The following is a 57,671-nucleotide window of genomic DNA, read 5'->3' on the forward strand; positions in this document are numbered from 1 at the left end:
AAACTGTCCCCCTTTTATCCGCAGAAATTGGGGATATTTTCTGCCCTGGGAAGGCTGCTAACATTGAGGAAAGTTTCAATTTGATTAAAAAGTAATTAATTTTATTGGTAGAATATATCAAAACAGTTCAAAAAAAAGCCGACTTGTTTCCAAGCCGGGATTCTGCTGATCTTTCAACTTTTTCTTTTATCTTAAATTATTGATATTGCAATATTATTACAATTTCGTTGCGTATAAGCGCCATTATGTTAAATGGAGGGAATCTTTGCTTATAATAGAAAAATTTAAATGAGAAATGTAATTAATGACTTTTTCTGTCAATGCACTTGTTGAAAAGATGACACTACAAGAAGGTGGTTATTACCTATTAAAAATAGATAATCAACAAGATCTAATTGATTTTTTTTGTCCATTTAAAAGGAATTTTGAGAAAGTAATAGAAACAAAATCTGAAATGAATAATAGATATATTAAAAATCTTATATTTCGGGGCATGAGTAACAGTGAATATGAACTAATTTCATCTTTATATAGGGATAAGAAAGAGTCATTTGATCATGCTGACACTCAATTACAAGAATATTTTATTTTGAGAGACTTCATAAATGCTTGTGATTCTACTGGCACTATAATTCCAAATGACTCCGTAGCATGGAGAAAGCTCTTTGAAGATGAAAAACACATTAAAAGAATGGTGAAGGAACAAGCAAATTGGGCATCAATAAGTGAATTGTATGAACTTATTGGATTCGCTCAGCATTATGGTGTTCCCACTAGATTTCTAGATTGGTCTTATCATCCTTTAGTTGCATTATATTTTGCTAGTATTGAAGTTATAGATAAGATTTTTAATATGATTCATAAAAATGAAGATATTGATTTCAATAATTTGTTTATGTCGATATGGATCTATGCTGACTCTAATGTTGTTCCAGAAGTACAAGTAATAGATTTACCGAAGGCTACTAATTCACATATATCTTTTCAGAAAGGGTGTTTTACTTGTGTGACACAGCCTATTAATAAACTTAATCTATCACAAGATGAATCTAAAACCTTATCATTCCTCACTATAAATGATGTCCTAAAAGATAAGTCTTTAGAGAATAATTTATTAAAAGTTGATATTCCTTATGCCTTAGCTATAGATATTTATTCCTATTGTGACGAATATAATTTTAATGGTGCAACATTGTTTAGAGGACCTCATGGAAGTGCAAAATATACAATCGAAAAACTAAGATTTAAGAAGGTTAAATACTTCTTAAAGAATAAATAGCTATTTAATTTTTCTAAAATTAACATAATACAACTTATACGAAGTCTAAAATGGGAGCCTTAAGCCACCATTTTTACTAATTTTTTTGATAATTTCGCATAAATACCATTATGTTAAATAGCCGCTTATTTTGTTGAAAAGTCCACTATTTATGAGTTTCTCATAAGAGATTTTATGGTAAATCATGGTTAGATGCCTCACTCCAACAAAACCATACTCTACGTCAGAAAATAAATATTAACCCTGTTTTTGAGTCGATGTTCAAAAACCTACTTAAAAAAGCTAAAACTTAGAGTTAAATTTTAATGAATCAAATAGATGCAATTTTAAAACATTTTAAAGAATGGCACCCTTACGCGGGAATAGAATATTTATGGTATAGCTGTGATGGTGAGATGGATGATGAAAATTATCCAGACGTAAAATTTGAATATAACCCAGATACTGCTTTTTTTATGGCCTTAGAAAGGCTCTTAAAAAGTGGAGATGCATGTTTGTTTTACGGTGATTGTATTGAGCATCCGAAACGCGGGGAACGTTTAACAGAATCACCAGATGAGCAGCTAGCCTTACTTAAAGAAATATGGATTGGTAAGGAAAAAATGGACAAATTGGATGAAGAGCATGGTTATTTAGGTTGGTATTTTTTATCAATTTGCCCTTATTCATTAACTCAGAAAATGTATGATGAAGATGGGATTTTTTTAAGGTGGTATGTTAATTAATTTTTGTATAATGCTCAAAAGACAATAGTTTCGGAATCTAATATTTTTTCCATTGAATTGAATAAGTACTTTAAAGTTTTTCTAAAATTAACATAATACAGCTTATATGAAATGCAATTTTTATTCCTTTAAAAATCAATTTCTTATATACTATTAAAAAGCCCATTCACCCTCGAATGGGCTTTTTTTATGATTATTCACGTTCCACATCTAATATTTGAGCAATGTTCCACAACTTAATTTAGCTTTCTTTAACCGTCTTTCTTTAGTCTTCCCGCTCAAAAAAAAGCCAAAGAAACTCATTTCCTCTGTTTGATAAGTAATATTTTGGGGTTCAGGGGGTCGCCCCTGACAAGCCCTGTTGCGTACCAAAAAGCGATCCGTAGGATAGATTTTTGTAGCTACAGGTAGGCTTGCTCACAGGAACTTAACCTCATTCCATCTGCGTTGATACATGAGGACTCAAGCTAAAATATTTATACTTTAATTAAATTAGAAATTATCGAAAAATGAAAAATTCTGTTCTTATATTCACTACCGAACCAAATTTTAAGTATTTTTTTTATATGTAAAATAAGAAAAAAATGATACACATTTTGATACAAGAAATTGGTTTTTCTACTCATTAACTCAATTAAAAATGGGGGTATTACCATGTCAATTAGCTATACCTCAAAAATAAAAAATATTGTTCTAAGTCCTCTATCCTTTGCTTCTTGAGAATAGTTGAATGATAGATATATCTTTAAACTTAAGTCTTTTTACCTAAAAATTATATCTCAATATTTTTTCTAAATAGTGCTCAAGTTTGACGAATTATCCACCTATTTTTCTGATCCATCATTGTTTTCTATAAAATTCACCTTATTCATTTTTTCGGTTTTCAATTTTTTATTAAAAGTTCCAATTCTCATACTTTTAGAATTGTCTATTTTTTTATTTTGCTAAGCTTTTATACAAGCAATGTCGCTTAATAATAAAAATCAGGAGTAGACAGACAATGTCTATTGCAAAACTTTATCGAGTGAAAGATCTCGTAAACTATCCAGCACGTGCTGGTAATGTATATGTCGACCGTTCTGGTCGTATACGCAAACTTTCCTCTCGTGAAGCATCCATTGGTTTATTGAACATTTCAGAGTCCATGCTTTGGAAATTAGTAAAACGAGGGGATTTTCCTGCCCCGACCTATATTACTGCGAGTATGCCAACATGGTCTGAACACCAAATCAATCAGTGGATAGAAAGCAAAAATAGAGCTGCATAGCGACTATTTTATTTTTCCTAAAGCCTGTGTCATAACAGGCTTAAATCTTTTTGACTTTCTACACTTGCATCATATTTATCTTCAAGGAAAGATTCCAAATAATCAGCCCACTTCTGCATCATCTCTCGTCGCTGTTCTAAAAACTTTGTTCTGTTGTAAGCGGTACCGTTAGGATCTTTAACTCTATGCGCTAATTGATGTTCAATATGCTCTACTCGCTGATTAAGAACTTCATCTAACAGTGTTCTTGCTGTAGCTCGTGAACCATGTACAGTATGTTTGCCTGCAAACCCTAAGCGCTCTAAAGCCTTATTCATCGTATTGTCTGAAATACAACCTTTACCCTCTCGACCGACAAAAATATATTCGTTCCCAAGATAAATATCCATAATTGAATCTAGTAGTTCGATTGCTTGCCTTGATAGTGGAACAATGTGTTCTTGTTTAGTTTTACTGGCAACAAACTTTAAACAATGCTCTTCTTTATAATAATGCGCTTTTTTAAGCTGTCTAATCTCCCCTGGACGCTGGAAAATCAGTAAGGAGAGTTTTATCGCAATTTGGGTCGAGATTAAACTTCGTTGGTGTACCTCACCATATCGCCATACTGCTTTGACCAGCGATGCTAGTTCTCGTGGTTCAGTAATGGCAGCATGATTTGTTTTAGGTGGTGTTGGCAGTTCAATATCTTCTATCGGATTATAAATAATGAGTTTTCTTTTTCTGGCAAATTTGAAAATTTGATTTAAATCCGACTTTAATCTTTTAGCTACAGAATATGCTCCTCTTGCGAGAATAGGCTGAAATATACGATCTTCCATAACTTCTAAAGTAAGCTGATCAAAGGTCAATGTTGATATTTGTGGTAAGACATCATGATTTAAACGACGGATCGTTTCACTATCTTCTTTCTTTTCTATCGCTCTTTTTTCAAGCCATTTTTCTGCAATCACCTGAAAAGTATGATCTAGCTCATGTTTACGCTGGTGTTTATGTTGCAAACGTTGTGCTGCTGGATCAATACCCTTTTGAATAAGCACTTTGTATTCATCTCGAACTTTACGAGCTTCTTCCAAGGACATCCCAGGATATGTACCGAGTGACATTTCATTACGCTTGCTCGTATATGGGCGAGTATAATTAAATATCCAATACCGACTCCCATTCGGATCAATACGAAAATATAGGTTTCCACCATCACCTATCTTTATACTCTTTTGCGGATCAGCTTTAAGTTTTTTAATTTGTAGCGCTGTGAGCTTATTTTGAGTACGTGCCATAATAAAAAACCACGCAAAAAAAAATGTAGTAAGTTTTAACTTACTACATTTCTTACTACTTTATAACTGTAGATTTACGTCAAGTGTCAACGTGCGTCGTACCGTTATATTCCAACTTTAACCAATATAATCAATTGCTTATATTGCGTTAAGTAATGTTGGACAGTGTTGTTTGGCGGAAGCGGTGAGATTCGAACTCACGGAGGGGTATAAGCCCTCGTCGGTTTTCAAGACCGGTGCATTAAACCGCTCTGCCACGCTTCCAATGGCGGCTATGATATAAATAAAAACTCAACTTGGCAAACACTTTTATACTTTTTTCTTATCAAGTGATTAAAATAAAATCAAAATGTATTAATTTGCTAAATTTTCGGGCTTTTCATAACGAATTTGATTGATATACCACTGTTTTTTCCCAGAGGGTATCAAAACCTCCACTTCATCATTGACTTGTTTCCCAAGCAAAGCACGTGCCATAGGCGAATCAATTGAAATATGCTGTGGATGGTGATCATAAATTTCATCCACGCCAACAATACGTATGGTTTTTTGTTCGCCCTCATCATTTTCAATGTCCACCCAAGCACCAAAATACACTTTGCCCTCTTGCTCAGGTGAAAAATCAATAATTTTGAGCTCTTCTAAACGCTTGCCCAAGTAGCGAACACGACGATCAATCTTACGCAAAATCTGCTTGTTATATTGATAATCAGCATTTTCACTACGATCGCCGAGACTCGCTGCCCAGTTCACTTTTTGGGTAATTTCTGGTCGTTCTTCATGCCATAAATATTGTAATTCTGCGACAAGTTTGTCATGTCCAGAACGTGTAATTAAGTTAGATTTCATAGTATTTTTTGATGTTTGACTTACAATTTATTTACAAGAATGGTCTATTTTATCCGCTATTTACACATAACTAAAGTTTATAAAATTAATTCTTCAATTAAATTAATTCTTTATGTTACATATCTCCAAAAATCTTAGTACAAAATTTGACAAGTTTATTTTTCGCCCTTATTATTCGCGCATGTTTTTAAGTCGCTTATTTTTTAATCTATGTAGAAATTCTACATATTCTCCTTTTAATCCAATGTCATTTTTGAATGACGTCATGACTGCCCTACCCTTATTGAATTTATCAAACTTGAAGAAGCTTGAGGCATATTCGCCTTTGCTTTATAGGGCATAAATTACTTGTAGCGGAGACAACATGCACAGTAGTTCAACTTCTGGGGTGAGGCTTTGCCTTAACTCTTTAAAATCTTCTATCTCATTAAAAATTCTTGCATTCAGTACCCTGTTAATTCCGTTTCATAGTATTAATGCAAGTAAAGCGTCCCAGTACGATTCTGTAGTTAACGGCAAGCAACTCACCGTCGTTTCAGTGGAAAATTCGACCACCGTATTTAAAGATGGTGCGCATCTACATGGTTTTGGTTATGACCTGGCACGCAACTATGCCAACAGCTTAAATGTTAAGCTGATCTTTAAAACCGTACCGGATAATGCGACTGCACTCAAATGGGTAGCGCAAGGTAAAGCCAACTTTGCCATGACTACCGCAAATCTCGGTTCAATTGAACAGAAGCGTTTAACTTCTTTTTCTGCAACTTGTGGTGATATTGGCAGCTTGCAAAAAAATGGTCTAAATACAAAGCTGAATTGGGTGTTTAAACAGGCTGATGATCCCCTCACCCAAACTGCGAGTGGTTTTGTCTGCAAAGGCAAACAATCGGGTGCAATTCGACAACTTGCTTCATTTTATAACCAGAATGCAGTTAAAGAAGAATCATGGGATAGAATACAGCATGATCTGAATAAGCGTATGCCAATTTATAAAGCAAGCTTTAAAACTACCGCAGCTAAATATGATTTAGACTGGCATCTGTTAGCAGCTATTGGTTATCAGGAGTCTTACCTGAAACCTAATTCCGTCTCGCCTACCGGTGTTCGCGGTTTGATGATGCTAACCAACAGTACTGCAAAAGCCATGGGCGTGAGTAACCGAACTGATCCCGCTCAAAGTATTGAAGGTGGTGCAAAGTATTACGACCAGATGTTAAGTCGTTACTCGGACGTTCCTTTTCCTGATCGTAACTGGTATGCGCTGGTGGCGTATAACATGGGACCGGGTGCCGTGAATCAGATTCAAAAGCGTATTCGTGCACAAGGTAAAAATCCAAATAACTGGGTTAATCTGTATAGTTACTTAGATCGTAATAAAGCCAGCAATGGCCGTTACCGTCAAGCGGTACAATATGTGACACGTATCCGCTCTTATTTAGAACATATTAAAACCACACCGTTAGTGAATATTTAATATCTTCTCGATATAAAAAAAAGCTTACCCTAAGGTAAGCTTTTTTTTATAAAAATTCTTAAGTGGTTTGCTCAAGCACTTTTTTAAACAAATCTTTTTGTTCTTGGCTTGGCTTGGCAGTTTGTAAGGCCATCAATTGTGACATATCGCCTTGAACCTTAATTTTGCCAGTCATGAACGCCTGCATTGCAGCGGCCATATCAAATTCTAAGAATACTTTACGAAGGGTTTCACCATCCATATTCAAAGTGGTTTTCGCATTTGGAGATAAACCTTTTTTGATTGCACCACCATCCAAAGACAATTCTGTATTGCCTTGTACATCTGTAACTACCAAGTTAATTGCTAAATTTGCCAATGCAGGTGGCAAGTTTAAATCACCCGCTTGAGCAGTTAAGGTTTCTACATTTGAAAACCAATCATCAGTTAAAAAGGTAGGCATGTTCTTTCCTCAATTTATTCGTTCATTTGTGTCGCCTATCCAGACAACATCTTTGTGAAGCTATTTATGCTTGAGGATTGTTATAGCATGTAAAATTGTTTTCTGCTTAAAGTTTTTTGCACGATACGTTCAATTTTTATATTTCTAATACATTATTTAACTGAATCAAATATATAAATAGACACCAATGCTAAAACTGGTGTCTACCACGACGATTATTCAGCAGCAAAGCCTAAATTCACCATATTGATGCGTTTGCTTTCTGGTTCATCTTCTGTTGAACAGCTACCGGTGAAATCAATTTCACGTTGTTCATCTAAAGCTTCAAAGTCAAACAGCTCACGATCGGCCAGTTGCGACGGCGATACGTTTTGCATGGCACCAAAAATACTGTGTAAACGCTTCGGATATTGGGCATCCCATTCACGCAGCATATTATTGATCATGGCGCGTTGTAAATTTTCCTGTGAACCACATAAGTTACACGGAATAATCGGGAACTGACGCATGTTTGCATACTTGATGATGTCTTTTTCTTCCACATAAGCCAGTGGACGAATCAGGATATTTTTTTTGTCAGATGACAAAAGTTTAGGGGGCATGGCTTTTAAGCTGCCGCCATGGAACAAGTTTAAAAAGAAAGTTGCCATAATGTCATCACGGTGATGACCCAAAGCCACTTTGGTCGCGCCAATTTCTTGGGCAAAACCATATAACGAACCACGACGTAAACGCGAGCATACTGCACAATACGTTTTACCTTCAGGGGTCAATTTTTTGGTGATGCTATAGGTGTCTTTTTCCAAAATATAATAAGGAATGTTATTTTCTTCCAAATAACGTGGCAAGACATCTTCAGGGAAGCCCGGCTGCTTTTGGTCAAGATTCACCGCAACGACATCGAAATTTATGGGTGAAATGCGTTTAAACTGCAACATGATGTCAAGCAAGGTATAACTGTCTTTACCACCAGAAATACATACCATCACCTTGTCACCTTCTTCGAGCATTTTAAAATCACGAATGGCATGACCGACTTGGCGGCGAAGCTTTTTCAACAAACGGTAATATGCCGAACTTGTTGGCAGTTCTGGTTTGAAATTAAATCCTTGTTCAGACTCAACTGGCGAGTACATAGACGCGATTTACCCATAAATGAAAATTCCGCGCAATTTTATCCGATCTGACCTCACATCGCACCAAAAGAATGTAATTTCTGAAAATTGCTTATTGATTTCATTTTCACGTAATCAACCACGTGTTATTTTGGACGATGCAGTTCAAATTTTACTCACAATGCTTACCAATTGTACTTTTCCACAGTTGTCCACAAAAGCTGTGGATAACTTTGTGGATTTCAAAAGGCTTGACAAGGTGTCTGACCTATTGTTTAAGGCTTCTATTTAAATTGATCATTTTTTGATCAATTTAATTTTTTATAAAAATCAATGCCTTAAATGTGTCAAGTTATCCTGATTAAAAAAAATTAAAATATTTTTTGATTACTATCTCTGCAATTAGCACTTGCTTTTTACAAACTTGCCGAGAAATAAATTCCAGAATGCTTTTAATTGTGTGTTTTTTTGTTAAACTCCTGTTGAACTGTCTGGAGCAGATTTTTTTCTATATAAAAAAATGAAAAATAACATTCTAAGCATGGGTTTTTATTTATTGGGGTGTGTAACAGTGAATTCTGTTACAGCGACCAGTTATGCCGGTCAAACCATTTATCAGTTAAAAGAATCGAATGGTACGACCCTGCTCACCAATAAACAGGGCCGATACAGTCATTTAAAAGTGGAAAAAAAGACTTATTATCCTGACAGTAATATGCATAGTTATAGCAACTGGGGAAGCTCTGAAGCTTCGGTACTTCCAAGCTATAGCCGTAATAAAAATGCCTTTGACCCTATTATTAAACAGGCAGCCACACAGCACGGTATTTCTGAGGGCTTGATTAAAGCGGTCATGCATACTGAATCCGGCTTTAATGTCAATGCGCGCTCCCCTGTCGGTGCACAAGGATTGATGCAACTGATGCCTGCAACGGCGCGACGTTTTAATGTTTCCAATGCATATGATCCCCAGCAAAACATTATGGCGGGGGCAAAATATTTGTCTTGGCTGATGAAACGTTTTAACGGTAATACTTCCTTGGTTTTAGCCAGCTATAATGCCGGTGAAGGCAATGTGGCAAAATATGGGGGTATTCCTCCGTTTAAAGAAACCCAAGATTATGTAAGACGGGTGAGCAGTCGTTTCAGCAACTTGTACTCTAATGGAATTTCTACAATTTCAAGCAATAACTCTCCTCCTGAAAATGGAAGAATTATCGCGCAATCTAATTCTGATGAGTCAAACGCATCAAACTCTACGCCGCATTACAGTGCACAACGACAAATCATCATGGCAGCTGATGGCAGTTTCACCGATGCTCCTACGGGTTCTTATTCCACAGCACACGCTACAGCTTCAGCCAGAATTTCAATTACTGACTAAGCAGGACCTTTTGAATCTGTATTATTTAGATAGAATTACTTAACTTTTCTGCTTGAATTTTTAAGGCTTACACCTCATATTTACTAACATGATTTTTGATTCATAAATCAGATTATTTTTTTATTATAAGAGGATTCTCTCAATGATGCGGATTGGTTTGTTCTTGCTTACCAACCTCGCGGTACTGGTTGTAGCTGGCATTATTTTGTCACTCTTCGGTGTCGGTAGTTACCATGGCGCGGGTGGCTTAAATCTAGGCAACCTATTGGTCATCTGTTTTGTCTTTGGTATGGTTGGTTCTATCATTTCCCTATTCATGTCAAAATGGATGGCGAAAAAAACCACTGGGACAGAGCTTATTGATCCCAATGCGCCTCGTAATCAAGCAGAAGCATGGTTATTACAAGAAATTGCGCAATTGTCGCAACGCGCTGGTATCAATATGCCAGAAGTGGGTATTTTCCCTTCTTATCAGTCCAATGCTTTTGCCACAGGTTGGAACAAAAACGACGCTTTAGTAGCCGTTTCAACGGGTTTACTCGAACGAATGAACAAAGACGAACTTCGTGCGGTACTTGCGCATGAAATTGGTCACGTTGCCAATGGTGACATGGTGACCCTTGCCCTGATTCAGGGTGTCGTCAATGCCTTCGTGATGTTCTTTGCACGTGTCGTTGGTGACTTTATTGACCGTAATGTGTTTGGTCGTGAAGACGGCGAAGCACCGGGTCTGGCCTACTTCGGTATTACCATCGTACTGGATATCGTGTTTGGCATTTTGGCATCTTCTATCGTGATGTGGTTCTCGCGTCAGCGTGAATATCGTGCCGATGAAGCGGGTGCGCGTTTAGCCGGGAAACAAGCCATGATTTCTGCATTATTACGTTTACAGGCAGAATCAGAATTGCCTGATCAAATGCCTAAAGAAATGAAAGCATTTGCAATTGCAGAAGGTAAGGAAGAAGGTTTCAGCTTGGCGGCTTTATTCCAAACCCACCCAACGATTGAACAACGTGTAGCTGCCCTACATCAGCTTAACTGCCCATAATATTGTTTGACAAAAATATTGGTTGATTAAATTAAATATCGAAAAGTCTCCACATGGAGGCTTTTTTAATGCTGCTGAATACAACGCAACAGACTGCCGTTGATATCAAAAATGCAGCACATCTCTATTTTAGCTAAGTGTTCTATAATAGTAGTGATTCGTGCTTGAAATACAGACCAATTTAAACCCTACCAAGCCCGATAAAGCACAGTTAAATCATGAACAGGAATACACGCCCTATGCCAAGAAGTTTCTGGCTCTCGCTTGGGAGGCTGAAAAACTCTAAACTTAAACTGTGCATATTCAGAATCATTCATTGACTGGATTAAGAGGTACATTGATAACCGAGCAGGCGATAAAAATCACATGTCAGTTCAAAATTGATGGCGGATAAATGCAGTAATATAATCCATCAATTTTATCCACTAAAAATCAAAAAGCATTCAACCCTTGAAACCATTGCCATAACCCGCTCAAACCAAACCACATCGCAAGCAGCATCAACACCAATACGATTGCACCCAAAAGATCAGGAATATGCAGCCATAGCCACACCACCACAGGATTTCGCCAAAAGGCTGAGTTCTGCTGTTTATTTTCCAGACTTTCATGCAAAAATGGATGCACCACATGTGAATCACTGCGAATCTGGTATTCCTCTCGGATATGCTCATGCACAATCGCTAAAGCCTTACGGCTGGGACGAATAAAAACGTCAAAAACTGTTCCCACTATAGGGATAAAACCCACCACTGCATCCAGCATAGCCAGTTTCAGCACCGGATTCAGCTTGCTTTGTGGCACCCCTATTTGCTTGGCCTTATAAATGGCATAGCAGGTCAAGACAAAGCCTGCGACATCTCCAGCAATGGGAATGGTACTTAAAGCAGCATCTGCCCCGACACCTTGTTTGGTAAACGGAATCCGTACCACTGAGTCCATCATATTGGCAAACTTGGCCAAGTCCCGCTCTAGACGCACCACTTCTTGCTGGCTGAGTTTTTTTTGTTGTTGCTCTGGCATATAAGCCTCAATTCCAAGGAAAGCATTATCTAAACACTTGAGATTACATCATATCCTGTCTTATTGATCTGTATCGATATGATGAATAAAGCAGATTAATGCCCTACAAGGAAAAATCAGGATTCCTAGTCAGAACGCTATTCTTGATTCAAATCCGCTTTAATTATCCGCTCACTGCTGCCTGGTTAATGCCGTACGCTATCATCCAATAAGCATCATCAGGATAATGCCTATGAGATGATCGAGATTGCTTAAGATTCCTTTTGAGCTTTGCCTTTAAATAAAGTTCGGATCAGCACATACATGAATGGAATAAAAATTAGCACCAAGATGGTTGCAAAAATCACTCCGCCCAAAACACTGACTCCGATTTCCTGGCGACTGGCGGCCCCTGCACCAGAGGCAAAGACCAAGGGAATCACGCCTGCGCCAAAGGCAAGTGAAGTCATCAGAATGGGACGTAAGCGCAAACTTGCACCTTCCAAAGCAGCTTCAATGACGCTACGCCCCTGATCCTGCGCCAGCGAGGCAAACTCTACAATCAAGATGGCATTTTTACATGACAGTCCAATGGTAGTGAGTAAAGCAATCTGAAAATAAATATCATTGGGAAAACCGACAAAATAACTAAACAGGATATTACCGCCAATCCCTAAAGGAATAGCACTCATCACGGCAGTAGGAATCGACCAGCTTTCATAAAGTGCAGCCAGACACAGGAAAATAAAGCCAATCGAAATCAGGTAAAGTAACATCGCCTGATTACTGGATTTGTTCTCTTCATAAGATAAACCACTCCATGCCACATCAATACCGGGTTGCTGTGCAACCAGTTTGGCCACATCTTGCATGGCAAGACCCGAACTGACATTTTTTGTGGTATCAGCTTCCATTTGCAGTGCGGTATATCCCATATAACGGTTCACCACTTCAGGCCCGCCACTCCAAGTCACATGGGCAAAATTGCTAAATGACACCATCTGATTTAAATCATTACGCACATACCAGTATTGCAAATCTTCTGGCTTAGAACGGAATTCAGCATCTCCCTGCATCATCACGCGTTTAATCCGGCCACGGTCAATGAAGTCATTAATATAGCTGCCGCCCCAAGCACTGGACAAGGTACTGTTAATTGCAGCTTGTGATAGTCCATTGGCCATCGCCAGTTTCTGATTCACACTCACTTTCAGTTCGGCTTTATCCGGATTAGACCGCTTATCCAGATTTTCAAAGGTAGAATACTGCTTGGCCTGTTCCTGCAATTGCTTAAATTGAGTGTCCAGAAATTGACGGCCCTGACCATTCACATCGCGAATCCAAAAATCCAGTCCATCGGTCTGACCTAAACCACTGACTGAAGATGGCATGCTGACATTAATTTGTGCATTGGGATTTTTTTTGAAATGTTTTAAAGCTCGCTCACGAATGGCTTGCGCTGAATTCTGATCTCCAGAACGCTCATCCCAGTGGTTTAAGGCAATAAAACCCTGCCCCAGATTTTGTCCCGTGCCAGAAAAATTACGTCCATAGCGAATCATCACCAGATTCACATTGTCTTTTTCCTGTTCCAGAAAATATTGTCGAATTTGTTCGCCTATTTCACGGCTTTTCGACATCGGTGCGCCATCAACCAATTTAAACTGTACACTTAAAATACCCTGATCTTCACTGGGAATAAAACTAGTCGGTAAAGCACGATAAAACAACGCAAAAACACCGACAAGAGCTGCGAACATAACCAGGCAAATCGCTTTATGCTGAATGGTCATATTCGATAATTTAAGATAACGATGTTTTAAATTATCCAGTTTTTGATTAAACCACAGCGCCCATTTGGCCGGTTGTGGATTAGGCTTTAAAATCAGCGCACATAAAGCCGGTGTTAAAATAAGGGCGACAGCTAAAGACAAAGCCATGGCTGCAACCAAGGTAATTGAGAATTGGCGGTAAATCACGCCGGTTGAGCCACCAAAAAATGCCATGGGAATAAATACCGCAGTCAGCACCAGGGTAATCCCAATCAGTGCACTACTAATTTCTTGCATGGATTCTATTGATGCTTGTTTCGCCGTTAAGTTTTTCTCATGCATCAGGCGTTCGACATTTTCCACCACCACAATCGCATCATCGACCAACAGTCCAATCGCCAATACCAAGGCAAATAAAGTTAAGGTGTTAATGCTCATACCTAGCACATAGAGTACCGCCATGGTGCCTAAAATGACCACTGGCACGGTAATGGCAGGAATCAGTGTGGCACGCCAGTTTTGCAGGAAGATAAACATCACTACAATTACCAGCAATATGGCTTCAAACAGTGTTTTGACGACTTCCTTAATTGATTCTTGGACAAAGGGCGTGTTGTCACGTGGATAAACCAGTTTATAGCCTTCAGGCAATTGTGTCGAAAGACGATCGACCTCCGCTTTAATTAAGGCTGAAGTGGCCAAGGCATTGGCACCTGATGCTAAAGAAATCCCCATCCCGGCAGATTCAAAACCATTAATGGTATTGAAGGATTGATAATTTTCTGCACCCAACTCAATACGCGCCACATCTTTTAAATAGACAAAACTGCCATCTCGAGCAGATTTAACAATAATATTTTCAAATTCAGGCACAGTTTTTAAACGTGAGCCGGAAGTCACTTTGGCATTTAAATATTGATCTTTGACCGTCGGCAAGTCACCCACTGCCCCAGCAGCCACCTGAGTATTTTGTGCTTCAATTGCTGCCCGAATATCACTGGGCATCAAATTGTATTGTTTTAATTTTGAAGGGTTCAGCCAAATACGCATTGCATATTGCGAACCAAAAACATCAACTTCACCCACCCCTTCAATTCGCGCCAGCTCTTCTTCCAAATGCGTCAACATATAATCTGACAAGGCAATATTGTCACTTTTACCCGAGGCATCGTACAAGCCGATCACCATGTGGGTATCGCCAAGCGACTTAAATACATTCACCCCCTGACGCTGAACATCTTCAGGTAATCGGCTTACCACACTATTAATTGAATTTTGTACTTGAACTTGTGCGGTATCCGGGTCTGTACCATTTTCAAAACTAATACTGATTCGGCAACGGCCTGATGAATCACTACTTGAACTAAAATAAAGCAGATGATCAATACCTTTAATTTGCTGCTCTAAAACCTGGGTAACACTTTCTTCCACGGTTTCTGCCGAAGCGCCATTATAGGTTGCACTCACGGTAATACGCGGCGGTGCTATATCCGGATAGCGCTCTACAGGTAAATTCAACACTGCGAAAAGCCCAAAAGCCATCACAATGATGGCCAGTACACCGGCAAAAATAGGTCGTTGAATAAAGAATTTCGACAGCATATGAATTGATCGCAGGTTAAAGAAGTGATGTTGCTATACCTTAAAAACGAATTCTAAGGTCGCTCATTCATGTTGATATTCAGTGACTAAAAGTCAAAATACAATAACATTTAACAGAAAAAACAATTTTTGTCATAAATAAGGAGAAACGATGAAGATGTGTCATCTGATCTCAAGTTATCCTACAGTTCATTCCCTGTCTTTTTTCATCATACTGTTAATACTTGCTTGAACAGTATCGCTTTTTAGATCCGCCCTCAGCACCTGAAATAGATTAACTTTATTCAATTCTCCAGGAGCGGCCCCTTGACTCAATCTAAATTTAATTAGATCCCGTCAGTTTATGGAAACCTTGTCTAAAAATATATTTTTTAGGCGTCAAATTGAGGAATCACAACATAATATCTACAAAAAAAATTTCCTAACATTTTGATGTTACATATTTTCTTTATGAAAAAATTTAATAAGAATACATTTGAAATTAATCTTGGTTTAATAAATCTGTTCTATGTTGTCTGAAATTAATGAAAATTTTAGTTATGAACTCATATTCCCCCTTCAAAGGCAAAACCGGTTTTAAGCGTGTGATCCATGCCACCCATTATTCTATTGCTGGTTTTAAAACTGCATTTATTAATGAAGCTGCTTTTCGTCAAATCGTAGTTATAAATTTAATTCTAATTCCTGCTAGTTTTTTTCTTAATGTATCGCGCGTAGAGCAAGCCATGATGGTTGCGGTGTGTTTACTGGCACTGATTGTTGAATTATTTAATTCAGCGATTGAAGCAGTGGTAGACCGTATTTCTCTGGAAAGACATGAGTTGTCTAAAAATGCCAAAGACATGGGCAGTGCTGCGCAATTTGTCGCCCTGGCGATTATTTTCTTTACCTGGCTGCTTATTTTAGTGCCCTAAGTTTTTCACTGCCTATCGAGAGATTAACTACATAAAATAATAGAGGGAACATATTTTTATGTTGTCTTTTTTTATTCTATTTTGATCAGTTATAAAAAAACCCTGCTTTTCGCAGGGTTTTTTTGAATCACTCGGAAGGATTAGCCACCGAATTGGTTCATTGTGTTTTTAGAGTCATCGCCCGCTTTAAGCGCGTTATCACCAGCGAAGATTTCTTTGTGATCATCACCGATGTCAGAACCAGCCATTGCTTGGTGTTTAACACATGCGATTGTACCGCGGATTTCTTTACGTTGTACGCCAGCAACATAAGCAAGCATACCTTGATCGCCGAAGTAACCTTTAGCAAGCTCATGTGTAGAAAGCGCTGCAGTGTGGTAAGTCGGAAGTGTGATCAAGTGATGGAACACACCCGCTTCACGAGAAGCATCTGCTTGGAATGTACGAACTTTTTCGTCAGCATCAGCAGCCAATTCAGTTTCGTCATACTCAGCGCTCATTAATTTAGCACGGTCGTATGCAGATACATCTTTACCTTCAGCAACATAACGGTCATAAGTTTGTTGACGGAAGTTTAAAGTCCAGTTGAATGATGGGCTGTTGTTATACACAAGTTTCGCATTTGGAACTGATTCACGTACACGGTTCACCATGTGAGCGATTTCGTCAACGTTTGGCGTTGCAGTTTCAATCCAAAGTAAATCAGCACCATTTTCCAAGCTAGATACACAGTCAAGTACAACACGGTCAATTTGCGTGTCAGCACGGAACTGATATAAACCAGAAGGTAAACGCTTAGGACGGTGTAATTTACCATCACGCTTGATTAAGATTTCGTCTTCTTGCGCATCAGCAATATCAATTTCAACAGTGTCTAAGAAACCGATGTACTGAGAAGCGATATCACCTGGCTCTTTAACCACTGGGATTTTTTGAGTCAAGTCAGCGCCTTCAGAGTCAGTACGCGCAACAATAATTCCTTCTTCTACGCCCATTTCTAAGAATGCATAACGAAGTGCATGGATCTTAGAGATGAAGTCTTCGTGAGGAACGGTTACTTTACCTGCTTGGTGACCACATTGTTTCGCATCAGAAACCTGGTTTTCGATTTGTAGTGCACACGCACCCGCTTCGATCATTTTCTTAGCAAGCAAGTAAGTCGCTTCTTCGTTACCGAAACCAGCGTCGATGTCTGCAATAATTGGTACAACATGAGTTTGGAAACCATCGATTTGTGCAGTGATTTCGGCAGCTTTAGCTGTATCGCCTGCTTCGTTGGCTTTTTTAAGCGCACGGAACAAATCGTTTAATTCTTTCGCATCAGCTTGACGAAGGAAAGTGTAGATTTCTTCGATCAATGCAGATACTGAAGTTTTTTCGTGCATAGATTGGTCAGGCAATGGACCGAATTCTGAACGAAGTGCAGCAACCATCCAACCAGATAAGTAGATGTAGCGTTTGTCAGTTGTACCGAAGTATTTTTTGTTCGCAATCATTTTTTGTTGTGCGATGAAACCGTGCCAGCAACCCAAAGATTGAGTATATTTGCTAGAGTCAGCATCATATTCAGCCATATCACGACGCATAATAGCAGCAGTATATTTAGCAATGTCTAAACCAGTTTTGAATTGGTTTTGCATTTGCATACGCGCAGCATCTTCTGGGCTGATATCGCGCCAAGTAGTGCCGAATTTTGCTTTTAATTCGCGGATTGCGTCAATCGCTGTTTGGTATGTAGTCATGATATTTTCCTGTATATAATTTTAGGATTTCATCAATCAAAGGACTAAATCTGCAAGATATTGATTTGTTCAGATTTAGAGCGCTTCGTTGCAATGAACACAGCTTAGATGCAGTCAAATGATTAATCCAATAGTCTGCAAGAATCTTCGGTATTTATTTAAAAAATACATAGATTAAAGTCTAATTATAATTATCAACGGATCTTATAAGTTACTCATTTTAAATATTATTTTAAAATCAGAAAAAGTCTTTTTTTGTATAACAAATAATCATTATGCTGATTTATTCTTCATTAGACCTAAGTATAGGGTTTATTAAAAATAGCTTTATGCTCCATTTTTATCTGTTTTTTTATTCTTTAATCCTCAGTATTTTAAAAATACAATTGTATTTTATTTCATCAAATAATGAGTTCTTATCTTTTATCCCTTCAAAACCTGAGCTATAGAAAAGTCATTTCATTTTTCAGTATAAATATATGAAATACAGTTTTCAGCTCCAAGCCTTTCCATTTAATTAAAACCCATACAGTTAGAACTGCTCTATTTGACTGAATTGTATAAGCCGAAAATTAAACCTTAAACTCGCTTTATTGAAGGTCTGCAAATTATCAAATTTATATTTTATTCTGCTTAAAAACCAATTAATAATGATCAAGAATTCGTCTCCTATAAAATGACTAAATTTATAATAAATTCACTTTTATAGCGGTTTCTTCTTCATCATATTTCCTACACAAGCCCTACCGCTTATGGCATAATCAATATAATTTCATGGTTTTATTATCGGTATTTCTTATATGAATCTGGAGCGGGTCGATCTCAATCTTTTAATTTACCTTGATGTTCTTTTACGTGAAAAAAATGTTACCCGCGCAGCGGAACAATTGGGCGTTACCCAACCCGCTATGAGTAATATTTTACGCCGTCTACGTAATTTATTTAATGATCCGCTTTTAATCCGTTCTTCTGAAGGCATGACACCAACAGAACGTGCTTTAGAATTACAACCTCGTATTCGTGATGCACTTGCTGATTTGTCGATGATTTTGGAACCTCGTACAGAATTCCGCCCTTATACCTCGAATCGCGTTTTCCGTATCATGACCTCTGACTATGCCGAAGCGACTTTGGTTCCTCGTCTGGTTAAAGCATTGCGTTCAGAAGCTCCGAATGTGGTTCTCGACTTTTTAACCCCAAGTGATGTGTCTTACCGTGATATGGAACAAGGTAAAGTCGATTTAGCCATTAACCGATTCAATGAAATTCCACAAAGTTTCCATCAGGTTCTGGTTTGGCGTGACAGTTTTTCATGTTTGCTCAACAACAAGCACCCTGCCAGCGCAAACTTAAATCTTAAAAGCTATTTAGATGCACAACATATTTGGGTGTCTAAAACCGGTATGGGCGTTGGCTTCGGTGTCAATCCTGATAAACAGGCCGGTTTGGGCTGGATTGATCAAGCCTTAGAACGTATTGGTCAAAAACGTAAAATTTCAGTTTTTACCCGTCATTATCAAATGCCGGCGCTTTTGGCATCCAATGTTGATTTGATTGCAACACTGCCCAGCCGTATTGCAAAACTGCAATCCAATAATCCAAACCTGCTGATTAAAGACCCACCGTTTTATATTCCTGAATTTGAATTGAAAATGGCGTGGTGTCCATTGTTGCATCATCATCCTGCACACCGCTGGTTGCGTCAGCTGATTCTGTATGTCGCCCGTCAAATGATTGAAGAAGAAAATCGTGAATTTCTAATGAATAACTCACAATTTTCTCATTATTAATCGTAAAAATTCTTAAATTCTTCTTTTTTAAGATTATACTGTGCTTATCAAGGTAGTAATTTAGTTACTACCTCTAATCCTTTTGTGTTAAAAATATTCCATAATAATGATGATCTACAGGTGGATTTGTGAGCCTTTTCCAGAATATCCTCATCATCGTAATACTGATTGCGGGAGCCGGTTTTCTCTCTTTAACTGAGATTGCCCTTGCCGGTGCACGTAAAGTCAAACTTAAAATCCTTGCAGAATCGGGCGATGAACGCGCTCAAAAAGTTTTAGACCTACAAGAACAATCGGCTGATTTTTTTGCCGCTTCGCAAATTGGCTTAAACGCGGTTGCCATTCTCGGTGGTATTTTGGGTGAAGCAGCATTTCGCCCTTATATCGTGAATTTTGTGAATCGCATTTATCAAGGTCCATGGACTGAAAACATTGGCTTTATCCTCTCCTTTACTTTAGTCACCTCACTTTTTATTCTTTTTGCAGATTTAATGCCGAAACGCATGGCCATGATTGCACCAGAAAGAATTGCAGTCTCGGTCATTAATCCGATTCAAATTTTTATTAAAATTTGCAAACCGCTGGCTTGGATCATCAACGCCATCGCGAATTTATTGTTTCGCTTGTTTAAAGTTAATACCATTCGTGATGACAACATTACCTTTGCTGATATTTCTGCCGTGATGGATGCCGGTGCGCAAGCTGGTGTATTACAAAAGCAAGAACATCATTTTATTGAAAATGTATTTGAACTTGAAGAACGTAATGTTCCTTCAAGTATGACCACTCGTGAGAATGTGGTGTTCTTTACTTTAAAAGAATCTGAAGCCAGTATTCGTCAAAAACTGGCACAATATCCTTATTCCAAATTTGTGGTGTGCAGTGAAAATATTGATGAAGTGATTGGCTATATTGATGCCAAAGATATTTTAGTCCGTATTTTAAACAATCAGTCTTTATTGCAACTCAATGAAAATACCATTCGTAGTGTACTGACCATTCCAGATACTTTAACTTTATCTGAATTACTTGATCGCTTCCGCTCTACTAAGGAAAAGTTCGCGGTTGTGATTAACGAATATGCCTTAGTGGTCGGTGTGATTACTCTGTCCGACATTATGATTACTGTGATGGGCGACTGGGTAACAACGGTTGAAGCGGATCAGCAAATTATCAAGCGTGACAACAATTCATGGCTCATTGATGGCAGCACGCCCATTGAAGACATCAAGCATGCGCTTGAAATTGCTGAAATGCCGGATGATGAAAACTATGAAACTATTGCTGGTTTCATGATGTATAAATTGCGCAAGATTCCTCGTCCTGCAGATGCGGTGATATTTGGGGGTTACAAATTTGAAGTAGTCGATGTCGATCATTTTAAAATTGACCAATTACTGGTAACACGCTTGCTTGAAAGACCGGCAGAAATTGAAATTCAGCAAGAAGCAGAGTAATCTGCTTTTTCTTTTTTTATTAAATTTTAAATTAATTAAACCACAACAAGAATGAATATTTTATTATTAGCATTACTTGCCTGATTCAGTTTTTATTCTTCTGGTCTTTATATAAGTGAATGTTTTTTGCCAAACAAGCACAGCCATTCATCATTCTAATGGCAATCGTACTGCTGATTTAGGTTTGCTGGATTACCTCACAACACTATAAAAGCAAGCGAAAAGTAATGACTCAACTCTGCGTATGGGTGAATTTCTTTAGAGTGCTCCTATTCTCTGCTGGAGACTGCTTATTTGGCTAATGAGTGTATTAGCCTAGCTTTATCTATAAAAAACTCAATGCAGCATAAAAAAGCACCTATCAAAGGGTGCTTTTTTATTTTCATGAATAACTATTTAATCAGAGTTATTTAAAGTTTTTAATCAAGTGCTCAATGACAAGCGCATAGTGGATACTAATGTCTTCTTCCAGAATATTGTAGGCATTATCAAACTGAACCATTGGCCAGCCTTCTTTCCAGAATGGGAAAATATTGTGTAGATCGTGGGTTACAATTGCATCTTCACGAACAATTGCTTGCGCAACTTGTGATAAAACCTGCGCTGTTTCAGCACCGTCAATTGCCATGTAATCAATACCTCGCACTTTCAAAATACGGATACGATCTTTTTTATATTTAATTTTTTTGGCTTGTCCAGCACTTAATCCTAATGCCAAAGTTACTGCTTCAACAAAGTTTTTTTCAAAAGTGTCATGCAAAGCCACAATTGCCTGTTTATACGCTTCTTGACGACCCGCTTTACCGCCATTAAGGATAATCTCTTTCGCCTCAGTATTTAGCACATCGTCTTTCATGGACTGTAAAATGTCTAAAATTTCGATATGGCTTAAAGATTCAGGAGATTGATCAGTCATGAACTGTCCTTGGACAAAAATAATAAAAGTCTATTTTCGCATAAATCATCTTTCAATACAGGAATAAAATCTGCTTCTGACGATTATTCAGCTGTCATGCAGGTCTATTGGGCTTTTCTTGTGTTAAATACGCTGAAAACCTTTATATTAGCCTTTGTTCTTTTTTGTCTTTGGCTCGTATGATCAGCAAGCAACAAACGGTTCTTTTTTTAAAACAATTGCAGCAGGAATACCCTTCGGCCTTTAAAAGAAATTATTTGTTTTATAGCATGATTAAGACCAAAGGTATTTTTGATGAGTTAAAAGAGCTCATTCCTTGGCTATTGGCCGCAATGATTTTTATCAGCCTTTCAATTAGTCTGGGTCATTTGATTGCACTTCAACTGCCGCAAGTCAGCACCTTTCGAGCGCAAGGCAGCGCTATATTGGCCATTATGCTGCTGTTTATGCTCTATACGCCAATGGTGATTAAACAAATTAAACACAGTTCAATCTCGATGTATCAACAACTGCGCCATACTCCGGTCAAACTGGCAACCCTGATTGTGCTACAAACGATCAATATCGCCTATATTGAAAGTATCTTCTTGCAAGGTATTTTATTTTTCTTTGCCTTAAGTTTTGGCTTTGTGCATTTCTATAAAGAGAATATGTTCCGTTCCGACACCCAAGTTGAACAATATTTTTACTTGCAAGAAATACGATGCATTTGCTTTTGGTCATATAAACAGATTTTAAAAACTAAGCTTAAACGCCTAATCAGTACAAAAAATTCCGTGCCCTATAAAACAGCGCAGCAACAGGAAAAACAGTTTGTCGACTTATATATGCAACTGATTCAATATGAAAATACGCTGTGTAAAAGCTATAAACATGCAGATATAGAAAGCTATTTAGATACTTTAATGTAAAGGTTATGGTTTTAATGCGTCCTATTCAGCTGCATGTAAAATAATAAATTTAAAATTGCCCCATAAGCACAGCACTGGCTACCCCCTACTTCATCTAATCTACTCAGTGCTGCTGATCATATTGGAAGCTTGTTTAACTGGCTGCGCAGGCTAAAGTCTGCAACTATTCAAGCGATTTACCTATAGGTGACCAGCTCATTTCTTATGATGACTATATAGAGAACGGCATGTTCGACTCATAACAATAAAATGCTTCATACCTTAAAAAGACAACAAGATATAACAGGAGTGATATCTCACACTTCATACGGAAAACCCCGACAGAATGTTGGGGTTTTTTATTAATTTTTAACTGTAAATCGAGCCATGATAAACATCAAACATGCAATGTGCTGAAGTACGCTTTTTCATGGGGTGCAGATAGAGTAATCGCTTAAAAATCTAAAATTATCACTGCTAAAATTCGAACCATGCTGCTGATTACAGTCTGCAACAGCATCGCAGCTTAAATAAAATTAGCTTTTTAAATTTATCGGGGCAACCTTGATATCCTGTACTTTTCAATAAATCAGATCCGCAATACAGGCTGGCAATCAGACAAAATAACTCTTCAATATTGTATATTTTTGCTAGAGTTATGAGTGCTTTAGGTAACTCTATAGATGGCTTTGGTAAAACCTGTTTTGCAAATTTATTCTTGTCCATAATTCAGACTATACTGGAACAAGTTCAAAGCTTTATAAAAAAAGCAGCTAATAATATGAAAAATGATGACGACTAATAAATGGAATTAACAATGAAGTCGGTTTTTTATTAAATAAATAAAAACCAAATAATTTCAAAATGTTAAGTCCTACTATGGAGGTATATATGACACCGGTTAATTATCCAACGCGTTCCAATTTTTTAATGGCGATCTATTACTGGCTTGATAGCATACCATTTGGATTTTTCGTTGCAGGACTGATTTTTGATATTTTATACATGAATACGGCCGAAGTCCTGTGGAATAAAGCCTCCGCTTGGGTTATTGCAATTGGTTTAGTTATTGCAATTATTCCCCGTCTCATCAATTTATATTTGGTCTGGTTCCCTAAGTCCTACACGCGAAATAACGTCAGCCTGATCGGATTTTGGTGTTATGGATTTGCAATTTTGACGGCTATTTTAAACTCTTTCGTACACAGTCGTGATGCTTATGCTTCAGTGCCTGAGAATGTCATACTGTCTTTAATTACTGTGGCTCTTGTGAGTGTTGCCTATATTTCTAAATCTTTTGATGATAATCATAAACTTTAAGGAATAAACATGAAAAATAATGCAAACCTTTTTATGGCTATCTCCCTCGCCTCCATAACGCTGGTGGCATGTAGCGATAAAGCCTCTATCGATAATAATATGCAAATAGGCAATAATCCAGAATTACCAAAGGCCCAAAATTTTTTAGTTCCTCCGATGAAAGTGCCTAATTTCGCAGGATGGGCGAATAATGCCAAACCGGAAGTAGCGCCAGGTTTGAAAATTGAAAGAATTGCTGACAATCTATTACATCCCCGCCAACTATATACGGTCAGCAATGGTGATATTTTAGTTGTAGAATCCAATGGACCCGGCGAAGAAGCAACCACTACGCCTAAACAGTTAATTGCTTCTAAAATTAAAGGCAAATCAGGGAAAGGTGGCAAAGGCGGAAATCGTATTACCCTACTTCATCAAAATGCTACGGGGCAATGGGAAAAACATATTTTACTCGAGGGGTTACATTCACCTTTTGGGGTACAAGTAGTGGGTAACGCCTTATATGTTGCCAATACCAATAACATCATGAAATATCCATTCATTGCCGGTCAGACCAAAATTACTGACCCGGGCGTAGAGCTTGCAGATTTGCCGGATACCATCAATCACCATTGGACTAAATCTATGGTGGTAAGCCCCGACCAAAGTAAACTGTACGTGGGTGTCGGCTCTAACAGTAATATTGGGGAAAATGGCTTAGAAGTTGAATATCGTCGCGCAGCCATTTTAGAAGTTGATATCAATTCAGGTGCCAGTCGTATTTACGCAAGTGGCGTGCGCAACCCAACTGGGCTACAGTTTGAACCTGTTTCTAATAAACTTTGGGCCATTGCCAATGAACGAGATGAAATTGGTGCAAGTCTGGTGCCTGACTATTTAACCTCTATTCAAGAGGGTGGCTTTTATGGCTGGCCCTATAGCTATTACGGTCAAAATATTGATACCCGAGTCAAACAACAACGTCCAGATTTGGTAAAAAAAGCCCTTAAACCAGACTATGCTTTAGGCTCGCATGTCGCTGCACTTGGATTATGGTTTTATAATGGCACAGGACTACCAGCTCAATATAATGGTGGTGCATTTATCAGTAATCATGGCAGTTGGGACCGGTCTCCGTTAAGCGGATATGACGTTGTGTTTATACCCTTTAAAGATGGTATGCCAAGCGGCAAAGCGATGCCAATTGTGACAGGTTTCCATTCCAAAGATGAAAGCAAGTTGTTTGGCGCACCTGTTGGCCTAACACAAGATCGTACTGGGGCTTTGCTTGTGGCAGACGATGTAGGCAATATCATTTGGCGCGTTTCGGCTCAACAATAAAATTGAGCATGGATAAATGACGACTGTTTAAGATAAAGGGATATCTTTTTTGTTCTATTTTTTAACTAAAATGAAAACCAAGAGAAACCCCCTTTTTTCAACCCCTTCGATTCATGCATAAAAAGTATGCACAAAAAAGAAATAGCAAAGCGATTATCCGTGTTAGGAGACTTTAGAAGGCTAAAATTTCGATCTTTTTACTCCATAAGCACATGAATTGCTTGAAAAGAAAGCAAACACACTGAAAGATACTTGCCAAGTTTTATTTCGTCCTCTATTATTGCGCACATGCCCGAGTGGTGAAATCGGTAGACACAGGGGATTTAAAATCCCCCGCCCACAAAGCGTGCCAGTTCGAGTCTGGCCTCGGGCACCATTTTAAGTCTTATTAAAATGGTGCGATAAAAGAACCAGCGATAAGCTGGTTTTTTTATGCCTAAATTATTAGAATTGAATCAAACCAATAAAAAGAAATAATAAAAATGAAAACAAATCACTTATACCGCATGCTGTATTACAGCCTGCTGATATTGTTCATCTCATCGTTTTCTTTTGCTGAAAAATCAGAAATGAAAGCGCAGTCTCCGACCATTTATTCTTTATTTTCTGGAACGATTACCCTCGATAAAGATCAGCTCATTTTACATCATTGCACTTTAAGCAAAGAGCCGTACCTGCTTGAGTTTAATCATGCACAAGATGAAAAACGGATTCGTACATTGCTTCAACAAGAGCCAAATTTTTGGCTTAACTTAAGAGCCAGTGCTTATTTAGAAAATGAAAAACGCTACCTAAGTGTAAAAGGGATAGCAGAGATCCATCCCAAAGAAAGTTGTCATCTTTCCAAAATGTTATCAGATTTAAATAAATCTTCAAATATAAAACTAACTAATAGAGAGTGACTTACCACTCTCTATTGGATACTAATTCTTCCATTTCAATATCCATATAACCATTATCTTGCACCACCATCATCATGGCTTCAGCAATATAATCCGCAGCAGTATCATCCAATGAAGAATCAAGATCTTCAAACTGCGGTTTCATCTTATTAATGAAAACCACAGTTTCGGCAGCAAAACGATAAATTTCAACTTCAGACAATTCAGATTTTGCTACTTTCTTCGCAAACCGTTTAATTATCTGCTTAACTTCAGCGACCAGAATATCGGGATAATATTCATCATCGAACATAGGGAGAAGTAAATCTTCAAACATACAAAACTCAAAAAAGACACGCATTAAAGCGAGCCTGTATAACACAAAGTAACAAAATCACCAAACACAACAAAAAAAGAATGGGTTTTACTCCCACTCCGATTCATTCAGTCTTAAGCCTTATGATTAAGAATGACTCATTGCTTGCCACACTTTATTTGTACCACACATTGCTTTTACGCCCAATCATTGAACCTTGTTGCTGAATACAGCATCAGACGTGCTGTCTCAAATCCTGATCGAAAAACCAACCTCAATAGATTTTAAAATCTAATTTAATGAAGTAGATGCAAGAATTGCGATCTTAAAGATGTTTATAAAATAAGCTAAACATCACAGCCACTTACCCAACCCTGTTTCTCACATTAAATTCTGTTGTGATAAACAATTCCTCTGATGGGAGCAAATAAATTACTCATTTAATTAATTTTTTAATTCCCTAGAGAGATATAGTTGGGTTTTCGATAGATTCGATAGCATGACTATAATTTAAATAAAAGTGGCTTTATAAAATAAAAACATAATTTTTATAGGAAAATGTCAGGAAAGTCGTTTTAGTTACATTTCTTGGAATAACAAAGGAAAATAATGACCTTTTATAAAGCAAAAAGCTCGATAAGATATCGAGCTTTTTCTTATTTATATAGCTAAATTATTCATTGCCTTCCAAACTTGAATAGCATCTGACATCGCTTTAACATCATGTGCACGTACTATACAAGCACCCTGTTGGATACTGAATAAATGAGCAGCAACCGAACCAACAGCACGATTTTGTGCATCAGCTCCATTTAAAGTTTCTCCAATAAAACGCTTTCGGGATAGTGCAGATAGAATCGGATAGCCCATGTCATTTAACTTATAGAATTCATTTAATAATTTTAAATTTTGCTGTGCATTTTTGGCAAAACCAAACCCGGGATCTATGATGATATTCTCAGATTTCACTCCTGCTTTTAGAGCATCATCGATTCGCTGCTGTAGTTCTTGAATCACATCCGTCGTGACATCATCATATTGATCTAAGCTATTCATAGTGGTGGGTTCACCACGCATATGCATGATGATGACAGGTATATTCAGTTCAGCGGCAGTTTCAAGTGCCTGGGGACGGGTTAATGCCCGCACATCATTCCAGATATGAGCTCCTGCTTGAACTGCTGCACGCATCACTTCGGGTTGTGAAGTATCAATCGAGATAATCACGTCATACTTTGATAATTCTTCTACCACAGGCACTACACGGCGTATTTCTTCATTAATTTCTACCGCAGATGCCCCTGGACGTGTGGACTCACCACCTACATCAATCACAGTCGCGCCATCAGCCATCATTTGCAGCGCATAAGCAACGGCTTGATCTTTTCCATTATGCTTTCCACCATCACTAAAAGAGTCTGGAGTGACATTCAATATGCCCATCACATGCGGTTGAGACAAATCTAGACTTATTCGCCCACATTGTAATACTCGTTTTGGTAATGGTATCAACCGCATAATAATGTTCCTTAAATATCTAACTCACAGTGTATCAAGAGTTGCTTTTACTCTAACTGCAATCTTTTCAAATTCTAAACTTTTAACATAAAAAAGAGCCTCAATTGAGACTCTTTTTACACCCAAACCAATAAACGATTAGTTCACAGGTAAAGGCGGTGGTGTTGCTGGACCATCAGTTGGTGTTACATCTATCACTGGATTTTCAGCAATGTATACCTTAGGCGGTTGAGGTTCACGACCTTCCATGATGTCACGGATTTGATCACGATCAATAGTTTCCCATTCCATCAAGGCTTTAACCATCGCATGAGCAACATCTTTTTTACTTTCCAAAATATCGCGTGCGACTTTATATTGCTCATCTAAAATTCGACGAATTTCACGATCTACTTCTAGTTGCGTAGTTTCAGAGATACTGCGACTACCAATACTGCCCATGAAAGATTGCTGTGCATCTTCTTCATAGACCATCACACCCATTTTGTCAGACATGCCGTATTTGGTGACCATTGCACGTGCCATTTTCGTTGCACGTTCGAAGTCGTTTGATGCGCCTGTAGACATTTGATTAATGAATACTTCTTCAGCAATACGCCCACCAAACAAAATTGAAAGCTCATTCAACATTTTGTCTTTATAATGGCTGGTTTGATCAAATTCAGGTAACTGCCAAGTTACACCCAAAGCCCAACCACGCGGCATAATCGTTACTTTATGCACAGGGTCTGTACCGGGTAAACTTTCAGCAACAATCGCATGACCTGCTTCATGGTAAGCCGTAGCTCGACGTTCTTCATCACGAAGCACCATCGATTTACGTTCAGGCCCCATGTATAACTTGTCTTTTGCATCTTCAAAGTCATGCATATCGACTGTATTCTTGTTGCGACGTGCTGCAAAAAGTGCTGCTTCGTTTACAAGATTCGCCAATTGTGCACCCGAGAAACCTGGGGTACCACGTGCAAGAACTTTTACATCTACACCTGTTACTGAAGGCAATTTTTTCATGTGCACATTCAGAATTTGTTCACGACCTTTAATGTCAGGAAGACCCACCATTACTTGACGGTCAAAACGACCTGGACGAAGTAAGGCTTTATCCAGTACATCTGCACGGTTAGTGGCAGCGATAACAATAATACCTTCGTTACCTTCAAAACCATCCATTTCTACAAGCATCTGGTTCAATGTTTGTTCACGCTCATCATGACCACCACCAGTACCTGAACCACGGTGACGACCGACTGCATCAATCTCATCAATAAAGATGATACATGGGGCATGACGTTTGGCTTGTTCAAACATGTCACGGACACGGGACGCACCCACACCCACGAACATTTCAACAAAGTCAGAACCCGAAATACTGAAGAATGGAACTTTTGCTTCACCGGCAATGGCTTTGGCAATTAAAGTTTTACCGGTACCTGGAGGACCCACCATTAAAACACCACGTGGAATACTTGCACCAAGACGTTTAAATTTGGTTGGATCTTTCAGGAAATCGACAATTTCCACAACTTCTTGTTTCGCTTCATCACAGCCAGCAACATCAGAAAAAGTGACTTTGATCTGGTCTTCAGAAAGCATTTTTGCTTTTGATTTACCAAAACTCATTGGCCCGCTTTTACCACCTGCACCACCACCCATGTTTCGCATAAAGAACATGAATAACAAAATGATCAAAAGTACAGGGAAGCTGGCGATAAGAAGTTGCATTAACAAGCCTTGACGCGCAGGAGCAGTACCCTCTACAGCCACACCTTGTTTAATGAGGCTGGGCATAAGTTCTGGGTCTTGAATCGCAGGACGAATACTCTCAAACTCTGAACCGTTTGTTTTTTCACCACGAATTCTTTCACCATCAATTGTGACTTGCTTAATTTGACCAGCATTGACCGCTGAAACAAACTCTGAATAATTCATTGCAGTCGGTTGATTGCGGTCACTGATGTTGCTGAAAATCAGAATCAGCACACCGAGTATAACCAGCCACAATACGGCATTCTTGAAGAGATCGCTCAAAGCTTTATTCCCATATCAATCTAATTTGATCATGCCCAAAACGGGTGACCTTAATATAAGCTGAAGATCAGCTGTGCAATATTTTAAAAATGTACAAAATGCACAATTTTTAACGTCTTGGCAAGTAAACTTTATGTAGAAGCCTTCTTGCGCCCTTGTCCGATCAAAAATACTTCTTTAGAACGGGCACGTGAAGCAGCAGGTTTTGCTGTCTTTAATACCTCAAAGCTATCTACGACTTGTTTACGGAATTCATCAAATCCTGTGCCCTGGAACACCTTGACCACAAACTGCCCTTTTGGTCCTAAAACCTTGTTGGCGAAATCTAAAGCAAGTTCACACAAGTAAATTTGACGCGGTTGATCTACAGCCTTGTTACCTGATGTATTGGGGGCCATATCTGAAATTACAACGTCTACGGTCCGTCCGTTTAAAAGATTTAACAATTTTTCGAAAACTTCTTCTTCTCGAAAGTCACCTTGCAAAAAGGTCACATCAGGCAATGCATCCATTTCCAAGATATCAGAAGCAATCAGTAAACCTTTATCACCGACCAATTTTCCGGCAATTTGTGACCAACTGCCTGGGGCAGCACCCAGATCGACGACGGTCATACCGGGTTTGATAATTTTATATTTTTCTTGCATTTCAAGAAGTTTGTAGGCAGCACGCGCACGATAGCCTTCTTTCTGTGCTTTTTTCACAAACGGATCGTCTAAATGCTCGCGCATCCAATCTCGACTGCTTTTCGATAACTTTTGGTTGGTAATGCGTGTCGCCATAACTCTCTAAATAATAAAAAACTTCTAATTCATGATTGTACGTGAAAAACATACGCCTTGCAGTATACATCTGTATCTAAATCTGATCTTTGGTATGTTTTTTTCAATAATCAAAATTGATTTTTTCAACAGAATATAAAGCGTTTAAACCCGGCATTTGCTATACTAAGTCGTTTTTAAAATTAGGTTATCTTTATGGCGGCTTTATCAATTCAGGAACGCAAGCGTTTGCGTCAAATCGGACATGCTCTTAACCCAGTGGTTATGTTGGGCGGTCAAGGTTTGACTGAAAATGTCATCGAAGAAACAAACCGTGCTTTAAATGATCATGAACTGATTAAAGTTAAAATTGCCGGTGAAGATCGCGAAGCACGTGTTGCTGCAATTAACGAAATTGCTCAAGTGACTGGCGCTGAAATAGTACAAACGATTGGTAAAATTGCGCTGCTTTATAAAAAAGCTGCAAAACAAAATCCAAAACTTTCGAATCTTGTACGCCACGCACATTTGTCTAACTAAACTGTATGGCCAGTTACGAACTTAATGCTTTCGATCGACGCTTTCAATCCATCTCTTTAGTGGGAGCGGTTGAACAACAAGGTCCATATGGTTTAAATGTGGCCTATTGGATCCGTGATCCAAATCAATTCATGCAATGGCCTGATTTGGTGCAAGGTAATCCACGTCAAGATTTCTTATGGGAAAATACCTGTTATGAAATTTTTATTGGCGTGCATGGTGAAGATTTCTATCGAGAAATTAACCTCTCCCCTTCACAAGCTTGGCAGGCGTATCAATTCGAGGAATATCGTTATCCTGAAGATATGCCTCCGCAAGCCGCAACCGACATTGAACTAAATCAACTCAAACGCACACATTACGGTTTAAATGTGAGCCTGGATTTGACCGAGTTTATGTTAAAGCACAAATTAAAATGGTCGGATATGTTTTTGGGTTTAAGTGCTGTACTTAATACCTCGCAAGGTACTCAACACTATGCAATGCAACACCGCAGCCCAAATGCAGACTTTCACAACAAACGTGATTGGCTACATCAGTTCTAGAAGGTAGCACTGCTATTCGACAAATAAAAAAGTGAGGTATATGACCTCACTTTTTTATGCTCTCATTACTTAGATTGAGGAAATATTGCATATTTCCTACCCCTTATTCTGGCATTTACGCCTGGAATGTAAATCAGCTTTTTAAAGTTGGTTTTTCCTCAGCTTTTTCTGACACTTTTTTCCACACATCTAAAGTATGTTCTTTTGAACGCTTGAAGGTTTCAGTTAAATGATCCTTATGTTTAACAGAAATTTGGCTTACATCTTCTTTCAATTCTTTACCCAGTTTGGATAAATCCTCAATCACTGCATTGAATTCAGTTTTCACAAACTCCTTCAACTCAGTTAAATCTTTTTGTGAGAAATTCAGTTGTTTTTTAATGGTATCAATGCGTTGTAGCAGATCCTGTTTCAGATTTTGCACTTGATCTTGTACATTGGCCTGCAGTTCTTTCGCATCAGCTTTAATATTTTCAGCCGATTCAGTTACCGTTTCAGCTACCTTTTGCTTTGCCTCTTTAGACGCTTGCTCCAACTTTTCGGCACTATCAGCAACCACTTCTTTTAAGGCAGGTTTAGCTTTAACTTGTTTTTGTTCTGTAGTCATGGCCTTGTTCCTATCGTTATTGGATGAGAGCTATAGACTAGTCGATTTGATAAAATTTAAGTTTTGATTTGTCAGACAATTCTTATTTGCTTACATTTTAGCTACACTTTGTTAAACAGACTTTTATTTAAAACACAAGATATTTATCTTGGATATTCGGGATAAATTGCATGGACTTCAACAGGTCGACTGCGTATAATGCCGTGTTAAGTTCAAGCGAGCAGACATAGGAGGGTTGGTTAAAAAAATAGCCTTCCTTTTTTTTCGTCTTCTCGCTTTTTTACAGCCTAAATTTCAGGAGCTTTGGTTTGAGCACTCCCGCCATTTTAGCCCTCGCAGATGGAACGATCTTTAAAGGTACGTCTATCGGTGCATCGGGTAGTACGACTGGTGAAGTCGTTTTTAATACAGCAATGACTGGCTATCAAGAAATTTTGACTGACCCGAGTTATGCACAGCAACTTGTAACTTTGACTTACCCGCACATAGGTAATACAGGTTGTAATGATGAAGACACTGAGTCAGGTCGAATTCATAAGGTATGGGCGAACGGTTTAATTATCCGTGACCTTCCTTTGTTGCATAGCAATTTCCGTGCGAATCAATCTTTGGGTGAATATCTTCAACAACACAATGTTGTTGCGATTGCCGATATTGATACACGTAAATTGACACGAATTTTACGTGCCAAAGGTGCGCAGAATGGTTGCATCCTAGCGGGTGATAACATTACAGAAGAAGAGGCTTTAGAAAAAGCACGTGCATTTGGCGGTCTGAACGGTTTAGACCTGGCAAAAGAGTGTTGTGACCCTGAAGGTTTTGAATGGACGGAAGGTTCTTGGACCCTCGGTCAAGGCTTCTCTCAACCTGAACTTAAATTCCATGTTGTTGCATATGATTACGGTGTCAAAACCAACATCTTACGTATGCTGACTGATCGCGGATGCAAACTCACTGTAGTTCCAGCTCAAACGCCTGCAGAAAAAGTTCTCGCATTAAATCCGGACGGTGTGTTCTTGTCGAACGGCCCTGGCGATCCAGCAGCATGTGATTATGCAATTGAAGCTGTAAAAACCATTGTTGAAACAACTAACTTGCCTGTATTTGGGATCTGTCTAGGTCACCAAATCCTTGCGCTTGCCTCGGGTGCCAAAACTGTGAAAATGCCTCACGGTCACCACGGTGCAAACCATCCTGTACAAAATCTTGAAGATGGTACAGTGATGATTACTTCTCAGAACCACGGCTTTGCGGTTGATATGGATACCTTACCTGCAAACCTGAAAGCGACGCACATTTCATTGTTCGATCAAACCCTTCAGGGTATGCATCGCACGGACAAACCAGCATTTAGCTTCCAGGGTCATCCTGAAGCAAGTCCGGGTCCACATGACTGTGCACCATTATTCGATCATTTCATCGAACTTATCGAAGCGTCTAAGAAGTAATTAAGGAAGCGATCATGGCTAAACGTACAGACATTAAAAGCATCTTAATTATTGGTGCAGGTCCGATTGTGATCGGTCAGGCATGTGAGTTTGACTACTCAGGTGCGCAAGCATGTAAAGCCCTTCGTGAGGAAGGCTATCGTGTTATTTTGGTGAACTCTAACCCAGCGACCATTATGACCGACCCGTCAATGGCTGATGCAACGTATATCGAACCGATTACTTGGCAGACCGTTGCACAAATTATTGAGAAAGAGCGTCCAGATGCTGTCTTACCAACTATGGGTGGTCAAACAGCGTTGAACTGTGCGCTTGCACTTGATGAACACGGTATTTTAGAAAAATACAATGTTGAATTGATCGGTGCGAGTAAAGATGCCATTGAAATGGCAGAAGACCGTAAATTGTTTGATGACGCAATGCGTCGTATTGGTCTTGAATGCCCACGTGCTGCTGTTGCAAGCACTATGGAAGAAGCATTTGAGATTCAGGCAAAACTCGGCTTCCCTTCTATTATTCGTCCATCATTCACCATGGGTGGTTCAGGCGGTGGTATTGCTTACAACCGTGACGAATTCATTGAAATCTGTGAACGTGGTTTCGATCTGTCGCCAACTCACCAACTGTTAATCGATGAATCATTGATTGGTTGGAAAGAGTACGAGATGGAAGTTGTTCGTGACAAAAACGACAACTGTATCATCGTATGTGCAATCGAAAACTTTGACCCGATGGGTGTTCACACAGGTGACTCCATCACTGTTGCCCCTGCGCAAACATTAACAGACAAAGAATACCAAATCATGCGTAATGCATCGATTGCGGTTCTACGTGAAATTGGTGTGGAAACAGGTGGTTCGAACGTTCAATTCGGTATTAATCCGAAAGACGGTCGTATGGTTGTGATCGAGATGAACCCGCGTGTATCACGTTCATCTGCACTTGCATCGAAAGCAACAGGTTTCCCGATTGCTCGAATTGCAGCGAAACTGGCTGTGGGTTACACCCTGGATGAATTGAAAAATGACATCACAGGCGGCGTAACTCCTGCATCATTTGAACCAGCAATCGACTACGTAGTAACGAAAATTCCTCGCTTTAACTTCGAGAAATTCCCACAAGCAGATGCAGTATTGACCACACAGATGAAATCTGTGGGTGAAGTAATGGCGATTGGCCGTAACTTCCAGGAATCTTTACAAAAAGCACTTCGTGGTCTTGAAGTGGGTGCTTCAGGTTTCGATGAAAAAATCGAAATCGGTGCTGATGGCGCGAAGGATAAAATCCTTCAGGAACTTAAAGTTCCAGGTCCTGAGCGTATCTGGTACATCGCTGATGCATTCCGTCACGGCTTTAGCCTTGATGAAGTGTTCTTAGCAACCAACATCGACAAATGGTTCTTGATTCAAATTGAAGACATCATCAAATCTGAAGATCAAATTAAGACTTTAGGTTTTGGCGATTTGAATGCAGACAACATCCGTAGCTTTAAACGCAAAGGTTTATCAGATCTTCGTATTGCAGATTTGATGGGCATTTCACAAAAACAATTCCGTAAACACCGTTGGAATCTGGGTGTAACCCCAGTTTACAAACGTGTTGATACCTGTGCGGCAGAATTCGAATCAGATACTGCTTACATGTACTCAACTTACGATGAAGAATGTGAAGCCAATCCATCGAACCGCGACAAGATCATGGTGATCGGTGGCGGTCCTAACCGTATTGGTCAAGGGATCGAGTTCGATTACTGCTGTGTACACGCGGCGCTTGCAATGCGTGAAGACGGTTATGAAACCATCATGGTCAACTGTAACCCTGAAACGGTTTCAACTGACTATGACACCTCAGACCGTTTGTACTTCGAACCGATTACCCTTGAAGATGTACTTGAAATCGTGCGTATCGAGAAGCCTAAAGGCATTATCGTGCAGTACGGTGGTCAAACACCTTTGAAATTGGCTCGTGCTTTAGAAGAAGCGGGTGCGCCAATTATCGGTACATCTCCAGATGCGATTGACCGTGCAGAAGACCGTGAACGTTTCCAGCAAATGATTCAACGTCTGCAACTTCGTCAACCAAGCAACAGCATTGTAAAATCTGCTGAAGAAGGTATGGCTGAAGCGTCTAAAGTGGGCTACCCGCTTGTAGTGCGTCCTTCATACGTGCTGGGTGGTCGTGCGATGGAAATCGTTTATAACGACGACGAATTGAAACGCTATTTACGTGATGCAGTTCAAGCTTCTAACGAAGCGCCTGTATTGCTTGACCATTTCCTTGATGATGCAACTGAAGTCGATGTGGACTGTGTATCTGACGGTAAAGATGTGGTGATTGGCGGTATCATGCAGCACATTGAACAAGCCGGTATTCACTCTGGTGACTCAGCATGTTCTATTCCGCCTTATTCTCTATCTCCAGAGATTCAGGACGAGATGCGTCGTCAAACTGTTGCCATGGCGAAAGAACTTGGCGTAATTGGTTTGATGAACGTACAGTTTGCGGTTAAGGGCAACGACGTTTACATTCTGGAAGTGAATCCACGTGCATCACGTACTGTGCCTTTCGTTTCTAAATGTATCGGTGAGTCTTTGGCGAAAGTGGCTGCGCGTTGTATGGCAGGTCAGTCTTTAGTCTCTCAAGGATTTACCAAAGAGATTATCCCGACTCACTTCGCTGTAAAAGAAGCGGTGTTCCCATTTGCAAAATTCCCGGGTGTTGACCCGATTCTTGGCCCTGAGATGAAATCTACAGGCGAAGTGATGGGTGTGGGTACAACTTTTGGTGAAGCATTCTATAAAGCTGTGTTAGGCTCGAATGATCGCTTACCAGGTAAACCAACCGAAGGCGAAGTAAAACATGCATTCTTGTCTGTACGCGAGTCAGATAAGCCGCATGTGGCACGTATTGCACAACAACTTGTTGATTACGGTTTCAAACTTGTAGCAACAAGTGGTACACATAAAGTAATTACTGAAGCTGGTATTGCATGTGAACGTGTGAATAAGGTAACCGAAGGTCGCCCTCATATCGTAGATCGCTTGAAAAATGGTGAGATTCACCTCATTATCAATACATCAGAAGGTAAACAAGCTCAGCAGGATTCGTTCTCAATCCGTCGCTCTGCGCTTCAAGGTAAAGTGTATTACACTACCACCTTGAATGGTGCTGATGCTGTATGCCAAGCTTTAGCAATTAAATTGCCAATGGATGTATACCGCTTGCAAGATTTAACAGTAGGTTAATAAATTACCAATAAGTCCCGTCACCTTATTGGTGGCGGGATTTTTTTATTTATAAACCATTCATTTTTCTACTCACTTAGAGGGACAACAATGCAACGTTATCCTATGACTCCCGAAGGCAAAATTGCCTTAGAGAAAGAATTATATCAATTAAAAAGTCTTGATCGTCCACGTATTATTGCGGCAATTGCTGAAGCGCGTGAACATGGGGATTTAAAAGAAAACGCGGAATACCATGCTGCTCGCGAGCAACAGGGTTTCTGTGAAGGCCGTATTCAAGACATCGAGGGTAGACTCGGTGCAATGCAAGTGATTGATGTTAAAACACTTGAACAAAACGGTCGGGTCGTTTTTGGGGTAACAGTTACGATTGAAAACCTGAACACTGAAGAACAAAAGACCTATCAAATTGTAGGCGATGATGAAGCAGACTTTAAGATCAACAAGATCTCTGTGAACTCGCCTATTGCTCGTGGTCTTTTGGGCAAAAGCGAAGGCGATGAAGTAAAAATTCAAACACCAAATGGTGAAGTGGAATACGAAATTATGAAAGTTGAATATCTTTAATTTTAAAGATTGAAGACTTTTTAAAGCCCCTCTAATGAGGGGTTTTTATTGCAAAATTATTGGTTTATCTTTAATTTATAAGCAAATAATAAAATAGAGAATGAACAATGGATGATCGCGTCATACAAGCTTTTTACTATGCAATAGGCGGTGTATTCTTAGGCATCATGATTGCCATTTTTTGGTCCTTTCATATCAGTACTCAAACCAGCTCTGTACAAATCATTTTCACCACCACAGTCCTGTCGGCCCTTTGCGGATTCCTATTCCCCGATTTGGTTTCGTCTTGGTTTAAAGCTTGGTGGAATTTTTTTAGCTAATACTGCTCTTCTGAATTTATTCAGTATTTTTAAATAGCCACAACCCAAACAAAGTCTTTTGCCTTAAGCAAAGCAATGTTTAGATCAGCTATAATGGCCAAACTCCCACAGTACTGCATATTATGTCTGAACAATTGATTAATTCTCCTGTAAAACACTGGTGCGAGTTCGAATTCATCTCTAAAACGGTGAAGAATCCGAATATTCATATCAAGGGGAATTATTCTTATTATTCGGCTTATTGGGATCAGGGATTTGAGCGCTGTGTAGTGCGTTATTTACACGACAAGCCTGCAACGTTAGAGAAACCGATTGACCAATTGCATATCGGTAATTTCGTCTGCTTTGGCGCAGAATGCGTAATTATGATGGGTGGCAATCAATTACACCGTACCGACTGGATATCTGCATTTCCGTTTGATACACGCAGTTTTGTCCCTGCTGGCGATACAATTATTGGCGATGGTTGCTGGATTGGTTCACGCGCCATGATTATGCAAGGTGTAAAGCTTGGTGAAGGTGCAGTTGTGGCAACAGGCGCAGTCGTCACCAAAGATGTGCCAGCTTACGCGGTTGTAGGTGGAGTTCCTGCCAAAATTATTAAATATCGCTTTCATGAAGAAGACATTCAAAAACTGCTTTCACTTAAGCTTTATGACATGGATGAAAAGCAGTTTTTGAAGATGCGTGAACAGCTGCAGACGGATGATGTTCAATTATTAATTACTTATTTAGGGAATCAAAATTGAATACCTCTTTTAATATAATTTTCCCAATCTCTAATAAAGTTATTGGAATGTGTATAAGAGGTAATTGCTAATTTTTCTAAAACTTCTTTCAAAGAATACTCTCTAGAACTTTGATCACTAGCACGATCGGCCTGCATATATGCAGCTAAAATCTTATCTATTACCGAATCTTTAATATCAAACTCTCTTTCCATAACAAGCTTATACCATTCAACATTTGATATATCATTTAAAGAGCCACTCCAAGTATCAATATTATGCTTTCGAACAAACTGATGTTTATCCCCTCTTAATTCTTCAATGAGATTTAATGCAATTTTTTCTAAGAATACTTTAAAATTATTTACAACCGGAAATCTAAGTAACATACTTAAAAGTATCAAATTTTTATCTTTACTATCCGTTTTCAATAAAGCGTACTGGTTTATTTTTTTAATCAGTTCTCTGCTATTAAGCTTCTTATCTAATTGCAAATATAGCAACCAAAAATAAAGCTCACTTCTGTCTTCCAATGAAGTTAATTCTCCTATTTTATATAACTGTGTTTTGATAATAGCTTCGAAATTTTCTGCATCCCTTGCTGCCTTTAGATAGATTGTAAAATCAACAAACTTGTCTAAATATTCTTCTCCTAAAGTTTCATCATAACCATAGTTATGACACACCACTTTTGAAAACTGAGTCTTATCCATTACTAGAATAAAGACAATTTTAGGTATATCAAAAAAATGTTTAATCCGTTCAATTAAACGAATCGCAAAATCAGGACGACAACGGTCAAGCTCATCAATAATAAAAACCAAGGTTTTATCTAATTTTTCAGCGAGTTTAGCTAATTCATTTTTAAAATCTTGAATTGTTTGTTTTTCTATATGGTGATTTTCTATTTTCTCTTTGACTTTAGATGCAATCTCATCACTAGCGACATCAAAAACATCTTTTCCTTCATCATAAACTGCTTTTATTGCTTCACCTGCACCACCTAAACCTATCCAGTGCATACTAGCTTTAGCTGCAATCATTGGGATTACAGCCGCTAAAGAAATTAATACTGAAGCTGTCTTTGAATTAAAGTCTTCAATCTCTTTAGCATCGATTTCATTAGAGCCTTTAAAAGCTTGACTAATCTCTGCTGCAATTGTTAGAAAAGGATCATCTAAATAATCATTTGCAAAAGCATCTAAATAAATCACATTATGGTTTTCATTTTCTAAATGCTTTTTCCAGTGTCTCACAAACCAAGTTTTACCCTCACCCCAACGAGCATCCAAAGCAAGTACAGCCCCACACTGTAATCGATCGACATAGTTAGTGAGCTGCTCACCTAAACGCTTACGATCCCACAAATCGCCTTCCCAAGCTGCTTCAATATTTTCAAAATCGTCTTTTGCCCAATTCAACTGCTTTATTTCAGTCATTTCTAATTCATTAATAATAATTTACTACACTTATCATATGACAATTCTCAAAGACAGTTTGCCCATATTTTTACATATAATTTCAAACTAAAATCTGCTTACAATTTCATCATACTTTAGTTTTATACCTTCCAATTTCCTATTCAATCCATGTTAGATTAAATTATAAGAAATATTTATCGGAGCTAATTATCCCTATGAAAATACTAGGTTTTATTCCATCAAGAATACAACTGGTATTGGAGTGTAAATTGTTGTTATAAACCATAAATCATAGTGTTAAAAAGCATCCGTGAAATTACAGATTATAAGGAGAAATACATGTCATATCATAATATTTTAGTGCCAGTTGACGGTTCAGAAACTGCATATGCAGCAGTAGCAAAAGCAGCTGAATTTGCAAAAGCATTTGGCAGTAAAGTTACCGTTGTTCAAGTTTTAGCACTCGACCCCTATATCGCAGCGGAATATATCTCGGCCAATCAAACCAATGACTTAATCGAGCGCGCCCGTACCTCAATCGTTGAATCCCTGGACGCTGCAAAAGCAAAATTTCATGAACAAGGAATAGAAGTAGAAACCAAACTACTTGAAGGACAAGTGGTTCATCGTGAAATTGCTAAAGCTGCTGAAGATAGTCATGCCGACCTGATTATCATGGGTTCACATGGTCGTACCGGCTTCAAAAAACTTTTCCTCGGCAGTGTTGCACAAAGTGTATTGGGAGAATCACATATTCCTGTACTTATTGTCCGTGAATAATATTCAGCTTAGCCTTTCCCATCTTTTCTAAAGGTGGGGAATCACTAACTCTAGCGCCTTTATTATTGTTATCAATCATTGAGCCATTGATACTGTTTTAAATTAATTTTATTTCCAATTACCATTACACCTTCCTCTGATAATTTCAAGCGTTGAATATTATCACCATAATCATCCAGTTTACTTAGGCTAATTTTTCCTTGTGCATTAATCACTCTATGCCAAGGAATGTCTATTTCTGCCTCCAAATGCTTTAAAACGTACCCCACTAAACGTGCATGTTTGGGCAAACCTGCCAACTTGGCGATTTGTCCATATGAGTCCACTTTTCCATAAGGAATAAGCGCCACCACTTGCAAGATGTGACGGGCTAATTCATCACTAGAACGACTTGAATGTTGTGGCATAAATTATCCTTGAATCAGCTAATTTAAACGATCGAGCATAAAAAAAGCCCGTTTAGAGCTTCTTTTAGCAAGTCTGTACGATTAGAAATTATCTGGACTTTCTAAGCGTTTCACTACTTTTACCTTTTCCGGATTATGCATAACCGCAACACCATCTTCGGCTTTTTCATCAATTAAATCATCGGGATTATAGACCGTAATAGTTTCATTACCATTGGCATCCTCCCCTACGATATATTGGAATCCTTTTTTGTTCATTTTATGGCACAGCCGTTGATACCAACCTTTAAAACCTGTTGTTTCTTCATTCGGGTTGTAATAAAACGCATTCATTACCGCAGGCAAACCCAGCCCACAGACCAAACCTGAAAGTAATACTGAAATAAAAGTATAGCCAATTAAGATACTGCTATATTCACTCAGTTCAGGAATGTTCGCAACTGCCAAGATCAAGGCCAGCGAGATCCCTCCACGTACCCCACCCCACGATAAGATGGTCAAACTGCCGTTATAGCTTTTGTGACGAAACGTTGGAAAAAATGCAAAAGAAAGATAGTTCGCGGCAAAGCGTGAAGCATGTAAAATAATAAAGGCAACAATACCGCCTAAAATCAGGCTGATGCTTAAATCTAAAATAAACAGTTCCAGACCAATCAGGGTAAACAGGAAGGAGTTGATAATACCTTCAACGGTATGCCAAAAATGGTTAACTTCACGAATTTCACGTTCTTGCAGAATTTCTTTCCATTTATTCCCCACCACCAGACCGCCAATAACACAAGCAATAGGTGCGGAGGCATGTGCAAACAAGGCAACCAGATATGAACCACAGGCCAATAACGCAGTGGTTAGGATTAAAGACTCCATTTCATGTTTGCCACGAAGTAACCTTAAAATCCCCAGACCGAAGCCCCAACCAATAATGATTGCTACTACAATTTCATACAGCAGGGTTTCTAAAGTACCAATAATGGTAAAGTGTTCACCCTGTAATACATTCAGTAAAGTCATGAATACCGCGATACACATGGCATCGTTAAACAGGGATTCACCTTCAAGTTTTACAATCAGATGATGGGGTGCGCGTACCGAACTTAAAACCGCTTTCACCCCAATCGGATCTGTTGCACCCAGCGCAGCGCCTAATAACAGTAAAACCAGTATATCGACATGGTTTCCAATCAGAAATTGATAACCATATAAAACCACCCCGAAAAAGACTGCACAGAGCACCAGTGCAATACTCGCCAAAATACTAATCGGCTTCCAGTGTCTTTTTAAATCCGATACTTTAAATTTTAAAGCGGAAGATGTCAGGATAAAACAAATCACGCCATTAATTAAAAAGTCATAAAAATCAATATGCCGAACCGCTTCTTCAATATTGTGAATATTAATTGTTATAAAGTGATTACCACTGAGTAAACTCGCGCCCCATTGCAAAATAAACACAAAGATCGCCGAAACAATCGGCACACCAATCGCTTGCGGAAAACCCAAGATACGTTTATTAAAAATTGTCGTGGCAATAGAAAGTGCGAAAATTACAGTAAAGATTTGAAGAAAAAAGAAATTTCCCATTAAGGTTCCAATTTTTGCGATTCATTGGAATAAAGCGAATTCATCCCACTATTTCCAAATAAAATATTTCATTAAACAACATTTATTCTATGAATTAGTTTAACGATTTTTTCTAGAGCAAACAAAATAGTTAAGTTTTTTTACATATTTTTAGCAATGATTTAACATAGGCAAACATCTAAGCCTTTAATGTAGCCATACTTTCTTCAATCATCACCTTAAGTTGAATTTATTCATGCATCAAACAGTGAAAACCCTATTTCGACTTTTTTTTGCAGTTGTCATTTTTCTTATCACTTTGGCTTTATTTTTCAGCGCCTATTCTAAAAGCAAAGAAATTTTACAAGCAGATCAACACTTCCAGCAAGCCAAACATATTCCACTCAAATCAACCGCTCAAGAGCAATTGGTTTTGGTGTCCAATAATAAACGACCGGATCAAGCGATTTTTATTTTAATTGCCCAGAATGGTTATATTGCTAAATTAAGCTGTGAGCATTACCTGCAAGATATTTGCACCGATGAGTATAACCAGCTGCATACCCGACAAATTCAGCAGCTTGATTTATTAAAAGTAGGTCAGCAGTATTATATTGAAAATATTACTTATCAGGACAGCCGTACTCAAAAGCAGCAACAATGGGCTTATTCCAAGCAACAAATTCAGCAGTTTTATCAAGCAGACATTGCCAGTTTAAAATATATTGTTTTTAGTATGGTACTGTTTGCACTAGCGGCACTATATGTCTCTATTCGGATTCTGCGCAACTTTAAAAAGTTTTTAACGCGTTAAGAAGTCCAATAAAAAAGAGGATTTAAAATCCTCTTTTTTATTGCTTTAAATAGCTTGATCGAAGGTATCGCAATCGTTGATCTGTCCTGATTTTAAACCAGTTTGAAACCATTTCATGCGCTGCTCGCCACTCCCATGGGTAAAGCTGTCTGGTACAACCTGTCCTGTCGAACGTTTCTGTAAATAGTCATCGCCAATTTTGTGCGCTGCATCCATCGCTTCTTCAATATCGCCTTGTTCCAGAAATTGGGTCCGTTGCTGATTATGGTTGGCCCAAATTCCGGCAAAGCAGTCCGCTTGCAATTCCTGACGCACAGAGAGTTGATTGCCTTGTACCGTACTAGATTGAGCACGTGCTTTTTGCACCTGATCTGAAATTCCTAACAGGGTTTGAAGATGATGCCCCACTTCATGTGCCACGACATAGGCTTGAGCAAAATCGCCGGCCTGATCTTGGCGTGAGAGTTCTGTGCTGTTCTGCTCACCGGAAATACCCATTTGCTGACGCATATCTTTAAAGAAGGTCGTGTCGATATAGACTTTTTGGTCTGCTGGACAATAAAAAGGTCCCATTGCAGATTCTGCCGTACCACAGCCTGAATTCACCACACCACTGAACATTACCAATTTAGGTGCGATATATTTGCTATTCAGTTGCTGCTGAAATACTTGCGTCCAGGTATCTTCTGTATCAGCCAATACTGTGCCGACAAAATCCATGGCTTCTTGCTGTTCTGGAGTTGGATTATCCAGACCTTTGGTTTCAGCCGACTGGGATTGTGAGGTTACCTGCTTGGTGGCTTGATAGGCTTGCTGCGGGTCAACACCAAAAAATTTCCAGGCTACAAACGCAACCACAAGTCCTAAAATACTAATACCACCTGCTTTCGCACCAGCTCCACCGCGGCGGTCCTCGACATTGGTACTTACACGACGTCCTTTCCAGCGCATAGTGATATTCCTTCTATTTTTTTAGCTAATTTTAGCGAGTTTTCTGATTATGCCTGCTTTGATTTTGGCCAAAACTTTTGGATCGTTGTGATCACTACAAAAACCAGTAAGCCAGCTACAAAACCGATAACAAGGTTGATTAAAGTCGGAGTAAGTGAACCAATAATATTGCCGATCGTAGGAATATGCTGAATTTGATCGACTGAATCTTCAGTAAAATGATGGAATTGCGGAATAGCATGATTAATAATGCCGCCCCCCACCAAAAACATGGCAATTGTTCCCACAATGGTCAGGGTCTTCATGAGTATAGGTGCAAAAGCCAGCAAGCCATTTCCTATACTTTGCTTGAGCTGAGATGCCTGTTTGGTTAAATACAATCCCAGATCATCAATTTTGACAATCATGGCTACAAAGCCATAAACACCGACTGTCATTAAAATCGCGATAACTGAAAGCACCAGAACTTTTGTACCAAAAGCAGCGGTAGCCACCGTACCCAGTGAAATCACCACAATTTCGGCTGATAAAATAAAGTCGGTACGAATCGCGCCTTTGACTTTGTCTTTCTCGAACTTTGCCAAGTCGGTTTCAATGGCAGTGAATTCCGCTTCAGCAGCTTCTGTAGTGGTGGTTTTTTTATGCTGCAAACTGTGCAGCACTTTTTCCACGCCTTCGTAACATAGAAATAACCCTCCAATCATCAATAAAGGTGTAATCAACCAAGGTGCAATCACACTAATTAATAAGGCCAGAGGCACAAGAATTAACTTATTAATAAATGAACCTTTTGCTACTCCCCAGACCACCGGAAGTTCACGTTCAGAACGTACACCACTAACCTGTTGGGCATTGAGTGCTAAATCATCTCCCAATACGCCTGCAGTTTTTTTTGCCGCCACTTTACTCATGACAGCAACGTCATCTAAAACAGTGGCAATATCATCTAATAATATTAATAAGCTACTCGCCATTATTTTTATCCTTAAAGTTACTATTCAATATCTTAAATAGAAATAATTAAAAAAACTGTATCAACTTCATTAAATTGTTCTTATTTTTTCTCTGTTCTGTTTTCATTGCGTCTGACATTCAAAAACATTATGCCGTACAATATGGCAAATTCATCGGCATATAAATGTAGTGCTAACTACTTTGGAATAGAGAGATAATGAGTAATCAAGACAAGCGTCCTGTTATTTTGACTGGCGACCGCCCAACCGGACAACTTCATTTAGGTCATTTTGTTGGTTCTTTACGTTCACGTGTAGGACTACAAGATTCTCACCATCAACATCTTCTCCTTGCTGATGCTCAAGCTTTAACCGATAACGCAGACAACTTCGAAAAAGTACGTCGCAATATTATTGAAGTGGCAACTGACTATTTAGCTGTGGGTATTGACCCAACCAAAACAACAATTTGTGTTCAATCCTGCTTGCCAGCATTGAATGAACTGACCATGTTGTATTTAAACTTTGTGACTGTGTCACGCTTAGAGCGCAATCCAACCATTAAATCTGAAATTCAGATGCGTGGTTTTGAACGTGATATTCCAGCAGGTTTCCTATGCTACCCAGTCGCACAAGCTGCCGATATCACCGCTTTTAAAGCAACGGTTGTCCCTGTCGGTGAAGATCAGATTCCAATGATCGAACAAACCAACGAAATTGTACGTCGCTTGAATCGTCAAATTGGCCATGAATTGCTGCCAGAATGTAAAGCACTGCTTTCAAATGTCAGCCGTTTACCCGGTTTTGACGGTAAAGCGAAAATGTCAAAATCTTTGGGCAATACCATTGTGCTCGATGCTTCCGATAAAGACATCAAAAAAGCAGTTAATGCGATGTATACCGACCCGAATCATCTTCGTGTCGAAGATCCAGGTCAGGTGGAAGGTAACGTGGTATTTACTTACCTGGATGCTTTCGATACCAACAAAGAAGAACTTGAAGAGTTAAAAGCACATTATCGTCGTGGTGGTTTAGGTGATGGTACGGTGAAAAAACGTCTTGAAGCGGTTTTAAAAGAATTGATCACCCCTATTCGTGAACGTCGTATGGAACTGCAAAAAGATCCTGATTACATCATGGATATTTTGAAAGCCGGTACCGACAAATGTCGCGATATTACCCAGCAAACCCTCGATGAAGTTAAATCGGGTTTAGGCGTTTTTCATTTCTAAAAAATACTTGATCTAAAAAATGCCCTCCTGTATAAGAAGGGCATTTTTTTGTGCTAAATAATGAGCAATAAATCACACTAACCAATAGTTATTAACCTGAATTTACACAACTTAACTAAAAGTCTCATGAAATGACTCACCATTCACTTTATTATACTTTTAGTGCTTAGAACTCAGTAGAGTTCTAACATTCTCCTTAACCGAAACTGTGCAAACAGATTCGTTGTTATACGCATTGATCACCCCAATCATTGCGTATTTTTTTGTCAAAAATTTTTATAATTCACATGAATATCCCAGTATTTAATAAAATTTTGCATTTATTCAATCCATGAAATAAAAAACCCGCTCTAAAGCGGGTTTTTTTAAATCAATAACTTAATTTTTATGACGCATATGCGGGAATAAAATCACATCACGAATACTCGCTGCATCAGCAAATAACATCACCAAACGGTCAATACCAATCCCTTGACCGGCTGTTGGAGGAAGACCATATTCAAGTGCTTCAATAAAGTCAGCATCGTAATGCATCGCTTCATCATCGCCTGCATCTTTTTCGGCAACTTGCGCTTGGAAACGCTCAGCCTGGTCAATCGGGTCATTTAATTCCGAGAAACCGTTCGCCAATTCACGACCACCAATAAAGAACTCGAAACGGTCTGTAATGTGTGGATTGGTGTCATTACGGCGTGCAAGCGGTGAAGTTTCCGCTGGATATTCGGTAATGAAAGTCGGCTGACGAAGTTTTGTTTCAACTGTTTCTTCAAATACGATGGTTTGAAGTTTACCCAGACCAAAACCAGGTTTAACTTTTTCTTTCAATTCTTCTTGAACAAATTTAGCCAAGAATTCACGATCAGCAACATTTTCTGGTGTGAGGTTGGAATTATGTTCAAGAATTGCATCAAACATCGAGATTTTTTTGAATGGGCCTTTAAAGCTGAATACTTCACCTTGATACGGCACATCGGTAGAACCCAAAATATCGATCGCTAATTTTTCAAGCATATTTTCAGTCAAAGCCATCAAGTCTTTGTAATCTGCATAGGCCTGGTAGAATTCGATCATGGTGAATTCTGGGTTATGACGAGTCGAAACACCTTCATTACGGAAGTTACGGTTAATTTCGAACACACGTTCAAAACCACCCACAACCAAACGTTTTAAGTAAAGCTCAGGCGCGATACGCAAGAATAAAGGCATATCCAATGCATTATGATGTGTTTCAAATGGACGCGCTGAAGCCCCACCCGGAATCACATGCATCATTGGAGTTTCAACTTCCATAAAGCGTTCATTGGCTAAATACGCACGCATGCCCGCAACCACTTGGGCACGGATTTCAAATGTTTTACGTGTTTCTTCGTTCACCATCAAATCGAGATAACGTTTACGATACTTCATTTCAGTATCGTTTAAACCATGGAATTTATCTGGAAGTGGACGAAGTGATTTGGTTAAAAGTTCGAAATGTTCAATATGAACATAAAGATCGCCTTTGCCAGAACGGCCAATATAACCTTCAACGGCAATAATATCGCCCAGGTCTAAACCTTTGATGGTGGCCAGTACTTCTGGGTCTAATTCTTTACGTGCAACATACAGTTGAATACGTCCAGTCATGTCTTGAATCACGATGAATGAACCACGGTTCAACATCACGCGACCTGCAACTTTTACATAAACCTTTTCACCCGCTTCAATTTCTTCTTTAGACTGATCAGCGAATTGTTCTTGTAAGTCTTGGGCGTAATGTTCACGTTTAAAAGTATTCGGCCAAGGGCTGATTCCCTTTTCCTTAGCATGTTCTTCAATATGCTTTAACTTGGCATGACGCTGTGCAATTAAATCGTTTTCGGAAATGAGTTGTTCTGAAGTCGATTGAGCGTTATGTTGCGTCATCTCTGCCTCGAATATGTGTAAAAAACGGAAGTTGCATAGCATAGCAGATTTAGCATAAATTTCGTATGACTTATTGCCAAACAAAAACATTGATTTGCTAACCCGACTTTGTTTCATTCACATTTAGACTTCGGCTAATTTTTTCCCAATCTCCAAGCCTCTTCTTAAGCCATGATTCATCAATTTCACGTAATTTTTAGAGATTCCCTGTTCTACAATTAGCATGGATGAGCGATTTAGATTTTCAAGTTCATCTCTAAGACATTGCTTCATTGGTTAATCTTTTTCATATTTTCAGCATGTCGAAGGGTTTAAAAATCACTCCTTTAAATGCTTTAAGTTAGGTAATGGTTGAAACCAGACCATCCCCTTGGCATGGAGAAAAACAATTCATTCGTTCACTTGCCAATCTAAATGCATGGATGAACCAAGAGTAAAATATTGTGTTCATTTAGGATATGTGTCGGGATGCCACAAAATTTGCTAAACATCTCTTGGAGAGGCATGAAAAAAACTTCATAATCTCAAATTTCTATAGGGCTTACCTTCGCTCAGATTCATTTAATAAATACAAAGTTATCCAAATTTATTTTTGTGAGATATGCAGGTTTTTTTATGCGTTATAAGATCAATATTCTAATTCTTTTATCTAACTATTTTTAACTCATAATTTAATTTTTTAAGTGGGGTGGTTGGGCTTTATTACACCCCTGTCTTAGACCAAAAGCTAACTTCTTTATTTTACATTGTCCCCTACAATAATTTTAAGCAAAATAGTTGAAAAATAAACTATTCAACCCTTTCTATCTTTGTGATTAAAGACAGTGTGAACGATAAAACAATGAATACATGCACTTCGAAAATCTTATTTTTACATGGACTTGATTCCTCGCGTGAATCGACAAAATTCCATGTCATTGATGCCAATCAAAAATTTTGCATCGATATAGATTACCGCAACTTGAATTTTCAAACTGTTGCCGATTTTTATCACGATATTATTGCCAAAATTAAACCTGAAATTCTGGTCGGACATAGCTTGGGCGCGTATTGGGCCTTAAAAATGTCAGCCTTATGTAAAATTCCAACGGTGATTGCCAACCCGAGTCTGAGTCCAAACTTTCGCGAAGACTACCCCCCAATTAATCAAGATGATCTGGAACATGACATTGCTCAAATTGCCTATCTGGAATTAGGCGATGAAATACTGGATATGTATGCCGTTCAGGAACAGCTCGAACCTTATATGATCGTTCAAGCCTTAGAAGGTGGACATCATCGCTTAGCGAGTCCTGAAAACATAAATGAATTAATTCAGCACATGCAAACGCATTTTCTGAAAAAATAAAAAAGCCTTGGTTAAACCAAGGCTTTTTTAGGGCATACAATCAATTAAGCGACTGCTTGTTCTGGCTGAGACTTATCATCCAACACCGACCACACATCTAAACCTAAATCACCGTGTAAATCAGGCAGATCAAGAAAAATGCTCGCGCCCAGAATTTCATGGTTGCATTTATTAACCAGCTGTTTCACCGCCTTTAAAGTACCGCCTGTTGCCAATACATCATCTACAATAATAATTTTTTGCGCTTCGATATTTGCAGACATTTCCAAACGATCCATACCATACTCTAGGCTATAACCTACGCCCACAACCGGTGGTGGCAATTTTCCTGCTTTACGTACCAGCAATAAGCCTTTGCCCAAACGCTGAGCCAATAAACTCGCCAGTACAAAACCACGTGCTTCTACAGCAACAAAACTGTCGACTTGTTGCAGTTTGTCAGCCGGGATACTGGCAATTAAAGCATCGGTTAATGGTCCAATATTACTCATAAACAAAGGAGTTAAATCGAAGAAGCAAATACCCGGTTTAGGGAAATCCTGGACAGTACGAATGTGAGACCACAAAGTTGCAGACAAATTGCTCATGGGGAGAAAAGTAATTTAGAAAAGAATATGAGATATTAACGCTTAATCAGGTTCAGGGCCAGTAAATGATCATGTTTACAACCCAGAAAACCATGCCATAAAACCATAAGATATTGTTTTAATTATATTTATTTTTTAAATAAATATTAGATATAATTCTGTGTGATCTTAAACTAACAAACTTTGTCTATTTTCTCTCCCCGACCTTAGTCTAAACGCCACTTTTTATCGGAATAAGGTCATTTCTTCAGTTTCTCTAAGCGGCACGAATTCATGCATATTTTTAAATTTAAATTAAGTTTAAATTGTTAGACAAAAAGCATATTTGCGTATTTTTATGACAAGTTTTGTCCTGCTCTGCAATTCTGGTTTCAAATTCACTGATTAAACTCGCATATTTGCTTTACATTAACGCTAGAACTGCGTAAAAATTTGCTTGAATATGTACGCTGAAAGTCATATTACTAGAGACATGCTGTATATGGAATTTTACTGACTTCACTTTTTAAAAAGTCAGTGTTTTGGAGAGTCAAATGAAAAAGTATCAATGCATCGTTTGTGGATGGATTTATGACGAAGCGGAAGGATGGCCACAAGATGGTATAGTCGCAGGTACAAAATGGGAAGATATCCCAGATGATTGGACATGCCCGGACTGTGGTGTATCAAAAGTTGATTTTGAAATGGTTGAAATCTAACAATTGATATCAAAGACCATAGTAAATGGTCTTTTTTTACGTCTTATAGAAAACAGTTTGGAGAAAACTATGCATCCTATCGTCATCATTGGTTCGGGTATGGCAGGATATACCGCAGCACGTGAGTTTCGTAAGCTAAATCCCGAGCATGAACTGGTCATGATTTGTGCAGATGATGCGGTAAACTATGCTAAACCCACGCTGTCTAATGCTTTAGCCGGAAAAAAAGCCCCTGAGCAAATTGCCTTAGGTGATGCCAGTAAAATGAGTGACCAACTGAAGATGCGTATTGAAGCGCATACTCGGGTTAAAGAAATTCAAGCTGAACAGCATCAACTCATTTTAGAAAAAGATGGACAACAAACCACTCAACCCTATTCAAAGCTGATTTTAGCGGTAGGTGCAAACCCAGTTCGCCTGGCAATTGCTGGCGATGGTAGTGATGACATTCATGTGGTTAACAATCTGGATGACTACAAAGCATTCCGCAAAAACCTGGATCAACATCACGATAAACGCGTGGTCATTTTAGGCGCTGGTCTGATTGGCTGCGAATTTGCCAATGACTTGCAAAATACAGAGCACCAAGTCACGGTGATTGATTTGGCTGCCCAACCTTTGGGACGTCTCATTCCTGACTACGTTGCCGCTTCATTTCAGGAAAAACTTGAAGCTATTGGCATTCATTTCGTCTTGGGTACAACGGTTGAAAAAATAATTAAAGTTGAAAATGGTGACTATCAAATTACTTTAGCCAATGGTCAGTCTGTTGTTGCAGACATTGTACTTTCAGCGATTGGCTTACAACCAAATTTAGAATTGGCAAAAGCTGCTGATATTCACTGTAGTCGCGGCATTTTAACCAATGGTCATTTAGAAACCAATCAAGCTGATATCTATGCGATTGGCGACTGTGCAGAAGTCAATGGTTTGCTCTTACCTTATGTGATGCCGATCATGCAACAAGCACGTGCTTTAGCGAAAACCTTGAATGGTGAACACACCCATGTTCATTATCCAGCAATGCCTGTTGCAGTCAAAACCCCAGCTGCTCCCCTCACGGTACTTCCAGCACCCATCGGTGTGGATGTCACTTGGGAGACCGAAGAATTTGAAGATGGCATGATTGCCAAAGCTTTAGATGGTCAAAACAGCTTACGTGGTTTTGTTTTATTGGGCGCGACCGCAGCAAAACAACGTTTAAGTCTAACTAAACTTGTACCTGACTTGATTCCTGTAGCCGTTTAAGGTTTTAATAGTAAGGACATTTTTTAAGCAAAATGTCCTTTTGGGGAAAATCACAATGAATCATAGCGCACTTAATTTTACAGGCTCGCCCTATACTTCTTTCATGCACGAAACCAAAGTAACTTTAAGCAATGGAATCGAGCTGCATGTTGAGATAGGTGGTAATCCTGAACATCCTGCAATCATGCTGATTATGGGATTGGGTGCGCAGATGTTGTTTTGGCCTGATTTTTTCTGTAAATCACTGATTGACCAAGGTTATCGTGTCATTCGTTATGATAACCGTGACATTGGGCTATCTTCAAAAATCCGTCATTCAGGTCCCCGACTCAATACCTTAAAACTGATGGGTCGTTTTGCGCTCGGCTTACAAAATCAAGGTGCACCGTATAATTTATATGATATGGCTGAAGATGCTGCCTTACTGATTGATCATCTGGGACTAGAGAAAGTCTCTGTAATTGGCGCATCCATGGGCGGCATGATTGCGCAAATCCTGGCAGCCAAACATCCTGAAAAAGTCAGCCACCTCGGTTTAATGTTCACCAGCAATAATCAACCGCTCTTACCTCCGCCTTTTCCAAAACAGCTTTTTAGCCTGATTGGCCGACCTGAGTCTACCGATGAAGAAGGGATCGTTAATCATAGCGTAAAAGTATTTAACATCATTGGTTCACCTGGATATATCAATCAAATCGAGATTATGCAGACCGCACGTAAACTATATCAACGAAGTTATTACCCGGCGGGTGTACTTCAACAATTTTTAGCAATATTATGTACCGGTTCTTTGCTACAATTGAGTAAGCAAATTCAGCAACCTACCCTTGTGGTACATGGCTCTCGTGATCGTTTACTACCACCAAGCCATGGCAAAGCAGTTGCAAAGGCAATTACAGATGCTAAGTTTGAATTAATTGATGGAATGGGGCATGATATGCCTCCGCATTTTATTCCATATCTTAGCGGATTATTTGCTGATCACTTTAAATTAAAACATTAGGACACTATGGCTGCATTACCCTCTTTAAGACAGCTGTCATACCTCGTAACACTGTCTGAAACGCTACATTTTACTGAAGCTGCGCGCCGTTCATTTGTGACCCAATCGACTCTGTCAGGCGGTATCATGGAGTTAGAGCGTTTGTTAGGTGGAGTCCTCGTTGAACGCGACCGCCAAAATGTACGTTTAACTCCGCTTGGAGAACAGGTTGTTGCTCGAGCCCGTGTTCTATTGGCAGATGCTCAAGACTTGATGCGTTTAAGTCGAGAAATGAGCGAACCTTTAACGGGTGATTTGCATTTAGGCATTATCCCTACCATTGCGCCTTTCATTTTGTCGAAACTGCTTGATGAAGTGCATAAACAACTGCCTAAAATTCAATTGCATTTGTATGAAGCGCAAAGTGAAAAAATTGTCGAAAAATTAGAACACGGCAATCTGGACATGATTGTTTTGGCACTGCCTTTTGATACACGTGGCTTAAAAGTTGCTGAAATTGCGAAAGAAAATCTTTATTTGGTGCATCATAAAACCGATCAAAATGCACTGAATGCCAAAACTTTAGATGATTTGGATTTATCACGTTTAGTGTTACTTGAAGAAGGTCATTGTTTACGCAATCATGTTTTAAGTGCTTGCCCAATTGGTGAACGTAAAAATGATCATCGTTTAAAAGCAAGTTCATTACCGACACTGGTTGAAATGGTCTCTGCTAATTTGGGCTTTACCCTGCTTCCTGAAATTGCGATTCATACCAATATGATTAAAGCGAATCCAGATTTAGTGGTTAAAGCAGTTGAAGCTGCGCCAAGTCGTACGCTCGCTTTGGTCACGCGTAAAAGTACACCGTTGCAAAGTGAATTTGACGTGTTATTGCAAATTTTGCAAAAAGTCACCCAAAATCTTCATTAAAAATAAGCGCTAACTTAAAAGGAGCAGCTGCTCCTTTTTTTATTGCCCAATTATCTTTCTAGCTAATATTTTCGCTTAAATAAATCCTATTGATTAACATCTACAAAATATTGAAATATTTAAATAAAAAAAGCTTACTACAACGCTAAACCGAGTTTAAAGTTAAAATATAATATCTGGTCCATGGACGAATTAAGATATTAAAGCTTCAAAGAGTTAAAAACCTCTTACATACCAGATTCATAAGAAGTAAGCCTATTCTAATCAGTGAACTAGAGCCGTCATATCTGCAATAGTAGGTATTTTATAAGCTATAATTAAAATACAGTGCAGATATTTAGATCATATGTTGTGCAACAAAAATCATAATCAAAAAAATTACTTAAAGACTTAATAACAACCCCATCAGCATAAAGTAAATTTTTTTAATTCTATAAATTCCCTAGTTCTGGGGATAGTACTTTTATACGTTGTATAGCAAAGTAACTCAATAAAATGACAACCAGTGTGAGAATAGTCCAGTGGGTGAACTGATATTACCGGCGCCTGTCATGTTGATAGTGAATCAACCCGCTTTTAATTACCTCTTAGAGAACCTGCTCACTGGATTAGGTTATCCTGCAGAGTTAATTATTAGCACGGATCATCTGGCTTCAGCTGAAAAACTATTACAACAACATTTACCAAACCTGATTTTAATAGATTTATCGCTCGATCAAACAGAAAGCATTATATTTATCCAGCGACTCAAAAAATTCCATCCGGATGCAAATGTGATTGTGATCTTAGCTCAGCACCAGACCTCTTTATTGTTTGATGCGATTCAGGCAGGTGCACTGGGTTATATTTTTCATGAAAATACTGAAGCAGAAATGTTAAATAACATTAAAAGTATTCTGCGCGGTGGAGCCCCTCTCCATGAGGTGTTTGCGCAGTATATTTTGTCCTACCCAGTAAAATCTAATCAAACCATATCATCCAATCCACTTAATAAGCCCGCACATTTAACTGCAATTGAATTTGAAATTTTAAATTTAGTGGCAACAGGTCTTAACCTGCGGCAAATTGCTGAGCAGACGTCGAATTCTCTTTATAAAATTGAAGGCAATATTAAAAGCATTTATCGAAAACTCGCCAGCTTAAAAAATTAGAGATTTTTTATGTCGAATATTTCCATCGTATAAAAATAAAGGAGTCCCAAGACTCCCTTATTTCATCCTCAACACTTGAATGAATTATTTGATCATATCCAATAATATTCTTTGTGCATTATGTGGCTCTTGTCCTTCTGCAACTTGTGCACGAACCCAGGTTCCATCGCCCTGCAACAACCATGCTTGCTGATTGTCTTTCAAATAGGTCAGTAAACCTTGCTGGTAAATACGTTTTTTCAGTGCTGGGTCTTCAATTGGGAAACAGGCTTCAACCCGATTAAATAAATTACGATCCATCCAGTCCGCACTTGAACAGTAAATTCGCGCATTGCCATTATTGCCAAAATAATACACACGGGTATGTTCCAGAAAACGCCCGACAATTGAACGTACCCGAATATTTTCCGAAAGGCCCGGTAAACCAGGACGTAAACAGCAAATCGAACGAATTATTAAATCAATTTTCACACCGGCTTGCGAAGCTTCATATAACTTGTTAATCAGCTGCCTTTCAGTTAAGGCATTCACTTTAACAATAATTTGTGCCGGCTTGCCTGCTTTGGCATTGGCAATTTCTTCATCAATGAAATTGATGAGTTGAGCATGCAGGGTAAAGGGGGCGTGCAGAAGTTTTTTCAACTTGGCCATTTTACCCATACCAGTCAACTCTTGAAAAATACGATGTACATCTTCACAGAGTTCTTTATCTGTAGTTAATAAGCCATAATCGGTATAAATACGGGCATTGCCGGCATGATAGTTGCCGGTACCTAAATGTACATAACGTACCAGTTTATTGTTCTCACGGCGCACCACCAGAATCATTTTGGCATGGGTTTTATAGCCCACAATACCGTACACCACGACTGCACCGGCTTCTTGAAGTACATTCGCCACTTCAATATTGGAAGCTTCATCAAAACGTGCACGTAATTCGATGACTGCGGTCACTTCCTTTCCATTACGTGCTGCTTCTGCCAGTACCTGAACAATTTCAGAATCTGGCCCACTACGGTACAAAGTTTGCTTAATCGCGAGTACTTGCGGGTCACGTGCTGCTTCACGCAATAGATTAATAACAGGTGCAAAGGATTCAAACGGATGATGTAAAAGAATGTCCTGTTTCTGCATGGCAGAGAAAATATTTTCAGACTTCTTCAATACTTTCGGAATAATCGGGGTATGGGAATCATAACGTAAATGTGGACGTTTGAAATCCGACAATAAGCGTGCAAGGTTGACCGGACCATCCACTTTGTAAAGTTGATCCTTGTCTAAATCAAATTCTTCCAGTAAATATTGATAGATATGTTCGGGGCAATTTTGCGTCACTTCCAAGCGTACTGCACGGCCGAAACGACGCGAATTCAATTCCCCTTTTAAGGCTTTGGCCAAATCTTCGACATCTTCATTTAAGGCCAAATCGGCATTACGTGTTACTCGGAATTGATAACAGCCGGTCGCAGTCATACCCGGAAATAAATCTGAAACATGCTCATGAATAATGGCAGACAACATTACATGATGTTCTTTGCCATCAGTGAGTTCATCGGGTAAACGCACCACTCGCGGCAGTGAACGTGGTGCCGGTACAACAGCCAAATCA

The 57,671-nt window shown here is 38.9% G+C and carries 50 protein-coding genes and 2 tRNA genes (1 of these 52 only partly in view); 30 read left to right on the top strand and 22 right to left on the bottom strand.

Annotated features, from left to right (window positions below):
• Positions 1 to 304 precede the first annotated feature (304 nt).
• The 3 genes from AY606_RS10485 (at position 305) to AY606_RS10495 (ending at position 3,271) form a co-directional block, all read left to right on the top strand.
• Complete coding sequence (locus AY606_RS10485) at positions 305 to 1,279, top strand: FRG domain-containing protein (RefSeq protein ID WP_067868015.1); 975 nt, start codon at positions 305 to 307, stop codon at positions 1,277 to 1,279.
• 305 nt (positions 1,280 to 1,584) lie between these two features.
• Positions 1,585 to 2,004: a hypothetical protein gene (locus AY606_RS10490; RefSeq protein ID WP_067868019.1), complete on the top strand. Its 420-nt coding sequence runs from the start codon at positions 1,585 to 1,587 to the stop codon at positions 2,002 to 2,004.
• A 1,000-nt stretch (positions 2,005 to 3,004) separates the two neighbouring features.
• A complete protein-coding gene (locus tag AY606_RS10495; protein WP_067868022.1) occupies positions 3,005 to 3,271 on the top strand; it encodes a helix-turn-helix transcriptional regulator in 267 nt (88 codons plus the stop codon).
• A gap of 29 nt (positions 3,272 to 3,300) precedes the next feature.
• On the opposite strand, the gene AY606_RS10500 is transcribed toward AY606_RS10495, so the two are convergent.
• The 3 genes from AY606_RS10500 to greB all read right to left on the bottom strand — a co-directional run bounded on the left by AY606_RS10500 (position 3,301) and on the right by greB (position 5,400).
• Positions 3,301 to 4,551 (bottom strand): tyrosine-type recombinase/integrase, encoded by a 1,251-nt coding sequence (locus AY606_RS10500; RefSeq protein WP_067868025.1) that lies wholly within the window; start codon positions 4,549 to 4,551, stop codon positions 3,301 to 3,303.
• Positions 4,552 to 4,724: 173 nt separating this feature from the next.
• Positions 4,725 to 4,815: transfer RNA gene (locus AY606_RS10505), tRNA-Ser, on the bottom strand.
• 90 nt (positions 4,816 to 4,905) lie between these two features.
• Entirely contained in the window at positions 4,906 to 5,400 is a 495-nt protein-coding gene (greB, locus tag AY606_RS10510; RefSeq protein WP_067868029.1) for a transcription elongation factor GreB, read from the bottom strand.
• Between the two features lie 364 nt (positions 5,401 to 5,764).
• Between greB and AY606_RS10515 the strand changes: the two genes are divergently transcribed.
• Entirely contained in the window at positions 5,765 to 6,874 is a 1,110-nt protein-coding gene (locus AY606_RS10515) for an MltF family protein (RefSeq protein WP_067868032.1), read from the top strand.
• A gap of 58 nt (positions 6,875 to 6,932) precedes the next feature.
• Here AY606_RS10515 and AY606_RS10520 read toward each other — a convergent pair whose 3' ends face one another.
• Together AY606_RS10520 and ttcA are read right to left on the bottom strand one after the other, a co-directional pair.
• A complete protein-coding gene (locus AY606_RS10520; RefSeq protein WP_067868035.1) occupies positions 6,933 to 7,316 on the bottom strand; it encodes an SCP2 sterol-binding domain-containing protein in 384 nt (127 codons plus the stop codon).
• Positions 7,317 to 7,531: 215 nt separating this feature from the next.
• Positions 7,532 to 8,452, bottom strand: a complete 921-nt coding sequence (gene ttcA, locus AY606_RS10525; protein ID WP_067868038.1) for a tRNA 2-thiocytidine(32) synthetase TtcA — start codon at positions 8,450 to 8,452, stop codon at positions 7,532 to 7,534.
• Between the two features lie 499 nt (positions 8,453 to 8,951).
• On the opposite strand from ttcA, the gene AY606_RS10535 reads away from it, so the two are divergent.
• On the top strand, positions 8,952 to 9,815 hold the full coding sequence (locus AY606_RS10535; protein WP_067868043.1) for a lytic transglycosylase domain-containing protein: 864 nt from the start codon (positions 8,952 to 8,954) through the stop codon (positions 9,813 to 9,815).
• A gap of 142 nt (positions 9,816 to 9,957) precedes the next feature.
• Positions 9,958 to 10,863, top strand: a complete 906-nt coding sequence (gene htpX / locus AY606_RS10540; protein WP_067868046.1) for a protease HtpX — start codon at positions 9,958 to 9,960, stop codon at positions 10,861 to 10,863.
• Between the two features lie 432 nt (positions 10,864 to 11,295).
• On the opposite strand, the gene AY606_RS10545 is transcribed toward htpX, so the two are convergent.
• Positions 11,296 to 11,886, bottom strand: a complete 591-nt coding sequence (locus AY606_RS10545) for a DUF4112 domain-containing protein (RefSeq protein ID WP_067868047.1) — start codon at positions 11,884 to 11,886, stop codon at positions 11,296 to 11,298.
• A gap of 251 nt (positions 11,887 to 12,137) precedes the next feature.
• Positions 12,138 to 15,239 carry a multidrug efflux RND transporter permease subunit gene (locus AY606_RS10550; RefSeq protein WP_067868050.1) on the bottom strand — a complete coding sequence of 1,034 codons (3,102 nt, stop codon included), beginning with the start codon at positions 15,237 to 15,239 and terminating at the stop codon, positions 12,138 to 12,140.
• A 539-nt stretch (positions 15,240 to 15,778) separates the two neighbouring features.
• On the opposite strand from AY606_RS10550, the gene AY606_RS10555 reads away from it, so the two are divergent.
• Positions 15,779 to 16,153 (top strand): diacylglycerol kinase, encoded by a 375-nt coding sequence (locus tag AY606_RS10555; protein ID WP_067868053.1) that lies wholly within the window; start codon positions 15,779 to 15,781, stop codon positions 16,151 to 16,153.
• Positions 16,154 to 16,293: 140 nt separating this feature from the next.
• On the opposite strand, the gene AY606_RS10560 is transcribed toward AY606_RS10555, so the two are convergent.
• Positions 16,294 to 17,895 (bottom strand): isocitrate lyase, encoded by a 1,602-nt coding sequence (locus AY606_RS10560; RefSeq protein WP_067868056.1) that lies wholly within the window; start codon positions 17,893 to 17,895, stop codon positions 16,294 to 16,296.
• A gap of 800 nt (positions 17,896 to 18,695) precedes the next feature.
• On the opposite strand from AY606_RS10560, the gene AY606_RS10565 reads away from it, so the two are divergent.
• Positions 18,696 to 19,685 carry a LysR family transcriptional regulator gene (locus AY606_RS10565; RefSeq protein WP_067868059.1) on the top strand — a complete coding sequence of 330 codons (990 nt, stop codon included), beginning with the start codon at positions 18,696 to 18,698 and terminating at the stop codon, positions 19,683 to 19,685.
• Positions 19,686 to 19,813: 128 nt separating this feature from the next.
• Positions 19,814 to 21,142 carry a polyamine export protein PaeA gene (gene paeA, locus AY606_RS10570; protein WP_067868062.1) on the top strand — a complete coding sequence of 443 codons (1,329 nt, stop codon included), beginning with the start codon at positions 19,814 to 19,816 and terminating at the stop codon, positions 21,140 to 21,142.
• Positions 21,143 to 21,548: 406 nt separating this feature from the next.
• On the opposite strand, the gene AY606_RS10575 is transcribed toward paeA, so the two are convergent.
• Positions 21,549 to 22,058 carry a hypothetical protein gene (locus tag AY606_RS10575; RefSeq protein ID WP_067868065.1) on the bottom strand — a complete coding sequence of 170 codons (510 nt, stop codon included), beginning with the start codon at positions 22,056 to 22,058 and terminating at the stop codon, positions 21,549 to 21,551.
• Between the two features lie 269 nt (positions 22,059 to 22,327).
• Between AY606_RS10575 and AY606_RS10580 the strand changes: the two genes are divergently transcribed.
• The 5 genes from AY606_RS10580 (at position 22,328) to AY606_RS10600 (ending at position 26,490) form a co-directional block, all read left to right on the top strand.
• Positions 22,328 to 22,969: a hypothetical protein gene (locus AY606_RS10580; RefSeq protein ID WP_349303935.1), complete on the top strand. Its 642-nt coding sequence runs from the start codon at positions 22,328 to 22,330 to the stop codon at positions 22,967 to 22,969.
• A gap of 870 nt (positions 22,970 to 23,839) precedes the next feature.
• Positions 23,840 to 24,268, top strand: coding sequence for a DUF2231 domain-containing protein (locus AY606_RS10585; RefSeq protein ID WP_067868071.1), 429 nt, complete (start codon positions 23,840 to 23,842; stop codon positions 24,266 to 24,268).
• A 9-nt stretch (positions 24,269 to 24,277) separates the two neighbouring features.
• Positions 24,278 to 25,588 (top strand): PQQ-dependent sugar dehydrogenase, encoded by a 1,311-nt coding sequence (locus AY606_RS10590; RefSeq protein WP_067868074.1) that lies wholly within the window; start codon positions 24,278 to 24,280, stop codon positions 25,586 to 25,588.
• A gap of 290 nt (positions 25,589 to 25,878) precedes the next feature.
• A tRNA-Leu gene (locus AY606_RS10595) sits at positions 25,879 to 25,964 on the top strand.
• A 106-nt stretch (positions 25,965 to 26,070) separates the two neighbouring features.
• A complete protein-coding gene (locus tag AY606_RS10600; RefSeq protein ID WP_081408398.1) occupies positions 26,071 to 26,490 on the top strand; it encodes a hypothetical protein in 420 nt (139 codons plus the stop codon).
• A gap of 1 nt (position 26,491) precedes the next feature.
• On the opposite strand, the gene AY606_RS10605 is transcribed toward AY606_RS10600, so the two are convergent.
• The 4 genes from AY606_RS10605 to rlmE form a co-directional block, all read right to left on the bottom strand.
• Positions 26,492 to 26,806 carry a DUF5713 family protein gene (locus tag AY606_RS10605; RefSeq protein WP_067868078.1) on the bottom strand — a complete coding sequence of 105 codons (315 nt, stop codon included), beginning with the start codon at positions 26,804 to 26,806 and terminating at the stop codon, positions 26,492 to 26,494.
• Between the two features lie 639 nt (positions 26,807 to 27,445).
• Positions 27,446 to 28,303 carry a dihydropteroate synthase gene (folP, locus tag AY606_RS10610; RefSeq protein ID WP_067868081.1) on the bottom strand — a complete coding sequence of 286 codons (858 nt, stop codon included), beginning with the start codon at positions 28,301 to 28,303 and terminating at the stop codon, positions 27,446 to 27,448.
• 138 nt (positions 28,304 to 28,441) lie between these two features.
• Positions 28,442 to 30,331, bottom strand: coding sequence for an ATP-dependent zinc metalloprotease FtsH (ftsH, locus tag AY606_RS10615; RefSeq protein ID WP_067868084.1), 1,890 nt, complete (start codon positions 30,329 to 30,331; stop codon positions 28,442 to 28,444).
• 131 nt (positions 30,332 to 30,462) lie between these two features.
• Positions 30,463 to 31,113: a 23S rRNA (uridine(2552)-2'-O)-methyltransferase RlmE gene (gene rlmE, locus AY606_RS10620; RefSeq protein WP_067868087.1), complete on the bottom strand. Its 651-nt coding sequence runs from the start codon at positions 31,111 to 31,113 to the stop codon at positions 30,463 to 30,465.
• 195 nt (positions 31,114 to 31,308) lie between these two features.
• Here rlmE and yhbY point away from each other — a divergent pair, with 195 nt between their 5' ends.
• Positions 31,309 to 31,632, top strand: coding sequence for a ribosome assembly RNA-binding protein YhbY (gene yhbY / locus AY606_RS10625; protein WP_067868089.1), 324 nt, complete (start codon positions 31,309 to 31,311; stop codon positions 31,630 to 31,632).
• A 5-nt stretch (positions 31,633 to 31,637) separates the two neighbouring features.
• Positions 31,638 to 32,177 (top strand): DOMON-like domain-containing protein, encoded by a 540-nt coding sequence (locus AY606_RS10630; protein ID WP_067868092.1) that lies wholly within the window; start codon positions 31,638 to 31,640, stop codon positions 32,175 to 32,177.
• Between the two features lie 133 nt (positions 32,178 to 32,310).
• Here the strand turns inward: AY606_RS10630 and AY606_RS10635 are convergent, their stop codons facing one another.
• The gene (locus tag AY606_RS10635) at positions 32,311 to 32,784 is read right to left on the bottom strand and encodes a hypothetical protein (protein WP_067868095.1); all 474 of its coding nucleotides are present in this window, start codon (positions 32,782 to 32,784) and stop codon (positions 32,311 to 32,313) included.
• Positions 32,785 to 33,092: 308 nt separating this feature from the next.
• Here AY606_RS10635 and carA point away from each other — a divergent pair, with 308 nt between their 5' ends.
• The 5 genes from carA (at position 33,093) to AY606_RS10660 (ending at position 39,113) form a co-directional block, all read left to right on the top strand.
• Positions 33,093 to 34,232 (top strand): glutamine-hydrolyzing carbamoyl-phosphate synthase small subunit, encoded by a 1,140-nt coding sequence (gene carA, locus AY606_RS10640; RefSeq protein WP_067868102.1) that lies wholly within the window; start codon positions 33,093 to 33,095, stop codon positions 34,230 to 34,232.
• Positions 34,233 to 34,246: 14 nt separating this feature from the next.
• Positions 34,247 to 37,477 carry a carbamoyl-phosphate synthase large subunit gene (gene carB / locus AY606_RS10645; protein ID WP_067868105.1) on the top strand — a complete coding sequence of 1,077 codons (3,231 nt, stop codon included), beginning with the start codon at positions 34,247 to 34,249 and terminating at the stop codon, positions 37,475 to 37,477.
• Positions 37,478 to 37,567: 90 nt separating this feature from the next.
• The gene (greA, locus tag AY606_RS10650; protein ID WP_067868108.1) at positions 37,568 to 38,044 is read left to right on the top strand and encodes a transcription elongation factor GreA; all 477 of its coding nucleotides are present in this window, start codon (positions 37,568 to 37,570) and stop codon (positions 38,042 to 38,044) included.
• 107 nt (positions 38,045 to 38,151) lie between these two features.
• Positions 38,152 to 38,364, top strand: coding sequence for a hypothetical protein (locus AY606_RS10655; protein WP_067868111.1), 213 nt, complete (start codon positions 38,152 to 38,154; stop codon positions 38,362 to 38,364).
• A gap of 122 nt (positions 38,365 to 38,486) precedes the next feature.
• The gene (locus AY606_RS10660) at positions 38,487 to 39,113 is read left to right on the top strand and encodes a CatB-related O-acetyltransferase (protein WP_067868113.1); all 627 of its coding nucleotides are present in this window, start codon (positions 38,487 to 38,489) and stop codon (positions 39,111 to 39,113) included.
• On the opposite strand, the gene AY606_RS10665 is transcribed toward AY606_RS10660, so the two are convergent.
• Positions 39,104 to 40,531 (bottom strand): KAP family P-loop NTPase fold protein, encoded by a 1,428-nt coding sequence (locus AY606_RS10665; RefSeq protein WP_067868116.1) that lies wholly within the window; start codon positions 40,529 to 40,531, stop codon positions 39,104 to 39,106. The genes AY606_RS10660 and AY606_RS10665 overlap by 10 nt on opposite strands.
• A 321-nt stretch (positions 40,532 to 40,852) precedes the next feature.
• Here AY606_RS10665 and AY606_RS10670 point away from each other — a divergent pair, with 321 nt between their 5' ends.
• Positions 40,853 to 41,293, top strand: coding sequence for a universal stress protein (locus AY606_RS10670; protein ID WP_067868119.1), 441 nt, complete (start codon positions 40,853 to 40,855; stop codon positions 41,291 to 41,293).
• A 71-nt stretch (positions 41,294 to 41,364) separates the two neighbouring features.
• Here the strand turns inward: AY606_RS10670 and AY606_RS10675 are convergent, their stop codons facing one another.
• Positions 41,365 to 41,700: an MGMT family protein gene (locus AY606_RS10675; RefSeq protein WP_067868122.1), complete on the bottom strand. Its 336-nt coding sequence runs from the start codon at positions 41,698 to 41,700 to the stop codon at positions 41,365 to 41,367.
• Between the two features lie 81 nt (positions 41,701 to 41,781).
• Positions 41,782 to 43,281: a cation:proton antiporter gene (locus tag AY606_RS10680; RefSeq protein ID WP_067868125.1), complete on the bottom strand. Its 1,500-nt coding sequence runs from the start codon at positions 43,279 to 43,281 to the stop codon at positions 41,782 to 41,784.
• A 235-nt stretch (positions 43,282 to 43,516) separates the two neighbouring features.
• Between AY606_RS10680 and AY606_RS10685 the strand changes: the two genes are divergently transcribed.
• Positions 43,517 to 44,074: a hypothetical protein gene (locus AY606_RS10685; RefSeq protein WP_067868128.1), complete on the top strand. Its 558-nt coding sequence runs from the start codon at positions 43,517 to 43,519 to the stop codon at positions 44,072 to 44,074.
• A gap of 45 nt (positions 44,075 to 44,119) precedes the next feature.
• Here the strand turns inward: AY606_RS10685 and ypfJ are convergent, their stop codons facing one another.
• Positions 44,120 to 45,025, bottom strand: coding sequence for a KPN_02809 family neutral zinc metallopeptidase (gene ypfJ / locus AY606_RS10690; RefSeq protein WP_067868131.1), 906 nt, complete (start codon positions 45,023 to 45,025; stop codon positions 44,120 to 44,122).
• Between the two features lie 47 nt (positions 45,026 to 45,072).
• A complete protein-coding gene (locus AY606_RS10695) occupies positions 45,073 to 45,999 on the bottom strand; it encodes a DUF808 domain-containing protein (RefSeq protein WP_067868134.1) in 927 nt (308 codons plus the stop codon).
• A 197-nt stretch (positions 46,000 to 46,196) separates the two neighbouring features.
• Here AY606_RS10695 and trpS point away from each other — a divergent pair, with 197 nt between their 5' ends.
• Complete coding sequence (gene trpS, locus AY606_RS10700; protein ID WP_067868137.1) at positions 46,197 to 47,210, top strand: tryptophan--tRNA ligase; 1,014 nt, start codon at positions 46,197 to 46,199, stop codon at positions 47,208 to 47,210.
• Positions 47,211 to 47,588: 378 nt separating this feature from the next.
• Here trpS and lysS read toward each other — a convergent pair whose 3' ends face one another.
• Complete coding sequence (lysS, locus tag AY606_RS10705) at positions 47,589 to 49,115, bottom strand: lysine--tRNA ligase (protein WP_067868140.1); 1,527 nt, start codon at positions 49,113 to 49,115, stop codon at positions 47,589 to 47,591.
• Between the two features lie 841 nt (positions 49,116 to 49,956).
• Here lysS and AY606_RS10710 point away from each other — a divergent pair.
• Positions 49,957 to 50,463 (top strand): YqiA/YcfP family alpha/beta fold hydrolase, encoded by a 507-nt coding sequence (locus tag AY606_RS10710; RefSeq protein WP_067868143.1) that lies wholly within the window; start codon positions 49,957 to 49,959, stop codon positions 50,461 to 50,463.
• Between the two features lie 44 nt (positions 50,464 to 50,507).
• On the opposite strand, the gene AY606_RS10715 is transcribed toward AY606_RS10710, so the two are convergent.
• On the bottom strand, positions 50,508 to 51,050 hold the full coding sequence (locus tag AY606_RS10715; protein WP_067868146.1) for an adenine phosphoribosyltransferase: 543 nt from the start codon (positions 51,048 to 51,050) through the stop codon (positions 50,508 to 50,510).
• A 533-nt stretch (positions 51,051 to 51,583) separates the two neighbouring features.
• On the opposite strand from AY606_RS10715, the gene rubA reads away from it, so the two are divergent.
• From rubA to AY606_RS10740, 5 genes are all read left to right on the top strand, one after another.
• Positions 51,584 to 51,748 carry a rubredoxin RubA gene (gene rubA / locus AY606_RS10720; RefSeq protein ID WP_005179369.1) on the top strand — a complete coding sequence of 55 codons (165 nt, stop codon included), beginning with the start codon at positions 51,584 to 51,586 and terminating at the stop codon, positions 51,746 to 51,748.
• 69 nt (positions 51,749 to 51,817) lie between these two features.
• Positions 51,818 to 52,996, top strand: a complete 1,179-nt coding sequence (locus AY606_RS10725; RefSeq protein ID WP_067868149.1) for an NAD(P)/FAD-dependent oxidoreductase — start codon at positions 51,818 to 51,820, stop codon at positions 52,994 to 52,996.
• A gap of 55 nt (positions 52,997 to 53,051) precedes the next feature.
• A complete protein-coding gene (estB, locus tag AY606_RS10730) occupies positions 53,052 to 53,999 on the top strand; it encodes an esterase EstB (protein ID WP_067868152.1) in 948 nt (315 codons plus the stop codon).
• A 6-nt stretch (positions 54,000 to 54,005) separates the two neighbouring features.
• Positions 54,006 to 54,911 carry a LysR family transcriptional regulator OxyR gene (gene oxyR, locus AY606_RS10735; RefSeq protein ID WP_067868156.1) on the top strand — a complete coding sequence of 302 codons (906 nt, stop codon included), beginning with the start codon at positions 54,006 to 54,008 and terminating at the stop codon, positions 54,909 to 54,911.
• Positions 54,912 to 55,462: 551 nt separating this feature from the next.
• The gene (locus tag AY606_RS10740) at positions 55,463 to 56,062 is read left to right on the top strand and encodes a response regulator transcription factor (protein ID WP_155858180.1); all 600 of its coding nucleotides are present in this window, start codon (positions 55,463 to 55,465) and stop codon (positions 56,060 to 56,062) included.
• 84 nt (positions 56,063 to 56,146) lie between these two features.
• Here AY606_RS10740 and ppk1 read toward each other — a convergent pair whose 3' ends face one another.
• A protein-coding gene (gene ppk1 / locus AY606_RS10745) for a polyphosphate kinase 1 (protein ID WP_067868162.1) crosses the window boundary here: on the bottom strand, positions 56,147 to 57,671 show its 3' portion. It continues 557 nt past the right edge of the window; only the last 1,525 of its 2,082 coding nucleotides appear in the window; its start codon lies beyond the right edge, outside the window; the stop codon is at positions 56,147 to 56,149.

The organism is Acinetobacter sp. SFB (assembly GCF_001647545.1).
In the GTDB taxonomy this organism is placed as follows: domain Bacteria; phylum Pseudomonadota; class Gammaproteobacteria; order Pseudomonadales; family Moraxellaceae; genus Acinetobacter.

Excerpts from the sequence above, each read along its gene's own strand:
- AY606_RS10665 (WP_067868116.1), bottom strand. The coding sequence starts at position 40,531 with ATGACTGAAATAAAGCAGTTGAATTGGGCAAAAGACGATTTTGAAAAT.
- AY606_RS10490 (WP_067868019.1), top strand. The coding sequence starts at position 1,585 with ATGAATCAAATAGATGCAATTTTAAAACATTTTAAAGAATGGCACCCT.
- AY606_RS10600 (WP_081408398.1), top strand. The coding sequence starts at position 26,071 with ATGAAAACAAATCACTTATACCGCATGCTGTATTACAGCCTGCTGATA.
- AY606_RS10680 (WP_067868125.1), bottom strand. The coding sequence starts at position 43,281 with ATGGGAAATTTCTTTTTTCTTCAAATCTTTACTGTAATTTTCGCACTT.
- greB (WP_067868029.1), bottom strand. The coding sequence starts at position 5,400 with ATGAAATCTAACTTAATTACACGTTCTGGACATGACAAACTTGTCGCA.
- AY606_RS10675 (WP_067868122.1), bottom strand. The coding sequence starts at position 41,700 with ATGCCACAACATTCAAGTCGTTCTAGTGATGAATTAGCCCGTCACATC.
- greA (WP_067868108.1), top strand. The coding sequence starts at position 37,568 with ATGCAACGTTATCCTATGACTCCCGAAGGCAAAATTGCCTTAGAGAAA.
- estB (WP_067868152.1), top strand. The coding sequence starts at position 53,052 with ATGAATCATAGCGCACTTAATTTTACAGGCTCGCCCTATACTTCTTTC.
- AY606_RS10605 (WP_067868078.1), bottom strand. The coding sequence starts at position 26,806 with ATGTTTGAAGATTTACTTCTCCCTATGTTCGATGATGAATATTATCCC.
- ttcA (WP_067868038.1), bottom strand. The coding sequence starts at position 8,452 with ATGTACTCGCCAGTTGAGTCTGAACAAGGATTTAATTTCAAACCAGAA.
- oxyR (WP_067868156.1), top strand. The coding sequence starts at position 54,006 with ATGGCTGCATTACCCTCTTTAAGACAGCTGTCATACCTCGTAACACTG.
- AY606_RS10660 (WP_067868113.1), top strand. The coding sequence starts at position 38,487 with ATGTCTGAACAATTGATTAATTCTCCTGTAAAACACTGGTGCGAGTTC.
- AY606_RS10725 (WP_067868149.1), top strand. The coding sequence starts at position 51,818 with ATGCATCCTATCGTCATCATTGGTTCGGGTATGGCAGGATATACCGCA.
- AY606_RS10560 (WP_067868056.1), bottom strand. The coding sequence starts at position 17,895 with ATGACTACATACCAAACAGCGATTGACGCAATCCGCGAATTAAAAGCA.
- AY606_RS10515 (WP_067868032.1), top strand. The coding sequence starts at position 5,765 with ATGCACAGTAGTTCAACTTCTGGGGTGAGGCTTTGCCTTAACTCTTTA.
- AY606_RS10590 (WP_067868074.1), top strand. The coding sequence starts at position 24,278 with ATGAAAAATAATGCAAACCTTTTTATGGCTATCTCCCTCGCCTCCATA.
- AY606_RS10545 (WP_067868047.1), bottom strand. The coding sequence starts at position 11,886 with ATGCCAGAGCAACAACAAAAAAAACTCAGCCAGCAAGAAGTGGTGCGT.
- AY606_RS10635 (WP_067868095.1), bottom strand. The coding sequence starts at position 32,784 with ATGACTACAGAACAAAAACAAGTTAAAGCTAAACCTGCCTTAAAAGAA.
- ypfJ (WP_067868131.1), bottom strand. The coding sequence starts at position 45,025 with ATGCGCTGGAAAGGACGTCGTGTAAGTACCAATGTCGAGGACCGCCGC.
- AY606_RS10685 (WP_067868128.1), top strand. The coding sequence starts at position 43,517 with ATGCATCAAACAGTGAAAACCCTATTTCGACTTTTTTTTGCAGTTGTC.
- htpX (WP_067868046.1), top strand. The coding sequence starts at position 9,958 with ATGATGCGGATTGGTTTGTTCTTGCTTACCAACCTCGCGGTACTGGTT.
- AY606_RS10695 (WP_067868134.1), bottom strand. The coding sequence starts at position 45,999 with ATGGCGAGTAGCTTATTAATATTATTAGATGATATTGCCACTGTTTTA.
- AY606_RS10715 (WP_067868146.1), bottom strand. The coding sequence starts at position 51,050 with ATGAGCAATTTGTCTGCAACTTTGTGGTCTCACATTCGTACTGTCCAG.
- AY606_RS10495 (WP_067868022.1), top strand. The coding sequence starts at position 3,005 with ATGTCTATTGCAAAACTTTATCGAGTGAAAGATCTCGTAAACTATCCA.
- AY606_RS10655 (WP_067868111.1), top strand. The coding sequence starts at position 38,152 with ATGGATGATCGCGTCATACAAGCTTTTTACTATGCAATAGGCGGTGTA.
- AY606_RS10710 (WP_067868143.1), top strand. The coding sequence starts at position 49,957 with ATGAATACATGCACTTCGAAAATCTTATTTTTACATGGACTTGATTCC.
- AY606_RS10500 (WP_067868025.1), bottom strand. The coding sequence starts at position 4,551 with ATGGCACGTACTCAAAATAAGCTCACAGCGCTACAAATTAAAAAACTT.
- carB (WP_067868105.1), top strand. The coding sequence starts at position 34,247 with ATGGCTAAACGTACAGACATTAAAAGCATCTTAATTATTGGTGCAGGT.
- AY606_RS10670 (WP_067868119.1), top strand. The coding sequence starts at position 40,853 with ATGTCATATCATAATATTTTAGTGCCAGTTGACGGTTCAGAAACTGCA.
- AY606_RS10585 (WP_067868071.1), top strand. The coding sequence starts at position 23,840 with ATGACACCGGTTAATTATCCAACGCGTTCCAATTTTTTAATGGCGATC.
- rlmE (WP_067868087.1), bottom strand. The coding sequence starts at position 31,113 with ATGGCGACACGCATTACCAACCAAAAGTTATCGAAAAGCAGTCGAGAT.
- folP (WP_067868081.1), bottom strand. The coding sequence starts at position 28,303 with ATGCGGTTGATACCATTACCAAAACGAGTATTACAATGTGGGCGAATA.
- AY606_RS10580 (WP_349303935.1), top strand. The coding sequence starts at position 22,328 with ATGATTAAGACCAAAGGTATTTTTGATGAGTTAAAAGAGCTCATTCCT.
- AY606_RS10555 (WP_067868053.1), top strand. The coding sequence starts at position 15,779 with ATGAACTCATATTCCCCCTTCAAAGGCAAAACCGGTTTTAAGCGTGTG.
- AY606_RS10565 (WP_067868059.1), top strand. The coding sequence starts at position 18,696 with ATGAATCTGGAGCGGGTCGATCTCAATCTTTTAATTTACCTTGATGTT.
- AY606_RS10575 (WP_067868065.1), bottom strand. The coding sequence starts at position 22,058 with ATGACTGATCAATCTCCTGAATCTTTAAGCCATATCGAAATTTTAGAC.
- lysS (WP_067868140.1), bottom strand. The coding sequence starts at position 49,115 with ATGACGCAACATAACGCTCAATCGACTTCAGAACAACTCATTTCCGAA.
- AY606_RS10485 (WP_067868015.1), top strand. The coding sequence starts at position 305 with ATGACTTTTTCTGTCAATGCACTTGTTGAAAAGATGACACTACAAGAA.
- yhbY (WP_067868089.1), top strand. The coding sequence starts at position 31,309 with ATGGCGGCTTTATCAATTCAGGAACGCAAGCGTTTGCGTCAAATCGGA.
- AY606_RS10535 (WP_067868043.1), top strand. The coding sequence starts at position 8,952 with ATGAAAAATAACATTCTAAGCATGGGTTTTTATTTATTGGGGTGTGTA.
- AY606_RS10550 (WP_067868050.1), bottom strand. The coding sequence starts at position 15,239 with ATGCTGTCGAAATTCTTTATTCAACGACCTATTTTTGCCGGTGTACTG.
- AY606_RS10740 (WP_155858180.1), top strand. The coding sequence starts at position 55,463 with ATGTTGATAGTGAATCAACCCGCTTTTAATTACCTCTTAGAGAACCTG.
- AY606_RS10630 (WP_067868092.1), top strand. The coding sequence starts at position 31,638 with ATGGCCAGTTACGAACTTAATGCTTTCGATCGACGCTTTCAATCCATC.
- AY606_RS10520 (WP_067868035.1), bottom strand. The coding sequence starts at position 7,316 with ATGCCTACCTTTTTAACTGATGATTGGTTTTCAAATGTAGAAACCTTA.
- rubA (WP_005179369.1), top strand. The coding sequence starts at position 51,584 with ATGAAAAAGTATCAATGCATCGTTTGTGGATGGATTTATGACGAAGCG.
- trpS (WP_067868137.1), top strand. The coding sequence starts at position 46,197 with ATGAGTAATCAAGACAAGCGTCCTGTTATTTTGACTGGCGACCGCCCA.